Raw genomic sequence first — 45,358 nt, 5'->3', positions numbered from 1 at the left:
GTTCAATACTGCTTGGGTTTTTAAGAAACCCTAAACTTGGCTCAGCAATCTCAAATGACTATGTGATTTCTCGCATGGTCACTTGTGATGCTGATAATCTTTTTGACTATCAGTCCGTACTCACAAGCACCCACACGAATTGCTTGATTCGATTTGTTAAAGAGCGTTTGGTTAAGAGCTTTTCGTCTCAACCGAGGCGCGCATTCTACGCTTTCCTCAGAGCCTGTCAAGCGTTTATTTTGAAGTTTTTTACATCCACTTTCTTTCGAAAGCTAACAACTTCAAACACTTACCGCTTGCCTCGAAGCGTTTGTCGCTGCGAGGAGGCGAATAATACGCGCTTTGAAATTAGAGTCAACACCTTGATCTAAAAAACTTTCCAAGCGTGTTTAGTACCCACCTCGCAACTAATGAAAGCGCAGCGGATCTGTAATGAATCCCCCCCCACGGAGCGTAGTGGCCATGAGCGATGCGCAAAACGAGAAAACCCCGGGCTTGTCTGCAGATGAAGAGCAGGAAGTCAGCCACAACCAGCCGCCGCGGGCGGCAGTGCTGCACGAGATCATCCGCTACCAGGGCGACCAGGAGCTGGAGCGTACGCTCGCCGCGCTGTGGTGGTCGGCGCTGGCCGCCGGCTTGTCCATGGGGCTGTCGATGATGGCCATGGGGCTGTTTTACGCCCGCCTGCCGGACGGTGACAGTGCGCAGGTGATTGCCAGCATCGGCTACAGCGCCGGTTTTCTCGCTGTTATCCTGGCACGCCAGCAACTGTTTACCGAAAACACCCTCACCGCCGTGCTGCCAGTGATGACCTCCCCGACCCTGGCCAACTTCGGCCGCCTGTTGCGCCTGTGGGGCGTGGTGTTGCTCGGCAACCTGGCCGGTACCCTACTGGTTGCCTGGGTGATGCTGGAGCTGCCGATCTTTGACAGCAAGACGGATGTGGCCTTCCTCGAGATCGGCCGCAAGGTCATGAAGAACGACATCAGCCAGATGTTTGCCAAAGGCATCGTCTCGGGCTGGATGATCGCCACCATGGTCTGGATGATTCCATCCATGGAGCACGCCAAGATCTGGATCATCCTGCTGATCACCTACCTGATGGCCCTTGGCGACTTCACCCATATAGTAGTGGGTTCAGTCGAGGTGTCTTATCTGGTCTGGGCCGGCGACGAGACCTGGCGCAGTTTCTTGCTGCAATTCGCCTTGCCTACCCTGGCCGGCAATATTATTGGTGGCAGCTTGATCTTCGGCCTGATCAGCCATGCTCAGGTACGCAGTGACAGCGGCAAGCCGCCCTCGCAATTATTGAAAGACCACGAAGCCAGGCCAGCGCGCAGCAGGGACGACAAGCATTGAAGCTTGGCGTGCCGCTGCCGGACTCGCAGAATCTGCGCCGGCAGCATGTGCCTGCAATACCCCAAGCAACAGAAAAGCCTTCGTGCTACCTGCCGGGGATCGGATCTACCGTGAATTGGCTTGCAAGGTCATTTTTCGCCGATGAAACAGTGTTCAACAATATTCACGTGAGTTATGCGATAAACGGTATACCGGCAGAAGAATGACAACATGATGGAAAACAGCAGCGGCAAAGGCCTTTCATTCGTCAAGCGCATCTACCTGCCGCGCATTATAGGCATGGGCATTGGCCTGCTCAGCGTCATGGCTGGCATGGCGCCGCTGGCCCCGCCTGCGTGGATATGGGGGCTGATGCTGGTCAACGGGCTGCTGTGGCCGCACGTGGCTTACTTTTGGGCCACCCGCTCGCCAGCCCCTTACCAGGCGGAACAGCGCAACTTGCTGCTTGATTCACTGATGGGCGGATTCTGGACCGCCGCCATGCACTTCAATCCCTTGCCGAGCGTGACCGTGCTATCGATGATGACCATGAACAACGTTGCTGCCGGGGGCAAGCGGCTGGTCGTGCGCGGGGCAATGGCCCAACTGGCCGGCATGCTTGCCGCCGTTCTGGTCCTCGGCCCCGGCCTGCAGCTGCATGCAACGCCCCTGCAAGTTTATGCTTGCCTCCCTATGCTGACGCTGTACCCGCTTGCCCTGGGCTGGGTGTGCTACCAGCTGGCGATCAAGCTGGCCGACCACAAACGCCGGCTGAGCGCGCTCAGCCTGACCGACAGCCTGACCGGCCTGCTCAACCATGGTGCCTGGAAAGACCTGCTGCTGCTGAAGTTCCAGGCCTGTAGACAACAACAGGGGCAGGCGGTCATAGCCCTGATCGACATCGACCATTTCAAGACTATCAACGACACCTTCGGCCACGTGGTCGGCGATTGTGTACTGCGTCAGCTCAGTGCCGAACTTCGGCGAAATTTGCGCGAGGGCGACCAGGCCGGGCGGTACGGCGGAGACGAGTTTTGCGTGATCCTGCCGGACACAAGCCAAGCCCAGGCCTGCCAAGCCATGGAGCGCCTGCGCGAACGTGTCGCCAACTACCGTAATCCGCAGTTGCCGCACCTGCGCATCAGCCTCAGCATCGGCCTGTCAGCATTCCAGGCTGGCCTGCAATCACCGGAACACTGGCTGGAACAGGCGGACAAGGCACTGTACACCGCCAAGCACGCAGGCCGTGACCAAGTCAATTTTGCCCGCAGCGAGGCTGCCACGCTCAGGCTGGCCTATCCTGATTGAACCCCCTGCCTGACTGCCCGGCGGGAGGCTGCTTGAAGGAGCTGCTCGCGCATGGCCAGGACCGCCAACCTTCCACCCGCAAGCCCTACGCCGCGCTTTCAGGTGCGCCACCTGATTGCCGGTTTCAGCACAGTGTACGGCCTGGCCTGCCTGGTCATCCTCGGCGCCCTGTTCAATATCGCGACCACGCTCGACAAGCAGGAGCGCCAGCGTAGCGCGTTCCATGCGACGCAGGCGCTGGAACAGCGTCTGCTGGCCTCACGCCAGTTTCTGTCCAGCTACGCCGTATGGGATGCGGCCTTCGAGCACCTGGCAGGCCACGCCGACTGGCATTGGGCCTACGAGGAGAAGAATGTAGGCGAATCGTTGTACAGCGCCAGCGGCTACGAAGGGGTGTTCGTGGTGGAAAACGACCGTACCACCTACGCCTTGTTCAAAGGCCAGCCCACCCAGGCAGGCGCCAACACCTATATAGACGCAACGCTCCAGCCGATCCTCGACCAGGCCCGTGCAGCCGCAATTCCCCGCGAGCAGATAACCCGTTTCGTGCTGTTCAATGGCTGGCCGGCGGTACTCAGTGCCGCAGCCATACGCCCGGACCGCGACGTCACCGACAGTGAGGTAAGCCAGGCACCCGTGATGCTGTTCGTCGACCAGTTGACCGAAGAAAAACTGGCACAACTGGGCAAAGGTGCCGGGCTGACCCGCATGCATGTGGAAAAGGAAGATATGCAGCAGCATGACCACCTGCGTATCGACCTGGGTGACACCGGCTATCACCTGTCCTGGAGCAGCCCACTGCCGGGGCACCAATTGCTGTGGGCGGTAATGCCAGCCCTGTTGAGCGCGCTGCTGATACTTGGCCTGATCATGCTTTACCTGTTCCGCCTGACCTTGCGCAGCTCGCGGGCGATCGGCCTGACGCTTTCGCACTTGCAGCAGAGCAACCAGGCCCTGGAGGCTAGCGAACAGCGTTTTCGCGCAGTGGCCGAGTCGGCATCCGACTGGATCTGGGAAACTGACCGGCAACAGCGCCTGACATACCTGTCACAGCGCTTTGCCAATGTTACCGGCTACGCGGTGGACGATTGGCTGGGGCACCCGCTCAACCAGTTGCTGGCCTGCGATACCACCCCGCTCTCACCCTGGCTGGACGCCCTGGCCAACGCAGACCCCGAGCAACTGGCCAACCTGCGCTGTACTTACCGCGACCAGAATGGCCAGAACCGCTACTGCAGGATTTCGGCCCGCGCCATCTGGCATGACGACACACCCATCGGTTTTCGTGGCACCGCCAGTGACATCACCGACGAAGTCGACGCCCACGCGCGCATCCAGCACCTGTCGCTGCACGACCCTCTCACTGGGCTGGCCAACCGCAACAAGCTCGCCAGGCACCTGGAGCAGGCCCTGCTGCGGGGCAATGACTCGCCGCCACTGTCACTGCTGTTGCTGGATCTGGACAACTTCAAGCCGATCAACGACTCCCTCGGCCATGCCGCCGGGGATGCCGTGCTGCAGGAAGTGGCGACGCGCCTGCGCGACACCACCCGCGATGGCGACCTGGTCGCACGCCTGGGTGGCGACGAGTTCATTCTGGTCCTCAGCGGCATGGACAACCGCAGCGAAGTCGACCGCTTCTGCGCACGCCTGATCGACCTGCTGCAGCACCCCATCACCTTCGACAGCCAACTGCTGCACGTCGGCGTCAGTATCGGCGTGGCACAGACCCGCACCCAGGGTTTCGATGCCGGCGAACTGATCCGCTGCGCCGACATCGCCCTGTACCAGGCCAAGGCCGATGGCAAGAATACCTGGCGCTACTTCGCCGCCGAAATGAACCAGCAGATCCAGTACCGTCGCCAGTTGGAAAACGACTTGCGCCGGGCATTGCGCAACCAGGAGTTCGAGCTGCACTACCAGCCACGCTACCGCCTCAGCGACCGACGCATCGTCGCGGTCGAAGCCTTGCTGCGCTGGCAACACCCACAGGAAGGGTTGCTGGGGCCGGATACCTTCATCCCGCTGGCCGAGCAAAGCGACATCATCGTCGCGCTGGGCCGCTGGGTGCTGCGCGAAGCCTGCCGCACTGCCCACGACTGGCCCGCCGACATTCTGGTTTCGGTGAACCTGTCGCCTGCGCAGTTCCTGCGCAGCGACGTGGTCGCCGACGTACGCGAGGTCCTGCTGGACACCAGCTTCCCGGCCCAGCGCCTGGAACTGGAAATTACCGAAAACGTGATGCTCAACGACATCGAGGGCGCGCTAGGCACCATGCTGTCACTCAAAGAGCTTGGCGTGCGCCTGAATATGGACGATTTCGGCACCGGCTACTCGTCGCTGGGTTATCTGCGTACCTACCCGTTCGACAGCATCAAGATCGACAAACGCTTCATCAATGGCCTGAACAGCAGCGGCGGTAGAGACCGCGCCGTGGTCCAGGCCATCATCAACCTGGGTGAGGCGATGGGGTTGACGGTAACTGCCGAGGGGGTAGAGAGCGAACAGCAGCTCAAGGCACTGGAGAAAGACCGCTGCCATGAGGTGCAGGGCTTTTACATGAGCCGGCCGCTGGACAGTGCCGGGGTGGCGGCGTTGTTGCACCAGACATCCCATAGCACTGCAAAGCCCTTGTAGGAGCAGCCTTGTGCTGCTCCTACAAGGGCCGGGTTTATTGCTGCACGGTGCGTTCGGCCACGATGTCTGGCAGATCCCGGCGGCGCAGGTAGGCGCGCAGTGGCTCAGCAATGTTCAGGCGGTCATCCACATGCTGCTCCAGCAGCAGCGCCAGCCGCTCACGGCAAAGCGCCATGCGCTGCCCTTGCTCGGGACGCCAGACAAACTCGCTGCAGGGGGTAATGCTGTCGTCGGCCACGTCCATGCCGAACGAGTCCTCGGAAAACCGCACGATATGAACGCCGCGCTTGCCATGAAAACCGACAAAACCTTTGAGCTGGTCGGCGGCGTTGCAGATGTCCTGGGAAGTGATGGCCATGACGTAACCTCGCAATGAAATCGAAAGATACGCACGCCTGGCGGAATCGGTCGCCTCTACCGGGCAACTCGCAAACGGCAGCCTAACGCAAGTGGCAGGCCGTTCGCCAAGGGTTTTCGTGCTTACCCCGCACGCCTTTACCTGCGGCCGGCACCTGGCTCAATGTTCACTTGGTGCAGGGTCGACCTGCGACGCCAGCACCGCCGCCAGCCACTGCATGAACGCTTGAACCCGGCGCGGCACGTGCCGTTGCCGGGCGTACAGCAGTGACACCGGCATGGCCGGGGCCTGCCAGTCTTCCAGTAGCGAAACCAGCTCGCCTCGCTGCAAATGCTCGGCCACACCCACCGCCGGTACCTGGATCAACCCCAGCCCGGCCAGGCAGGCCGCCGAGTACGCCTCGGCGTTGTTGACCGTAACCACACCAGCCATGGCCTGGTATTGCAGCTCACCACCTTGCAGGTATTCGAAACCGGCACTGCGCGCCCCCAAGGTACGCACGTAGTGCACCAGTTGGTGCCCGGCCAGTTCCTGGGGCGTCTGCGGCACGCCGTAGCGGGCCAGGTAGGCGGGGCTCGCACAGTTGCGCATGCTCAGTTGCCCGACCGGCCGCGCCACCACATCCAGATCATGCAGGGCACCTATGCGCATCACGCAGTCAAACCCCTCGCGCAGCAAATCAACCTGGCGGTCAGTGCAACTGAGCTCCACCTCCAGCCGCGGAAAGCGCTGCAGAAACTGCGGCAACGCCGGGATGATGACCCGCCGCGCCATCATGGTCGGCAGGTCGATGCGCAGGCGCCCGGCCAGCTCGGCATCGTCGGCGCTGAACAGGCTCTCGATCTCATCCATGCCTGACAGCAGGTCCTTGCTACGCTCGTACAGCAAGGCGCCATCCTGGGTCGCCTGCACCCTGCGGGTAGTACGGTTGAACAGCTGCGTACCCAGCAAGCGCTCCAGTGCCTTTACCTGCTCTGACACGGTCGAGCGTGGCAGCCTCAGGCTCTCGGCAGCCAGGGTGAAGCTGCTGACCTCACTCACCCGCACGAAGGTGCGCAACAACTCCAGCTTGTTCATTTGGGCCTCGGCTATCCGGTTCTGTCGAACAGTATTTCCATTTTTACCGGATTTAACAGCCTCGAGCCGACCAATAAGCTGACCACATCCACCCAGCCTGAGGCTTTGAACATGACGCGCAAAATTGCCCTGATCACTGGCGCCAGCCGCGGCCTTGGCCGTAACGCTGCCGAACACCTGGCCGCACGCGGTATCGATGTAATTGGCACTTACCACAGCAAGGCGGACGAAGCCCAGGCCGTAGTTGCCCGACTGGAGCAGGCCGGGGCGAAAGCGGCCATGCTGCAACTCGACGTCAGCGACAGCAGCAGTTTTGCCAGCTTCGCCGAGCGCCTTGGCAGCACCCTGCAGCAGCACTTTGGCCGCGAGCGTTTTGACTTTCTGGTGAACAATGCCGGGATCGGGCTGAATGTGCCGTACGTCGAAACCAGCGAGGCGCAGTTCGACCAGTTGCTGAATATTCAGCTGAAAGGACCCTTTTTCCTCACCCAGCGCCTACTGCCCCTGTTGGTCGACAATGGCCGTATCGTCAACATTTCTACCGGCCTGGCACGCTTTGCGCTGCCGGGGTATGCCGCCTATGCCGCGATGAAGGGCGCAATGGAGGTGCTGACCCGCTACCAGGCCAAGGAACTGGGCGCGCGTGGCATTCGCGTGAACATTCTGGCGCCGGGGGCGATCGAGACCGATTTTGGCGGCGGCGTGGTGCGGGATAACCAGCAGGTGAATGAATACATTGCCGGCAATACGGCGCTGGGCCGCGTGGGCTTGCCGGATGACATCGGGGCAGCGATTGCGCTGTTGCTGGAAGACGGCAATGGCTGGATTACCGGGCAACGGCTGGAAGTGTCGGGCGGCATGTTCCTATGAGCCTCACGGCACGCTAGGCGATGCGCCGTACCTGTAGGAGCAGCCTTGCGCTGCGAAGAGGCCGGCATGGCCAACACAACTACATTGCCGGTACTGGCCTCTTCGCAGCACAAGGCTGCTCTTACAGGTTAACAAGGCAGCACCATCACTGCTCGCCCCGGTCCTCGTGCACCTGCACGCTCGCGGTCATGCCTGCACTCAGCGTCACCCCTTCCGGTACCTGGTCCAGGCGAATCCTTACGGGTATGCGCTGGGCCAACCGCACCCAGTTGAAAGTAGGCTCCACCTCCGGCAGCAACTGGCTGTCGGGGTTACTGTTGCGGTCGGTGATGCCGCGGCTGATGCTTTCCACATGCCCTTGCATGGGTTCGCCGGCGCCCATCAGCCAGACTTTCACCGTGTCTCCCACACGAATACGCGGCAGCTTGGTTTCTTCGAAATAGGCCTGGATATAAAAGGTTGAATCGTCCACCAGGGCCATGACCGATTCCCCGGTGTTCACGTAGTTGCCCTCGGCCAGACGCAGGTTGGTGATATGCCCGCTGCGCGGCGCGCGCACTTCACTGCGCGCCAGGTTGATCTTGGCAACCTGCAACTGCGCTTCGGCCTCATGCAGTTCACCGCGCGCGATAGCAGCATTGATCTGGGCGTTTTCACGCAACTCGGCACTGATCGCCTCTGGCCCCAGGGCGGTGCGCCGGGCGGCCTCACGCTCGCGCAAGCGCAGTTGCTGGGCGCGGGTCTCAGTCACCGCACGTGCCTGGTCGAAGGCAGCCTGAAAGCGCTCGCGGTCGATGTTCATCAACAGGTCACCCGCCTTGACCTGCTGGTTGTCATGGACTTTGAGCTCACGTACCCACCCGGACACGTCAGGGGCAATCACCACCACATCGGCACGCACACGGGCATCGCGGGTCCAGGGCGTAAGCATGTAGTACTGCCACAGCTGGTAGCCGGCCAACACGGCCAAAGCCACCACACACAGCGTCACCAGGGTACGTACGGCCGCACGCATTGAAACACTCCTTTATAAAGCTCCCAGCAGCCTCACCACCAGGAACAACACACAAACGAACAGCGCTGCGTCGAACAACGCTTCATGCCAGATCCAGCGCCCCAACGGCGTCGCCTGCACCACCAGGCGCAGCACGCCGGTGAGCAGCAGGGCCAGCAACACATAAAGCAGAAACGGGCTGAGCAGCACGCCGCCCACTTCCCATTCATGCAACCCCATAGGCGTCCTCCTGCCAGCGGCACCATTTGCCCCAGCTTTTCTGCAATTGCAGCACCGCACCTTCGGCCAGCCGCAGCGGGTCACTGGCAGGCAGCCGGCGCAAGGCGGCTATGAATTGTTCACTGGCAGCGTCCAGGCGATGCCCGCGCCCGGCGCCCGGCCCTTTGGCCAGTACCGCCTCTACCTGCTGCAAATACTCGCGCTCGGCGCGCCCCAAGGGGGCTTGGGCGACCGCCAGGCACATACGCAGATGCACCAGTTCATCACCGATATCCAACCCATGCAGGCCGTCATCCCAGCGCTTGCGCTCGCTTTCGGGCAGCTCGCCAGCCTGCCGGGCCAGTTGCATCAGGCGGTCGGCCATGCGCCCGCCAAACCAGCTGTCGGCACCGCGCAGGTCGCGCCGGGTCAGGCGCACCAGGTCGCTCTGGGTGGCTGCCCGCAGGCGCCGGCCCAGCCAGGCCGGGTGGCGGAACACCAGCAAACGGAAGGCCATTACCGCTGCCGACACCCCTACCAGCATCGCCAGCGCACTGTTTAGCATGGTCGCCACACCAAACTGCATGACGTTGAGCGGGGACACCAGCACAATGAAGTGCAGGCAATAAGACGTTGCAGTGGGCCCGGTACGTGGGTGGGCCATGCCCAATGCGCCGAGAAACAACGGCACGCCCATGCCCAGGCAAAGCATGGCAAAGCTGCTCCATTGCGGCAGCAGGATCTGCCCGACCAGAAACGCCGCGGGTATCGCCAGGAAGATGCCGCGCAGGAAGCTCAGGCCAATCTGCGCGCCGTTCTCGCGGCTGGCGAACAGGCTGCAGACCACGCAGGTCAACACCAGGCCACCCGGCGCCGAAGGCCACGCCGTCGCCAGCCAGAAGCCGCTCATCACCAGAAAGGCCAGTGCGCTGCGTGAACCGAACAGCAATGCCAGGGACCAGTCGCGGTGCACGGCCAGGCCCTGCGACACATCCTTGGGCGCCCTGCCCGCCTCCACATCCTCCAGCGCCTGGCTGGCGGCCATGGCGTAATCCAGCAACAAGGCCATGCGCGCCAGGCAGAAGTGCTCCGCCGAACTGATCTGGTCATCATGGGCCGCATCCCAGATGCGCTGGCGCAGCAGTAACAGGCTGGGCCGGTCGGGCTCGAGCAGCAGCGCGCGCACCTCGTCCAGCCAATGTGCCAAGTGCGCTGCCTCACGCTCATCCAGATGCTGCCACTGCCGCCGCACCGAGCGCGAGATCCGCAACAGCACCATCAGCTTCTGGCTCAGGCCACGGATCGCGCGGGCTCGCTGGCGACCGCGATTGCCTTCGAACCAGGCATGTTCACGCTGGCTGTCGATAGCAACGATACGCCCCAGGCTCTCCAGCAAGCCTTTGCGTGCCTCGTCTGCCCCGCCAAGCATGGCGCTGGCAGCCTGCAGGCCGTTCTGCCATGCCTGTCGGGCCTGCCCGGCCAATTGCTGCTCCACCCGCATTGGCCAGAGCAACGCACTGCTTGCAGTGGCGCAGAAAATGCCCAGGCAGATCTCGGTACAGCGCGCCACAGCCTGGTCAAAGACCTGCAGTGGGTGGTCGATGGCCGGCAAGGCAATAATGGCGGCAGTGTAGCCAGCCAGCACGAAGGCATAGGCCCAGGCGCTGCGCAGTTGGGTCGAGGCCGCAGTGCACAAGGCCAGCCACAGGGCGAGGGTAAACAGGAACAGCCCCGGGGTCTGGGCGAACAGGCCGATGAACACCACGGACATGACGGTACCGACCAAGGTGCCGGCCAACCGCGCCAGGCCTTTCTGCACCACCATCCCTGACAGCGGCTGGGCGACGATGAAGGCGGTCATCAGTGCCCAGGACGGTTGCTCCAGGCCCCAGCGCATTGCCAGCCACAACGCCAGACCGCCACCGAGCAGGGTCTTGACGGCGAATTTGAGGGCGAGGCTGCTGGGGGCGAACAGGGCCTGAAAGGTGATGGGCACTAGGCGGACCTTGCGAGGGATGGTCGTACTGAAAAGATAGACAATGGTGAGCAGGATAAAGCTCAAACGATTAATTAGCTAGCTAATCATCTTTATTGGGACATTGGTAAGCCTGTGCTGCGAAAGAGCCGGCACCGGCAACACTTAAATCGCAGGCAAAAAAATGGGCGACCGAAGTCGCCCTAAATGCCTTGCGTGCTCGTGTACCGGGAAGGTCAGCGCGGCTTGCGCTTTTTCGAGTCCTTCCAGATGAAAATGCCCAGACCGGCAAAGAAGGCCACCATCAACCCGACCGTTACCACACCGGCGATAACCACGTTGTCGAAGAACATGCGGGCCTCCCCATTCGTTTGCCGTTGTCCGATGGGTGCACGTTAACCAATGTGGGGATGGAGAAAATTGACCAGGGTCAATGGTGCCCGGGGCCGGGCACGCGAGGCGGGTGCAGGGTTGACCTGCGTCAAGTTTCAGCGCTTCTTCGGTTTGCCCTTGGGCTTCTTTTTCTTGCTGGTGCTCAACGGCAGAGCCTGCTCGAACGCGTTGCGCATTTCGTTCAGGCGCTTTTCCTTGAGGTCGTGGACACGCTTGGCGCGTTCGGCATCAAAATCGATGAGGTTGTCTTGGCTCATGGGTGGGCTCGGCGATCAACTGAGGCTTGCATGATGAAGCCAGGCGCAGGCGCTGACCAGCCCCGCGTCAGACTTCGATGTCCACCAGCAGCCCCTGGCGCACGTGCTCGTCCATCAGTGGCGCGACCGGCACGGTGTTGTCGGCATTGACCTCGTCACCTGGCAAGGCACTGTAGCGGTCCTGGCCGCCCTGCTTGCCACGTTGCTGCTGGCGACGCTGCTCATCGCGCAGCAACAACGCCTGCGCCTGCGGGTCGCGCTGTTGCTTGAGATCGATGGCACTTTCGCCGGACGCAGGCTGCGTGGGTACCACCGGCTTGATGTCCGGGGTCGGCTTGACCGGGTCCTGTTGCGAGGTCACCGGGGCGGCACTGAGCGGTATGATTGGCGGCAGCATGGACGTTCTCCTATGCCCCCTGTATCGGCAGGCGCGAGTTTACCTTGATGTCATGGACAACAATTACTCGGCTTCGTCGTCAAGGTCGTCGTCGCCTGGCGGGCCGGCTTCGCTCCACGGCCGCTTGTAAACCTGCTGCCAGACGGCATCCATGTGATCGCGAAGCACCTGTGGCGCGGTTTTGAGCGAGGCACTGTCATTGCGCTCACCGCCAATCGGCTCTTCACCCGCCGGGCTGATCAGCGACTGGCCAGTGATGGTGTAGCTGGCCTGCCCTTCACGCATTTCGATGGCGATGTCGTGCGGGTCGATGCCGCCACCACAGAAGGCATGGCTGGCCACCGTAACCTCGGCGATACCGTCCTTGTTCAGGTCGCCGACATCGCTGACGTCGGTATAGAAGTCCACGTCCAGGTCCAGGCCAGGGCAAGTGGTTTCCTGCTCGATCTGCCAGCGTGCCTTGAATGCATCGCTTTCGGCAGTACGCCCGTACAAGGTGGCCTTGAGTACTACTTTGTCCACTTCCTGTTCGCTTTCCGGGTCGCTGGCCTGGCCATCGCTGCGGCTCAACACCAACAGGCCTTCACCGTCGCGGTCACGAAAATGCACGCTCTTGATCGGCGTCTGCACGCCGAGTACTTCAAGCTGTTCCATCGGGATGGCGGGCAAGGCCTCGAAGTTTTTCTGTTCGCAGGCGCTCAGCAGCAGCAAGCTGCCCACGGCCATGGAAGCGCTGATCCAGCGGTGGTTGGCAGGCATGTTGGTCCGGGGCCCTCGTCAGCTGCACGGTGCGAGGCGATGAAACGGCTAGACTGACTTACTTCCTGTTGTCGTTCGGCATCTTTCGGTGCGTTCGCACTTTGGTCTGACCGGCCGATCCGTTAACATAATCGGCTTTTTCATCGCGGGAGTTCAGGCAGTATGGCGCAGCAGTATCAACCGGGGCAACGCTGGATCAGCGACAGCGAAGCAGAGCTCGGCCTGGGTACCATCCTGGCGCAGGATGGCCGCCTGTTGACCGTGCTCTACCCGGCCACTGGCGACACGCGCCAGTATTCCCTGCGCAACGCGCCGCTGACCCGCGTGCGCTTCTCGCCAGGTGACCAGATCACCCACTTCGAGGGCTGGAAGCTGACCGTGCGCGAGGTCGATGACATCGACGGGCTGATGGTCTACCACGGTCTGGACGGGCAAAACCAGCCGCGTACCCTGCCAGAAACCCAGCTGTCGAACTTCATTCAGTTCCGCCTGGCCAGCGACCGGCTGTTCGCCGGCCAGATCGACCCACTGTCGTGGTTCAGCCTGCGCTACAACACCCTGCAGCACACCAGCAAGCAGATGCAGTCAGCGCTGTGGGGCCTGGGCGGCTGCCGCGCGCAACCGATCGCCCACCAGTTGCACATTGCTCGCGAAGTCGCCGACCGCAGCGCCCCGCGGGTATTGCTGGCCGACGAAGTGGGCCTGGGTAAAACCATCGAAGCCGGCCTGGTGATTCATCGCCAGCTGCTGTCAGGCCGCGCCAGCCGCGTGCTGATCCTGGTGCCGGAAAACTTGCAGCACCAGTGGCTGGTGGAAATGCGCCGCCGCTTCAACCTGCAGGTAGCCCTGTTCGATGCCGAGCGCTTTATCGAAAGCGACGCCAGCAACCCGTTCGAGGATGCCCAGCTTGCGCTGGTTGCACTGGAATGGCTGGTCGACGACGAAAAGGCCCAGGACGCACTGTTTGCTGCTGGCTGGGACCTGATGGTAGTCGACGAGGCCCACCACCTGGTCTGGCATGAAGATCAGGTCAGTGCCGAATACGGCCTGGTCGAGCAACTGGCCCAGGTGATCCCGGGCGTGCTGCTGCTCACCGCCACCCCCGAGCAACTTGGCCAGGACAGTCACTTCGCGCGCCTGCGCCTGCTCGACCCTAACCGTTTCCACGACCTGGCGGCCTTCCGCGCCGAGAGCGAGAATTACCGCCCAGTGGCTGAAGCCGTGCAGGAACTGCTCGACGAAGGCCGCCTGTCGCCCGAGGCCCACGCCACCATCCAGGGCTTCCTGGGTGCCGAAGGCGAAGCCCTGCTGGCGGCGGTCAGCGACGGCGACAGCCAGGCCAGCGCACGCCTGATCCGCGAACTGCTGGACCGCCACGGCACCGGTCGCGTCCTGTTCCGTAACACCCGTGCGGCGATCCAGGGCTTCCCTGAGCGCCAGCTGCACCCTTACCCGCTGGCCACACCTGAGCAATACCGCGACCTGCCTGCTGGCGAGCACGCCGAGCTGTACCCGGAAGTTGCCTTCCAGGCCCAGGGCGATGTGGCTGACGACGAGCGCTGGTGGCGTTTCGACCCACGCGTCGACTGGCTGATCGACACGCTGAAGATGCTCAAGCGCACCAAGGTATTGGTGATCTGCGCTCACGCCGAAACCGCCATGGACCTTGAAGACGCCCTGCGCGTGCGCTCCGGCATTCCGGCGTCGGTGTTCCATGAAGGCATGAACATCCTCGAACGCGATCGCGCCGCCGCCTACTTCGCCGACGAAGAGTTCGGTGCGCAAGTGCTTATCTGCTCGGAGATCGGCAGCGAAGGCCGCAACTTCCAGTTCGCCCACCACTTGGTGATGTTCGACCTGCCCGCGCACCCAGACCTGCTCGAACAGCGCATCGGCCGCCTTGACCGGATCGGCCAGAAGCACACCATCCAGCTGCACATCCCGTACCTGCAAGGCAGCCCGCAAGAGCGCCTGTTCCAGTGGTACCACGAGGGCCTTAACGCCTTCCTCAACACCTGCCCCACCGGCAACGCCCTTCAGCACCAGTTCGGCCCGCGCCTGCTGCCGTTGCTTGAAGGTGGCGAGAGCAAGGCCTGGGATACCCTGGTGGCCGACGCCCGCAGTGAGCGCGAGCGCCTGGAAGCCGAACTGCACACTGGCCGCGACCGCCTGCTGGAGCTCAACTCCGGCGGTGCCGGCGAAGGCCAGGCGCTGGTCGAGGCCATTCTCGAGCAGGACGACCAGTTTGCCCTGCCGATCTACATGGAAACCCTGTTCGACGCCTTCGGCATCGACAGCGAAGACCATTCCGAGAACGCACTGATCCTCAAGCCGAGCGAAAAGATGCTCGATGCCAGCTTCCCGCTGGGCGACGACGAAGGCGTGACCATCACCTACGACCGTGCCCAGGCGCTGTCGCGTGAGGACATGCAGTTCCTCACCTGGGAGCACCCGATGGTGCAGGGCGGCATGGACCTGGTGCTGTCCGGTTCGATGGGCAACACCGCCGTGGCACTGATCAAGAACAAGGCACTCAAGCCGGGCACCGTACTGCTCGAATTGCTGTTCGTCAGCGAGGTGGTGGCACCGCGCAGCCTGCAACTGGGCCGCTACCTGCCGCCGGCGGCACTGCGCTGCCTGCTCGACGCCAACGGCAACGACCTGGCCGCCCGCGTGGCCTTCGAAACCCTCAACGAGCAGCTCGAAAGCGTACCGCGCGCCAGCGCCAACAAGTTTGTCCAGGCCCAGCGTGACGTGCTGGCCAAGCGCATCAGTGGCGGTGAAGAGAAGATCATGCCCACTCACGTCGAGCGCGTAGCCGAAGCCCAGCGCCGCCTGGCGGCTGAGGCCGACGAAGAGCTGGCTCGCCTGGTGGCACTGCAAGCGGTCAACCCAAGCGTGCGCGACAGCGAGATCGACGCGCTGCGCAAGCAGCGCGAAGAGGGTCTGGCGATGCTGGACAAGGCTGCCTTGCGCCTGGAAGCCATTCGCGTACTGGTAGCGGGCTGATCTGACACGCCCGCTGGTGGCCTGACCACCATCTGTAGGCGCAGCCTTGTGCTGCGAAGAGGCCGTATGCCCCACAAGATTGTTGTGAGGCATGCGGCCTCTTCGCAGCACAAGGCTGCGCCTACACCTATATGTCCCTCTTTATGCCTGCTGGCGATTGGGTTGATAACCAAATCGTAGAAATCAAACTGCCATTATTCAGGAAGGCTTAAACACCTCTTCCTATACTGCCTCTGGACAGTCTGCACAGGGCTGTAGCGCAGACGAGTGAAAACTCGATCATGGGGCAATCAATGGAATGGCTGGGGCTGCAACTGTTCGCCGACCTTCCGGCATTCGGGCACATCGTTATCGATTGCCGCCATGAACCGTTTCTGGTCCTGCTCGCCTACTTCGTTGCCTGCGCGGCTTGCTTCGCGACCCTGGACATGGCCGAGCGCCAGTCCCACAGCGAAGACCCCACTGCCCACCGACAATGGCACATGCTTGGCGCCTGCTGCTTGGCCGGTGGCATCTGGGCCATGCACTTCATCAGCATGCTGGCCTTCCAGGCACCGATAGAGGTGCACTACGACGTTTCCCTGACCATTCTTTCGCTACTCATCGCCCTGGCCGTCGCCTGGGTGACCATGCGCAGCCTCGACCGCAGCCAGATGCGCGTGCAGCACTTCCTGCAAAGCGCCGTACTGATCGGCATGGGCATTATCCTGATGCACTTTGTCGGCATGGCTGCGATGGACACCGGCGCCCAGCAGTATTACCAGACTGGCCTGCTGCTGGCCTCTGCCACCATTGCCCTGCTCACCGGCCTGGCTGCGTTATACCTGGCCCGGTACTTCAGCAATGGCAGCGGCACCCTGCACCAGGCAATGAAGTGCGGCGCCAGTCTGCTGATGGCCGGTGGCATCGTCGCCACCCATTTCACCGCGATGTCGGCCATGACCCTGGTGATCCCGCCCGACACCGCGCTGCGCCTGCCCTCCGCCGACAACAGCCTGCAACTGGGGTTGGGCATCGGCTTCATCACCCTGCTGATCAGTGGCGCCAGCATCAGCGCCGCACTGGCCGACAAGAAGCTGCAGAGCAAGGAGCACGATCTGCGCCGGGTCAACGTGCTGCTCAGCCAACTGGACCAGGCCCGCGCATCGCTGCAGCAGGCCGCGCACTACGATGCCCTGACCAACCTGGTCAACCGCCGTGGCTTCAACCAGGTATTCGAAGAGCGCCTGGCCGAACACCACGCCACTGAAAACCGCCTGGCAGTCATGTTCCTCGACATCGACCACTTCAAGCGCATCAACGACAGCCTTGGCCACGACGCTGGAGACGAACTGCTCAAGGTGATCGCCAGCCACATCAAGGCCGCCACCCGCCATCAGGACCTGGTCGCACGCCTGGGCGGCGACGAGTTCTGCGTGGTCACCAGCCTCAGCAACTGCGACGAAGCGCGCCACCTGGCACAACGCATCATGCAACGGATGAAAGAACCCATCGACCTGGGTGGTCGGCGCATGGTCATGACCACCAGTATTGGCATCAGCATCTTCCCCGACGACGGCACCAGCGCCGAAGAACTGCTCAAACATGCCGACCTGGCCCTTTACCAGTCCAAGGACAGTGGGCGTAACGGCCTGCACTTTTTCAACGAAACCCTGAAAAACCAGGCATCCCTCGCCTTGCAACTCGAAGAAGAACTGCGCATCGCCCTGCTCGAAGAACGTGGGTTGTGCGTGCATTACCAACCCATCTTCGACATGCGCAGCGGGCAGGTGGCCAAGCTCGAGGCCCTGGTGCGCTGGCATCACCCGCAGCACGGCTTGCTGGGGCCCGACCGTTTCATCGGCATTGCCGAAGCCAATGGCCTGATCATCGACCTTGACCTCTGGGTAATGCGCCACGCCTGTGCCGACCTGGCACACCTGCACCGCCACGGTTATGGCGATATCAAGGTGACGGTCAATTGCTCGGCAGTAACCTTGAGCCACGACGAGCTGCCCAACGAAGTGGAGAAAGCGCTGTTCCACACAGGGCTCGCACCCCGGCACCTGGAGCTGGAAGTGACCGAAAATGCCCTGATGGGCGATATCCAGCGTACCGTCAACCTGCTCAAGCGCGTTCGTGCCTTGGGCGTGGCGCTGTCAATCGACGACTTCGGCACTGGCTACTCTTCACTGGCCTACCTCAAGCGCCTGCCGCTGGACGTACTGAAGATCGATCGCAGCTTCCTGCAGGATGTGCCGGGCAGCCAGAAGGATCGCGAGATCGTCCAGGCGATAATCGTCATGGCGCATACCCTGCACTTGCAGGTCGTCAGCGAAGGCGTGGAAACCGCCGAACAGCAGGCTTTCCTTCAAGACCATGGCTGTGACTATCTGCAGGGCTACCTGCTGGGCCGCCCGGTACCGCTGGCCGAGCTACGGCCACTGCTGGAGCGGCTGCAGCGCCAAAGCCAGGTACTCATCCCTTGTTGCGGTAAAGTTCTACAAGGGTCGCCGGATCTTTTTGCAAGTAACCCTGGCTACCGTGCAGGCGCATCAATTGCGCGGCGAGGCCGCTGAGCGGCGTCGCCGCCCCCTGCTCACGGGAAAACTTCACTGCGCCATCGAGGTCCTTGAGCAGCGTGCGCACGTGCCACTTGATCGGCTCGAAGCGGCTTTCAGCCATTTGCGGCGCAAGGATCTGCAGCGGCTTGGAATCAGCAAAACCACCGGCCAGCGCTTCGGCGATCAGCGTCGCGTCCACCCCGGATTGCTCGGCCAACGCCACCACTTCGGCAATGACCAGGGCATTGCATGCCACGATCATCTGATTGCAGGCCTTGGTCACCTGCCCCGCCCCCACCGCCCCCATGTGCGTCACACGCTGACCCAGCACCTGGAGCACTGGCCGTGCACGTTCCAGGTCGGCCGCTTCACCGCCAACCATGATCGCCAGGGTACCGGCCTCGGCACCTGGCGTGCCGCCGGACACCGGAGCATCCAGCCAGGCCATGCCACACAGTACCGCGAGCTCGGCGGCCATTTCACGGGTGGCGGTGGGTTCCAGGCTGGAGAAATCGATCAGCAACTGGCCGCTGCGCCCACCCTGGGCAATCCCTTGCTCGCCGAACACCACCTCACGCACCACGGCCGTATCGGCCAGGCACAGCAATACCATATCGCTGCCCTGGCACAGTTCGGCAGGGCTGTTGGCCAGGCGCGCGCCGGCGGCGACCAGCGCGGCGCACTTGTCCGGGCTGCGGTTCCACACGGTCAGCGGGTAGCCAGCCGCTAACAGGCGTCGACACATGGGCAGGCCCATCAGGCCGATGCCGGCAAATCCAAGCGAAGGCAATGCAGTGCTCATGAATGACTCCTGACTATTCGAATTGTTTTCCAGGCTGGCCAGAACGGTGGGCATATTACGCATCCCGTAAACTGTTACCGCCACGCCGAATTGTTACTTACCTCTACCCGCCTTGAACGCCTTCGAGCACCAAAACGGAGCTGTTGCGCATTTTTGCGCACCAAAAAAGATCACGCCTCAACCGGACGCTTCACCTGGATCACGATGAACGGCGAAACCACCACCGCCCAGATCTCTGGATCGCGGCTTTGCAGGTCCAGCGCCTGCTCGGCCGACACCGGCCCAACGGTGCCATCACTACGCCACTTGGCGAAGATTTCGCCGCGATTCTCGGCCATTGCCTCGGCAACGGTGATCAGGTCCAAGCTGGGGTCGACCCAAATCAGGTCACCCTTGGCCCAGAAACGCTCCAGCGCTTTCCACTCGATGATTGCTGTCTCGCCAAGCAATTTGGCATAGAGGGTGCTTGTTTGATCAGTCATGGGTGATATCCGCAAAAATCGGCCAATAAAAAAGGTCGGCATTTTTGCAGAAAAACCCGGTTTCAAATATGTAATTTGGTCGATTGACCCCGAACTTGTGGGGCGGGGTCGCAGATACAGGCAATTTGATGGCGCCTTTTTGTATCTTTCTGTCGAACAAGCGACAACCCAGGAAACAGGCACTTTTTGAACGCTTTTCAAGCGCTCGAACAGCGCTCTACACTGTACCGGTACAGTTCCGGGACATGTTCCGGGGGAAGGTGGGCTTGCGCGTTGGCATGGCCACGCCGCAAATCCCGCCCGGTCTGTAGCCCTGGCCGCCAGGACTATAAGAATTACAACAGAATGAGTGGAGCACTATGATCAAGATTTCCAAGCTGTTCGCCGCAATGGTACTGGCCGGGGTAGCCAGCCATTCGTTTGCCGCCGATACCATCAAGATCGGCATCGCCGGTCCCAAGACGGGTCCTGTGACCCAGTACGGCGACATGCAGTTCATCGGCGCCAATCAAGCCATCAAGGATATCAACGCTGCGGGCGGCGTCGATGGCAAGATGCTCGAAGCCAAGGAATACGACGACGCATGCGACCCTAAACAGGCCGTGGCAATCGCCAACAAAGTGGTCAACGACGGCGTCAAGTTCGTCATCGGCCACCTGTGCTCCAGCTCTACCCAGCCTGCATCCGACATCTACGAAGACGAAGGCGTGATCATGATCACCCCGGCCGCCACCTCGCCGGAAATCACCGCCCGTGGCTACAAGCTGATCTTCCGCACCATTGGCCTGGACAGCGCCCAGGGCCCGGCCGCCGGCAACTACATCGCCGACCACGTCAAGCCGAAGGTCGTTGCCGTCCTGCACGACAAGCAACAGTACGGTGAAGGCATCGCCACCGCCGTCAAGCAGACCCTGGAAAGCAAGGGTACCAAGGTTGCCGTATTCGAAGGCCTGAACGCGGGTGACAAGGACTTCTCCTCGATCATCCAGAAGCTCAAGCAGAACAATGTCGACTTCGTGTACTACGGCGGCTACCACCCAGAGCTGGGTCTGATCCTGCGCCAGGCACAGGAAAAAGGCCTGAAAGCCAAGTTCATGGGCCCAGAGGGCGTGGGTAACGACTCGATCTCGCAGATCGCCCAGAACGCCTCCGAAGGCCTGCTGGTCACCCTGCCGAAGTCGTTCGATGCCGACCCGGAGAACAAGAAGATCGTCGACGCCATCAAGGCTGACGGCAAGGACCCAAGCGGTCCGTTCGTGTTCCCTGCCTACTCGGCTGTCGAGCTGATCGCACAAGGCATCAAGGCGGCCAAGTCCGAAGATACCGACAAAGTGGCAGCGGCCATCCATGCCGGCTCCTTCAAGACCCCTACCGGCACCCTGTCGTATGACGAGAAAGGCGACCTGAAAGACTTCAAGTTCGTGGTCTACGAATGGCACTTCGGCAAGCCGAAGACCGAAGTCTCCCCTCAGTAACTGCGTGACTAAATAGCTGACTTACGAGCCCACTGTGCGAGCAGTGGGCTTTGTTTTATGAGGTTCATGGGCCCGATCCCCGCGATCCGGGGGCTAGCCCACCTGAAAATCTTAAAACCGTCACCCGCGGTTTCCTGGCATACCCCCGCCAGCGAAATGCAAATCAGGTTTTTAGGAGCGCTGTAATGCCTGAGATCTACCATTTCTTCCAACAACTGGTTAATGGATTGACCATCGGCAGCACCTATGCCTTGATCGCCATCGGCTACACGATGGTGTACGGCATCATTGGCATGATCAACTTCGCTCACGGCGAGGTGTACATGATCGGTTCCTATGTGGCCTTCATCGCCCTCGCGGGCCTGGCCATGATGGGTATCCATTCGCTGCCGATCCTGATGACCGTTGCCTTCGTCGCGACGATCTTCGTCACCAGTGCCTATGGCTACAGTATCGAACGGGTTGCCTACCGCCCCTTGCGCAACAGCAACCGTCTGATCCCGCTGATTTCCGCCATCGGCATGTCGATTTTCCTGCAGAACACCGTCTTGCTTTCGCAAGACTCCAAGGACAAGTCCATCCCCAACCTGATCCCCGGAAGCTTCTCGTTCGGGCCGGGCGGCGCGGAGGAAGTTCTGATCAGCTACATGCAGATCCTGGTGTTCGTGGTCACTCTGGTAGCCATGACCCTGCTCACCCTGTTCATCTCTCGCTCCCGTCTGGGCCGCGCCTGCCGTGCCTGCGCCGAGGACATCAAGATGGCCAACCTGCTGGGCATCAACACCAACAACATCATCGCCCTCACCTTCGTCATCGGTGCCGCCCTGGCCGCCGTAGCGGCCGTGCTGCTGAGCATGCAGTACGGAGTGATCAACCCCAACGCCGGTTTCCTGGTAGGCCTCAAGGCCTTCACCGCGGCGGTGCTGGGTGGCATCGGCAGCATTCCGGGCGCGATGCTCGGCGGGCTGGTGCTGGGCGTGGCCGAAGCGTTTGGCGCCGACATCTTCGGCGACCAGTACAAGGACGTGGTGGCATTCGGCTTGTTGGTGCTTGTCCTGCTATTCCGGCCGACCGGCATCCTGGGCCGCCCGGAGGTTGAAAAAGTATGAACAAAAATCTCAAACAGGCGTTCTTCAGCGCCTTGCTGGTCTGGGCGGTGGCCTTCCCGGTGCTGGGCCTGAAACTGAGCATCGACGGCATCAGCCTGGTCGTGCACAGCCAGGGCTCGTTCACCATCAGCATCATCGCCGTGTGCTCGGTGCTGATGTTCCTGCGCGTGCTGTTCGACAAGCAGTGGAGTTCGGTGATGAACCGCCGCTCGGATCGCAAGCTGATCCCGCCGGCCGTCAGCAATTACCTGACCCTGCCCAAGACCCAGCGCTATGTGATCGTTGGTCTGATCGTTGCGGCACTGGTGTGGCCGTTCTTCGGCTCGCGCGGTGCGGTCGACATCGCCACGCTGATCCTGATCTACGTGTTGCTGGGCCTGGGCCTGAACATCGTGGTCGGCCTGGCGGGCCTGCTCGACCTCGGTTACGTCGGCTTCTACGCCGTCGGCGCCTACAGCTACGCCATGCTCTCGCACTACCTGGGCTGGAGTTTCTGGGTATGTCTGCCGATTGCCGGCCTGATGGCCGCCACCTTCGGCTTCCTGCTTGGCTTCCCGGTGCTGCGCCTGCGCGGTGACTACCTGGCGATCGTGACCCTCGGCTTCGGCGAGATCATCCGCCTGTTCCTGCGCAACCTCACCGACTGGACCGGCGGCCCCAACGGCATCAGCAACATCCCCAAGCCAGAGTTCTTCGGCCTGACCTTCGAACGCCGTGCCGCCGAGGGCATGCAGACCTTCCACGAGTTCTTCGGGCTGGAATACAACTCGATCAACAAGGTCATCTTCCTCTACCTGGTGGCACTGCTGCTGGCCTTGCTGGCACTGTTCGTCATCAACCGCCTGCTGCGCATGCCAATCGGCCGCGCCTGGGAAGCCCTGCGTGAAGACGAGATCGCCTGCCGTGCGCTGGGCCTGAACCCGACCGTGATCAAGCTCTCGGCGTTTACCCTGGGTGCCTGCTTCGCCGGTTTCGCCGGCAGCTTCTTCGCAGCGCGCCAAGGTCTGGTGACGCCGGAGTCGTTCACCTTCATCGAGTCGGCAATCATCCTCGCCATCGTCGTGCTTGGCGGCATGGGCTCACAACTGGGCGTGATCCTCGCGGCCATCGTGATGATCCTGCTGCCCGAGCTGATGCGTGAGTTCAGCGAATACCGGATGCTGATGTTCGGTGCGCTGATGGTGTTGATGATGATCTGGCGTCCGCAAGGCCTGCTGCCTATGCAACGTCCACACATGGAGCTGCGTCGATGAGCCGCGAAATTCTGCAAGTCAGCGGCCTGAGCATGCGCTTCGGCGGCTTGTTGGCGGTCAACGGCGTGGCCCTGACCGTCAAGGAAAAACAGGTGGTGGCGCTGATCGGCCCGAACGGCGCCGGCAAGACCACGGTGTTCAACTGCCTGACCGGGTTCTACAAACCCAGCGGCGGCACCATCCTGCTCGATGGCCAGCCGATCCAGGGCCTGGCCGGCCACCAGATCGCCCGCAAGGGCGTGGTGCGCACCTTCCAGAACGTGCGCCTGTTCAAGGACATGACCGCGCTGGAAAACCTGCTGATCGCCCAGCACCGTCACCTGAACACCAACTTCTTCGCCGGCCTGTTCAAGACCCCGAGCTTCCGCCGCAGCGAGAAGGAGGCCATGGAACGCGCGCAGTACTGGCTGGAAAAGGTCAACCTGACCGAATTCGCCAACCGTACCGCCGGCACCCTCGCCTACGGCCAGCAACGCCGCCTGGAAATCGCCCGCTGCATGATGACCCAGCCGCGCATCATCATGCTCGACGAACCTGCGGCGGGCCTGAACCCGAAGGAAACCGAAGACCTCAAGGCACTGATCGCCTACCTGCGTGAGTCGCACAACGTCACCGTGCTGCTGATCGAGCACGACATGAAGCTGGTGATGAGCATTTCCGACCATATCGTGGTGATCAACCAGGGCACCCCCCTGGCCCACGGCACACCGGAAGAGATCCGCGACAACCCTGATGTGATCAAAGCCTACCTGGGGGAAGCGTAAAATGCTGAAGTTCGAAAACGTTTCCACCTTCTACGGCAAGATCCAGGCGCTGCACAGCGTCAACGTGGAGATCAACCAGGGCGAGATCGTCACCCTGATCGGCGCCAACGGCGCCGGCAAGTCGACCTTGCTGATGACCCTGTGCGGCTCGCCGCAGGCGCACAGTGGCAGCATCAAGTACCTGGGCGAAGAGCTGGTCGGGCAGCCGTCCTCGCACATCATGCGCAAGAGCATTGCCGTGGTGCCGGAAGGGCGGCGCGTGTTCGCCCGCCTGACCGTCGAGGAAAACCTGGCCATGGGCGGTTTCTTCACCGACAAGGGCGACTACCAGGAGCAGCTGGACAAGGTGTTGCAACTGTTCCCGCGCCTGAAGGAACGTTACATCCAGCGCGGCGGCACCATGTCCGGTGGCGAGCAACAAATGCTTGCCATTGGCCGTGCGCTGATGAGCAAGCCCAAGCTGCTGCTGCTCGACGAACCTTCACTGGGCCTGGCGCCGATCATCATCCAGCAGATCTTCGACATCATCGAACAGCTGCGCCGTGATGGCGTGACGGTGTTCCTGGTGGAGCAGAATGCCAACCAGGCGCTGAAGATCGCCGACCGCGCGTATGTACTGGAGAACGGTCGGGTGGTGATGCAAGGGACGGGTGAAGCACTGCTGACCGACCCGAAGGTGCGCGACGCGTACCTCGGCGGTTAAATGGGAAAGGGCCTTCGGGCCCTTTTTTATGCCTGCCAGAAATGCATTGCCAGTGCCGGCCCTTTCGCGGGTAACCATTAACTTGAGATCCACCGCCGGCCTGAGTAACGTGGCCAGCTCTTTACCAAAGATTCCCGGAGTTCGCCCGATGCGCCTCACCCCCACCCTGCTGCTCACTGCCCTGCTGCCCCTGTTCGCCGGCTGCCAGCTCATGGCTGAAGCGCCAAGCGACCCGAACATCGGCACCACGCGCATGCAGGGCGAACTGCGGGCGGCCGGTGGCCAGCTGCTGTTCAAGCCGTGCAGCGAAAACCGCACGTTCGTGATCAACGACGTCGGCGCTACCGGCATCCTGCAGGAGGCCGCCAACCTCGCCAAGGACGCCAACGACAAGCTGTTCGCCGACGTCCGTGGGCGCCTTACCGGCAGCAAGCAGGCCAACAATGATGGCCAGCTGGAAGTACGCCGCCTGTACCGCCTGGAACCTTCCACCCGCGCCTGCGAAGACCCCAACTTCAAGCAGTTGACCCTGCGCGCCAATGGCCACGAGCCGGACTGGGACATCAAGGCCAGCGGCAAGGGCATGGTCCTCAGCCGAGTCGGGCAGGAGCCCCTGCCCTTGCCGTTCCTTGAAGAGGAAGTACCCGGTGGCGGCTTGACCCTCACCAGCGAAGCCAACGGCCAGCACGTGGAACTGTGGGTCGCGCCGCAGCGCTGCGTAGACAGCGCCACTGGCGCGGTCCACCACCTGCGTGCCGAACTGCGCATCGACGGCAAGACCCTGCAGGGCTGCGGCTACTACGGCGGCGCACGCGACAACTGATCGTCGGGCACTTTTAACCTGCCAGTCGGGGCGGCTAACAGCTTATACTTGGCGGTTTGTGTAAAGCCGCCGGCCGCCCATGGCCGGGATACTGGACCCTGCCATGCTACGAATCACCGAACTCAAGCTGCCCCTGGACCATCCCGACGAAGCACTGCGTGAAGCCATCGTCCAGCGCCTGGGCATCCGCGACGAGCAACTGCTCAGCTTCAACCTGTTCAAGCGCAGCTACGATGCGCGCAAGAAGAACAGCGAGTTGCTGTTCATCTACACCATCGACCTCGAAGCCAGCAACGAAGCCGAACTGCTCAGCAAGTTCGCCGACGATCACAACATCGGCCCGGCACCGGACGTGACTTACAAATACGTCGGCCACGCCCCGGCCGACATCCAGGAACGCCCTATCGTGGTCGGCTTCGGCCCCTGCGGCATCTTTGCCGGCCTTTTGCTGGCGCAGATGGGCTTCAAGCCGATCATCCTCGAACGTGGCAAGGAAGTGCGCCAGCGCACCAAGGACACCTGGGGCCTGTGGCGCAAAAGCGTGCTCAACCCCGAGTCCAACGTGCAGTTCGGCGAAGGCGGCGCCGGCACCTTCTCTGACGGCAAGCTGTACAGCCAGATCAAGGACCCGCAGCACCACGGCCGCAAAGTGCTGGAAGAGTTCGTCAAGGCCGGTGCGCCGGACGAGATCCTGTACATCAACAAACCGCACATCGGCACCTTCCGCCTCACCGGCATGGTCGAGCAGATGCGCCAGGACATGATCGCCCTCGGCGCAGAAGTGCGCTTCCAGCAGAAGGTCACCGACCTGCTGGTCGAAGACGGTCAGCTGACCGGTGTGGTGCTGGAGAGTGGCGAACAACTGCACTCGCGCCATGTAGTCCTGGCCCTTGGCCACAGTGCCCGCGACACTTTCCGTATGCTGCATGCCAAAGGCGTCTACATGGAAGCCAAGCCGTTCTCGGTCGGCTTCCGTATCGAGCACCCGCAAACGCTGATCGACAAGGCGCGTCTTGGCAAATACGCCGGCCACCCGAAACTCGGCGCCGCCGACTACAAGCTGGTGTACCACGCCAAGAATGGCCGCTCGGTGTACAGTTTCTGCATGTGCCCGGGTGGCACCGTGGTCGCCGCTACCAGCGAGCCGGGCCGCGTGGTGACCAACGGCATGAGCCAGTACTCACGTAACGAGCGCAACGCCAACTCCGGTATCGTCGTCGGCATTGACCCCGAGCGCGACTACCCGGGCGGCCCGCTGGCCGGTATTGAACTGCAAGAGCGTCTGGAAGCCCACGCCTACGTAATGGGCGGCAGCAACTACCAGGCCCCGGCGCAGCTGGTGGGTGACTTTGTCGCCGGCCGGCCATCGACCGCACTGGGCAGTGTCGAGCCATCCTACAAACCGGGCGTGACCCTGGGTGACCTGGCACCAAGCCTGCCGGACTTCGCCATCGAAGCGATCCGAGAGGCCCTGCCAGCGTTCGACCGGCAGATCAAAGGCTACAACCTGCATGATGCAGTGTTGACCGGGATCGAGACGCGTACCTCGTCGCCCCTGCGGATTACCCGGGGTGAGGACTACCAGAGCCTGAACCTGAAAGGCCTGTTCCCGGCGGGTGAGGGGGCCGGGTATGCGGGCGGCATCCTGTCGGCGGGTGTGGACGGTATTCGTATCGCCGAGGCGGTAGCGCGGGACATGCTCGGCCTGTAATTTTGTATCGCCTGCAAGGGCCCTTTCGCGGGCTGGCCCGCTCCCACAGATACTGCACAGTATTTGAAAACTGTGCAGTACCTGTGGGAGCGGGCCAGCCCGCGAAGAGGCCCTGACAGGGATCAGAAATATCCGACCCAAACACCAGCCTTTCCCTCCCCCCTTTCCTCCCATCTGCATCTAGGCTTCACTCAGCCCAGACAGCAACACCATATAACAAAAACGAATATAGTTTTTGTTTGAAAGCATATCGTCACAGGCTAGGGTGTACGCCCGTACCCTTCGTAAACTGCTCATGGAGAGCCTATAGCCCGTGCGTAGCCTGTTTACCCGATTCTTCCAGCTTGAAGCCGCCAGCGGTCTGCTGCTGATCGCCGCCGCCGTTCTGGCCCTGATCATCAACAACTCACCCCTGTCCTATCTGTACAGCGGCCTGCTCGACGTCCCCGTCGCCGTCCAGGTCGGCGCGCTGAATATCGCCAAGCCTTTGTTGCTGTGGATCAATGACGGCCTGATGGCCCTGTTCTTCCTGCTCATTGGCCTGGAGGTCAAACGCGAGGTGGTCGATGGTCACCTGTCCAAGCCCTCCCAGGTGATCCTGCCCGCCACTGCTGCTGTGGGCGGCATGGTGGTGCCGGCGCTCATCTACTGGTTCATCAACCGTGACAACCCGGCGGCCGTGGCCGGCTGGGCGATCCCCACCGCCACCGACATCGCCTTCGCCCTCGGCGTGCTGGCCCTGTTGGGCAAACGCGTACCGGTTTCGCTCAAGCTGTTCCTGATGACCCTGGCGATCATTGACGACCTTGGTGCAATCATCGTCATCGCCCTTTTCTACTCAGGCACCTTGTCGAGCGTATCGCTGCTGCTGGCAGCGGCCTGCCTGGTGGTGCTGATCGCGATGAACCGGCTTGGGGTGGTCAAGCTTGGGCCGTACATGATCGTTGGCCTGATCCTGTGGGTCTGCGTACTCAAGAGCGGCGTGCACGCCACGCTGGCCGGTGTCGCCCTGGCCTTGTGTATCCCGCTGCGTACACGCAACGCCGAGACTTCGCCGCTATTGTCCCTTGAGCATGCCCTGCACCCTTGGGTTGCCTATGCGATCCTGCCGCTGTTTGCCTTCGCCAATGCTGGCGTCTCACTGGCAGGCATGACCGTGGAAAGCTTCACCCACCCGGTGCCGATGGGCATTGCGATTGGCCTGCTGATGGGCAAGACCGTGGGCGTTTTCGGCCTGACTTGGGTAGCGGTCAAGCTGCGCCTGGCAGCGCTGCCTGCGGGTGCTGGCTGGGGGCAGATACTGGGGGTGGCGATACTCTGCGGTATTGGCTTCACCATGAGCCTGTTTGTTGGCTCACTCGCCTTTGCACCAGGCAGCAGTGATTACGCGGGCATGGATCGCATGGGGATCCTTACCGGCTCGTTCTTCGCCGCAGTGATCGGCTACGCCGTTACCGCCCTGGCCAGCCGAAAAACCAGTGCTGGTTGACTTGGCTGAGGCATAAAAAAACCCCGACTGGCAGCCGCCATGTCGGGGTTTTCTTTTGCTGCGCTACGGTCAGTGCGAGACGCGGCTGGTACCGTCAACTGTCATGATGCGCACACGGTCGCCGACGCGGAAGATTTCATTCTCCTGCACGGCCTGCACATAGGCACGCATGCTGCCATCGTCCTCACGCACGGTGATTTCGACGCCTTGGGTACGGGTCAGGCCTTCCTCGGCAGCGGAACCCGCCAGGCCACCGGCCACGGCACCGATCACGGCAGCAACGATGCTGCCACGGCCGCCGCCCACGGCGCTGCCGGCCACGCCACCGACGATGGCGCCAGCGCCACCGCCGATCGGGGTCTTGGTACCCTCGATCTTGACCGGGCGTAGGGATTCGATGGTGCCCATGCGCACGGTTTGCACGCGGCGGGCTTCATCACGGGAGTAGCTGTCACCGGTCAGGCTCGAGGCACAGCCCCCCAGCAGCAACGACATGGTGGTAAAAGTCGCCACCAGCAAAGCGGATTTACGCATGGGTAAAGTCTCCATAATTCAGGTGCTCATTAGACGCTGCACGTTGACGGCTGTCACGGTACAAACGTAATAAAATTGGTTTCATTCAGCCGGGGTACAGCCTGGGCGGTTGTGCCATAGGCTCTTCAATTGAGACCAAGGATAGCCATGGATTACTTCATCGTCGTGGTCACCACCGTTGCGGGGCTTTATTTCCACGGGTGGCTATACGTGCGTATGCGCCGCTGGATGGACCGTGACCTGGCGTTGTCGCTGGCGGGGGCTGACCCTGAAAAGCGTGAGTACATGCTGGAAAGGTTGGCGTAGGCGCGGCAGGAGAAGGTGGGGCGCAAGCAACTGGCAGAGTGGTTGGAGCGGGAGGCGGCGGGGTATCCGGGGTAGTCTGATGGATCACTGGGGCCGCTTTGCGGCCCCAAATCCTCAGGGTGCCAGCCGCTCGCGCAGCCATTGCCCATCCACCAGCCGGTAGTTCAACCGGTCATGCAGGCGGCTCGCCCGCCCCTGCCAGAACTCGATGCGCTCAGGCAACAGGCGATACCCACCCCAATGTTCAGGGCAGTGCGGCTGGGTGTCGGAGAAGCGCGCTTCAGTGGCCTTGACCAAACCTTCCAGCTCTTCACGACCGGCAATCACCCGGCTTTGCGGCGAAGCCCAGGCCCCCAGGCGGCTGCCCAGCGGGCGCACCTGGTAGTAGTCGTCCGACTCCTTGGCGGTGACCTTTTCCACTCGCCCTTCGATACGCACCTGGCGCTCCAGCGCCGGCCAGAAGAACGTCATGGCGGCAAAGGGGTTGGCTTGCAGTTGCTGGCCCTTGGCGCTTTCGTAGTTGGTGAAGAAAGTGAAACCCTGCTCGTCGAGCCCCTTCAGCAGCAGTACACGGCAATGCGGGCGGCCTTCGCCGTCCACAGTGGCCAGGGTCATGGCGTTGGCTTCCACGGGTACCTGCTCGGTTTTCACCGCATCGGCAAACCACTGGTGGAACAGGGCAAACGGCTCCCCCGGTGCCTGGGCTTCGGCCAGGCCATCACGGGTGTAGTCGCGGCGCATATCGGCCAGGGATTGGGTCATTGCTGCGTTCCTTGACGATCAGTTGGTCTTCGCAGGGCTGTTGGCAGCTACTTTCTTGTCAGCGGTAGCTTTCTTGGCGACTGGCTTGGCCGGCGCGGCTTTCTTCTTGGCCGTGGTCTTGGCAGGGGCCTTGGCCTTGGCGACGGGTTTCTTCGGCGCGGGCTTCTTTGCTGCTGGCTTGCTGTCGACGGCCTTGGCGGCAGGAGCCTTGGCATCTTGCACCGCAACCATTGAGGCAGGTGCAGGTGCCGGAGTGGCCTGCTGGTACTTGGCCAGCAGCGCGACCATGGTGTTCTGCGGGGTCAGCAGCATTTCCACGCGGCGGTTCAGGGCACGGCCCTCGGGGCTGTCGTTGGCGGCACGTGGCATGACCGAGCCCATGCCCTTGAGGGTCAGGCGGTCACGCTGCAAGCCGCTGAGGCGGAAGATGGCCGACACCGAGGCGGCGCGCTCCAGGCTGAGTTTCTGGTTGGCAGCGCTAGCACCGCTGGTGTCGGCATGGCCCAGTACCAGCACGGCAGTCTTGGGGTCACCTTCGACAGTCTTGGCCACGCGGGTGATCGGGCCGAGGGTCATTGGCAGCAGCATGTTCGGGCGATCGGGGTTATACGAGCTGTCCACCGGCAGGGTGACCGCCAGCACATTGTCGCGGCGCTCCAGTTCCAGCTTGCTGTCCTTGATGGCTTCGCGCAGCTTGGGCTCGTACTCGTCCAGCCAGGCCTGGGTGGCCTTCTGGTCGATCTTCGGCACAACCGGCCCTTTGGCTTGCTTGTCATCACCGCCGAACGGCCACCACCAGCGGCTGGCACTATCGGACTTGGCATCAGCCTTGGCCACGTTTTCAGTGACGGCTGCCTTCACTTCCTGCTCGGCGACCTTGTCCGAACCAAAAGGCCACCAGCTGGAGCCACCTTCCTTGGAGCCGTCCGGGGAATGACTGGCGCAGCCGGTAACGGCGGTCAGGCACAGGGCGAGTGCTAAGGTTTTATGTGAAGACATCAGCGATACACCATGAAATTGAAAGATATTTTGCCAACACACTTGAGGCGTCGGCATTGAGGATAGTCAAAGGGGTGGGGCAATACCCGCATTACCCGATCAAAGGCAGTCGGCAAGGACACGTACCAGATTCTGTGCTCGGGGATCCATGAGCACATACGGGCCGAGGGTATTGACCACGAAACCGAAGGCCACGTCATGCTCCGGGTCGGCAAAACCAACCGAGCCACCGGCCCCTGGGTGGCCGAAGGCACGGGCACCCAGGCCAAAGGTGGCATTGGATACGTCGGGCTGGTCGAGCATGCAGCCCAGGCCAAAGCGGGTCTGGGTGAGCAAGGTGCGGTCCTGTCCGAGGCTGTGCTCGCGGGTCAGTTCATCAAGCAGTTCGGATTCGAGCAGGCTGCCGTCCAGCAACCCGGCATAGAAACCCGCCAGGCTGCGGGCATTGCCATGGCCATTGGCCGCTGGCTGTTGCATACGTCGCCATTCCGGTTTGTTGGTGCTGGTCAGGATCGCCGGCGGGTTGGTGAAAGCACGGGTCGACAGCGCCTCGGGTTCGCGCATCGTCACCTGCAGCAGGCGCTGCGCTGCGGCATCCCCTTGGTTGCCTTTGCCACGGGCGATATGCGCCACGCGGTAGAACTCCTCATCTGCCAGGCCAACATGAAAGTCCAACCCTAACGGGCGAGCGGTACGGGCCACGATCGAGTCGCCAGGGCCCCGGCCATCGGCGCGGCGAATCAGCTCGCCGATCAGCCAGCCGTAGGTGATGGCGGCATAACCGTGCTCGCGACCCGGCGTCCACCATGGCGTTTCAGCCGCCAGGGCATTGACCATGGTCCCCCAGTCATACAGGGCTTCGGCCGGCAACAACTCACGGATGGCCGGCAACCCGGCGCGGTGGCTGAGCAGCTGGCGCAAGGTGATCGACTGTTTACCAGCCTGGGCGAACTCGGGCCAGTAGTTGGCCACAGGGACATCGAGGGCCAACTTGCCCTCGCCCACCAGTTGCAGGGCGGTGACGGCGGTGAACGTTTTGGTACAGGAGAACAGGTTGGCGATGGTGTCGCTGTGCCAGGCCTGCTGGCCATCCTTGTCGGCACTGCCGGCCCACAGCTCGACGACGGTTTCGCCACCGACCTGGATGCACAGCGCAGCGCCACGCTCCTGGGGATCTTCGAACAGCGCGGCAAAGGCTTCGCGCACGGCTTCGAACTTCAGCTCATAGTGACCCTGGATCTGCACCCGCTGTACTCCGTACGACCATGTCCAAAAAAGGTGTGCATTGTTTCAGTAGTTAGGTGTTTTGCAAACTGGCTTGGGCCAAATGGTCGCGACGAACGGTAGCTTGTGCTCAGTGCGCCTGTTTTTCCAGCTGGGTGCGCAATTGGCCCATCGCCTGCAGGTTGCCCTTGCGTACGGCGTCGACAAAACCCGGGTACGGCACATCGGTGATCGCCACCAGCCCAAGGTGGCCGTTCTCGCCGTCAAGTAGCCGACCACTGGCTGGCTGGTCGAGGTACTGGAACCAGTGCGCGCCAACGATCATCGGCTGCGCCAGGGCCGCCTTGAGGAAGTTGCCATAGGCCGGACCGCGGTCTTCTTCCCGCGCCAGCTCCAGCGGCCCCGGCCAGAATGGCCCGCGATCACGCGAGCCGAACTGGAACTCGGACACCAGCACCGGCTTGTCCAGTTCGGCCAGGCGGGCGAAATCGTAGCCGTCCTGTGGCTTGAGGGTATAGAAGTTGAAGCTGAGTACATCGCAGAACTCGGCACAGGCCTTGACCGCCTCCGGCGTGCTGACCGCATAGCGACCACCGAGCAGCAGGTGATTGGGGGCGTGCCACTTCAGTGAGTCGGCAATGGTCTTGAAGTAGGTCTCGGCGAACACTTGCTGGAAGTGCTGGTAGTCGCGCTCGATTTCCGGATGTTCCGGGTCGGGCAGCGGTGCTTCGAAGCCCGGGTCTTCCATGAGTTCCCAGGCGGCCAGTTCGATGCCCCAGGCCTTGGACAGCCCTTGCTGGTTACGGTACTTGTCGCGCAGCTGCTTGAGGAAGGCGCGCTTGGCCGGTACATCGGTGGTCAGGCGCAAAGTGCCGTAGGCCAGGCCATACCGTGCTTTAGGGTCGCTGCCGGGGGCAGCCCAGGCCAGTTCATTGTCGGCGAAGTAGCCGATCAGCCAAGGGTCGTCACGGTGATCTCGGGCAGCAATGGCCACTGCGCGCTCGGTGGCCATGGCAAAACGCGGGTCGAACGGGTCGGGCATGCTGCCCCACCAGTCCATGCCAGTGCTGATGCTGGCGTAATCACCCACGATCGACAGCGGCAAGGTGTAGGGCATACGTTTGGCCTGGCCCAGAGCGGGCTCGCTCCAGTTGCCGACCGTGTTGAAACCCCAGGCCTGCAAACGGTCGAGCGCATGCGTTTGCCAGCGGGCGGCGTCCAGTACCTGTGGCGGGCAATTAACGGGCTGCCCTTCAGCGGCCGGCGGGCAGGGTTTGCCGTAGGTACGTTGCAGGTTGGCGGCATAGAAATCGAACCAACGCCCTTGCTTGAAGTTGCGCCCTTGAGACGAGGCATTGCCATCGTCGTTGTTGCCTTCGCCGTAGAATGCGGCCAGCGCATCGCCCTCGCCCGGCAACGCCTTGAACATGCCTTCACGGCCGGCGACGTAGGTACGCCCGCCGTCTGCGGCGACGGCATTCACCCCCAAAGAATAGAACGGGTGGCCCTCCGGCGTTACCAGGTACCAGCGCCCATCACGCTTTTCGGTGCGAAAAAAACCTTTGGCCTCGAACGCCGGCCCGGCCAGCAGCCCGCCGTAGCCGTCCAGTTGCTGCCTGCCCCGCTCAGCCAGCCAGCCCTTGAGCTGCTGCTGTTCACGCGTATCGGCCGCCTTGAGCTGCTCGTCATTGGCAACCTTCTCGGGCCAATTGCCGCGAGTGGACTGGCCGTAGGCATCGATCAGATCCTGGTACGCCGCCTTGTAGGCCAGGTCGTCATCCTGGATCCCCACCCGCTCGATCAGCAGGCTCTGCGCCACCTTGGGGTTGGGGATGCTCAGGCTGACCGAGGCCACCTGTTTGAGGTCCACCGCGCCAGCGCTGCTGGTCAGCAGCAAGCGCTGGCCGCCATGGCTCCACGGCATGGGCGGCCCGGCGCGCATGCCCTGGCTCAGCGGCGAGCTGGCCGTCAGCGGCACCATCACGGTTTGCGCGGGACCGGCCGGCAGGTCAATCCGGCTGGTCAATGTGCCGCCATCGCTGCCTTGCACCGTGACATCCACTGTCAGCGCCCAGTCCATGCCACTCTGCAGGCGCAAGGTGAGGAACTGCCCGGCGGACCAGTCCCACGCCCCACCTTGCGGGCTCAGCCGCAGGGTCGGCCGCTCGGCCGGGTTGAACACCACACGCCGCAACACCTCGCCTTCGGCCGTCTGCTCGGCGTTGTACTGGGGCATGCCGGCATCCTCGGTTGCCACATTGACCACCGAGGCCGGGCGCACGAAGCTGAACAGCGTCTGCTGCCCAGCCAGCAAGGGCGAGCTGAACAGCAGGGCGAAAACGGCGGGCAGGGTGAGGCGGACCATAAGGCTGGGGCTCTCCTTCAGGCCACTCACGGGCCCTGGACTGAGTAATGTACGACGCGCCGAAGCAAGTGCCCCGGCGGTCAGCAAATCTCCCGCCGGAACGGCGGCAGCGCATTGAGAATAGCCTTGCCATAGCGCTGGGTGACCAGGCGCCGGTCAAGCAAGGTAATGACACCGCGATCCTGCTCGGTACGCAGCAGGCGACCGCAGGCCTGGATCAGCTTCAGCGAGGCGTCGGGTACGGCAATTTCCATGAACGGGTTGCCGCCACGGGCCTCGATCCACTCCGCCAGCGCGGCTTCGACCGGGTCATCGGGCACGGCAAACGGAATTTTGGCAATCACCACATGCTCGCAATAGGCGCCAGGCAGGTCGACACCCTCGGCAAAGCTTGCCAGGCCGAACAGCACGCTGTGCTGGCCATCGTCGACCCGCGCCTTGTGCTTGTTCAGGGTTTCCTGCTTGGACAGGTTGCCCTGGATAAGTACCAGCTTGCGCCAGTCACGGTCCAGGCCATCGAACACGTCCTGCATCTGCTTGCGCGAGGAGAACAGCACCAGTGCGCCGCGGGCATCTTCGACGATGTTCGGCAGCTCGCGGATGATGGCGGCGGTGTGCGCCGCTGCGTCGCGTGGGTCGGCCTTGAGGTCGGGCACCCGCAACAGACCGGCGTCGCCGTGCACGAACGGGCTGGGCACCACACAGGTGACCGCGTCACGCGGCAAACCCGAGCGCATGCGGAAGCGGTCGAATTTACCCAGCGCGGTCAACGTCGCCGAGGTCACCAACGCGCCGTGGGCAACGCTCCACAGGCTGCGGCGAAGCATTTCGGCAGCGAGGATGGGGCTGGCGTTGACTTCGATGTCGAACATCGCCCCGCTTTCGGCCAACGTCAGCCAGCGAGCCATGGGCGGGCTGTCTTGCGGGTCTTCGGCGGTAAAGGCTGTCCACAGTTCCCAGTTGCCCTGGGCACGGGTGACCAGGCTGCCGAACAACGGGTACCACTCCTCGGCCTGGTGGCTGGCGATGCCAATGTTGACCTCGCCGTCCATGCCTTCCTTGAGCAGGTCGGCCAGACGGGTGAACAGATCGTTGAGGCGGGCAAAACCCTTCTTCAGCTCGATACCCACTTCGCGCAGCTGCTCCGGCACGACGCCGCCTTCGAAGCGATAGCGGGGGCGCTCACGGCCCTCGGTGTCTTCACTGGGACGGAAGTCGGCCACCTGCTCGCAGAGGGTGAACATGAACTGCTGCTGGGTGCGCACTTCCCGCGCCAGCTCTGGGACCTGCTCGATGTACTTGCCCAGATCGCCGGGCAGCGGGTGCTGGGCCAGCAGCTTGGTCAGGTTCTTGGCGGTCTGCTCCAGCCAGTCTGCGGTGGAGCGCAGGCGGGAATAATGGGCGAAGTGGCCGATGGCCTTGTCTGGCAGGTGATGGCCTTCGTCGAACACATACACGGTGTCGCGCGGGTCAGGCAGCACCGCACCGCCGCCCAGGGCCAGGTCGGCCAGCACCATGTCATGGTTGGTAACGATCACGTCGACCTTGCCCATGCCTTCACGGGCCTTGTAGAACACGCACTGCTGGAAATTCGGGCAGTGTCGGCCGGTGCACTGGCTATGGTCGGTGGTCAGCCGGGCCCAGTCCTGGTCTTCCAGGGCTTCTGACCAGCTGTCACGGTCGCCGTCCCAGCGGTTGCCGGCAAGCTTCTCGATCATGCTGTTGAACAGCTTCTGGCTGCGCTCGTCGACTTCGATGCGGAAGCCTTCTTCCTCGAACAGCTGAGCGGTAGCCGACTGGGCGTGGCCCTCCTGCAGGAGGATGTCGAGCTTGGACAGGCACAGATAGCGGCCACGGCCTTTGGCCAGGGCGAAGCTGAAATTGAGCCCGCTGTTGCGCATCAGGTCGGGCAGGTCCTTGAAGACGATCTGCTCCTGAAGGGCCACGGTAGCGGTGGCAATCACCAGGCGCTTGCCGGCTGCCTTGGCGGCCGGGATGGCGGCGAGGCTATAGGCCACCGTCTTGCCGGTACCGGTGCCCGCCTCGACGGCAACCACGGCAGGCTCGCCGGCGCGGCGGCCTTCATCGTCGCAGGCAATGTCGCCCAGTACCTTGGCCACTTCGGCGATCATCAGGCGCTGGCCATAGCGGGGCTTGAGGCTCTTGGCTTCGAGAAAACGCGAGTAGGCGCCCTGGATGGTGGCTTTGAGTTCGTTGCTGATCATGGTCTGCAGGCGCCCGTAGGGCTGGATATATTTTCAGTGTTTCGCATGGGCGGCTATCATACCCCGCTATTGCCCTTTATGCCGCATGGAGATCCGGATGCTCGCCTTTGCCCTGCCCTACACACTGCATGTTCTGGCTGCCCTGGTATGGGTCGGCGGCATGTTCTTCGCCTGGCTGGTGCTGCGCCCGGCAACGGTTGCGGCCCTTGAAGGGCCTGCGCGGCTGCGGCTGTGGGTGGAAGTTTTCCGACGCTTCTTTGGCTGGGTCTGGCTGGCGGTGGCGATCTTGGCGATAAGTGGTATCGGCATGTTGCACTTGCGTTTCAGCGGTTTCGAGACTGCACCGAAGTACGTACAGGTGATGATCGGTGGGGGCATCGTCATGTTTGCCTTGTTCATGCGCATTCAGGCGTTGCTGCTGCCGGAGTTGAAGACGGCGGTCCAAGCCGAGGACTGGCCGACGGGGGCGGCGGTGCTCGGGCGCATTCGGCGGATGGTGGGGGTCAACCTGCTGCTGGGCCTGGCAGTGGTCGCTGTGGCCAGCTCGCGCCTGATGATCTGACAGCTGAGTTATGCGTTGGAGATAGATCGAGCGCCGCGCGGGCGGCGCTCGATCGCATAGGCGCTGCAATTTCCCTGGCGAGAACTTCGCAGCCAAAAAGGTTTACAGGTGTTGCAGAATCAGCTCACCTGCGGCGCCTGCCAGGCCGGGCTGCCCAGGCTGCCCTGGCCGGCCATTGGCGCCAGCATCGGTGCTGTACACCAGGCAACCCTTGCTAGCCCCACCTTTACCCGCCTTGCCCGCCGCCCCGGGCTTGCCTGGGGCGCCACCCTCCAGGCGCACGACAACGCGCTCTTGCGCGAACCCCTGCGGCACGCTGAGGCGGATGCGCCCGCCCGGCGCACCATCGTGCCCGTTGCCGCCGTCATCGCCATTGGCACCACGGCTGGCCTGGCCCCAGGTGCAACCACCCGCCTGCCCGTTGCCACCATCAAGGCCCACATAACCCGGCGCCCCCGCGCCACCACGGGCATCGATCGCCACCCGCTCGGCATCCACTTCAGCCAGTTTCAGGTCCAGGCTGCGGCCTGGCCGAGCTGCCCGCTGATAACTACCCGCCGCTCCGGGGGCACTGAATTCACTGCCTTCACCCAACCTCGCACTACGCGCCTCGATGACCAGGGGGCTGTCGGAGGGTGCAATGGCGATACGCGCATCACGGCCCAGTTCCAGGTGATCGACCGTCAATTGCGCAAGCGAGGCTGGCAGCAGCAGGGTTGCCGCATCGGCGACACGCAGGTGCGTGAAATGCACGCTGGCCGACTTGTCGGGCAGGCGCAGCATGGAATTGGCGGCGACCTCCAGGCTTTCAGCCTGGGCCAAGGGAGCGGCCAACATGGCCAGCAACATCAAATTACGCATTTCGGGGCGCCTCCTGCGCACGGGGAATGGACATGACATGGAAGATACCCGTCAAGAGGATCTGCAAACGGTCGAACCAGCGGTGGCTGCGCCCACGCAAGCTGCCATTGAAGAACAGCACTTCGAGGAGGTGCAAGCTGAACAGGACGATGCCGGCGGCATTGATCAACAGATTGAAGGGCAAAGGTTGTGGCATCAATTGATTGAACAACACCACACCCCAGAAAGCGACCGTCAGGACCTTGCCCAGGCCCAGGATGAACTTCATACCCCGCCCCTATAAATTGTTGTTTTGTCGAGACAGCCCGTTCGAGCGGGCCATGCGACCAACATTAACTGCAATGCCAAGGCAGGCGCCAGCACCGCTCAGTTGAGGTGCAGCTCCACTCGTCGGTTGCGCGCGCGGCCCTCCTCGCTTTCGTTATCAGTGACAGGCTCGCTTTCTCCACGGCCCTGGCTGGTGACCTTGCCCGGTTCCAGGCCCTGGCTGATAAGGTACTCGGCAACGCTGCTGGCACGGCGCTCGGAAAGCGCCTGGTTGTAGCTGTCGGAACCCACGTTGTCGGTGTGTCCGATCACGCTCACCTTGGCGATGGTCGGTGAGTCGAGTTTCGCCACCAGGCCTTGCAGCCGTTGCTGCGCCGCTGAGGTCAGGTCGGCGGAATCGAAGGCAAACATCACCGCGCCGTTGTCATCGAGGATGATCACCTCCGGCGAGGGCTCAGGTACAGTGGCAGGCGGCGCTGCGGGGTACTCCTTCAGCGGGCAACCCATATGGTCGACTGCAGTGTTGGCGGGAGTATCGGGGCAATGATCGCGGCGGTCGAAAATGCCGTCGCCATCTTCGTCACCGTCCTGGGCGTAACAGATCAACCCCCCGGCAATGGCGCCCAGAGCGCCGCCACCTGCGGCCCAAGTGGAGCTTTCAATAGCGCCCAGGCCGCCCCCGACCAGGCCTCCCAGCAGGCTGCAGATGGGCCAGGTCCTTTGGTTGAGCGGCGCGCCACCATCGCTGTGGGTTGCACAGCCCGCGAGCAGGCTGGCAGCCACCAACAGCGGCAGCGCCGCCTTCGACGTCACACTCATGCTGAATGCTCCTGTGTCATTGGCCACGAACGGCTGACCGGCATGAAGACGCGCCCGTGCCACTGCTCAAGGCACGGGCGCACACCGCCTACCGCTGGATCTTGATTTCGGTACGGCGGTTCATGGCACGCCCCTCGGCCGTGGCATTGTCCGCCACCGGCTGGGTTTCACCAGCGCCGACCACCGAAACGAAGCTGCTGCGCGGTACACCGCTCTCGACCAGGTAATCGGTCACCGAGTGGGCCCGACGCTCGGACAGTTTCTGGTTGTAGCTATCGGAGCCAACGCTGTCGGTATGGCCGCTGACGCTCAGGCGGGCGGAGGGCGCTTCCTGCTTCAGGCGCGTGGCAATGGTGTTGAGGCGCTCTTTGTCACGGGCGGTCAGGCGTGCAGAATCGAACTCGAAGTGCACATCGCGGATGACGATGACCTCTTCCTTCTGCACCACCACTTCCTCCACCACTGCTACCGGCTCAGGCGGGCAGCCGTTGGCATCGACCTGCACACCACGGGGTGTGCCCGGGCACTTGTCACGGCTGTCCGGCACGCCGTCGCCATCCTCGTCACCATCGCCATGGGCCCAGCAATAGCCCGCCGCCAGGCCACCGCCCAACAACGCACCCCAGCCAGCCCAGCTGGAACTTTCAATAGCGCCCAATGCGGCGCCACCTACACCCCCGACGGCGGCACATTTCGGCCAGTCGGTTTTCTGCAAACCTGCACAACCAGTCAACACACTGGTGAGCAGTACCAGGGGTAACGCTGTGCGTACTATGCTCATTTCATTGCTTCTCCTAGGGGGAATCGGCATAAGGCCGATCTCTGGGAGTAAAGACCGGGCATTCAAACCCTGCCAGCAATAAGCCACGACATGGTCACAAGCCTCTTTGCCCGCACGCCGCAGCCCGCTAGTCTTGGACGACTTGAACGAGGATTGGCAATGACCGACGGTTTTTCCCAACGCACCCCGCAGCAGGCCCTCGCGGCCCTGCTCGAACGCTTCACTCCACAACGCCTGCTGCTGGTCGGCACGCGCTTTCCGGCGCTGGACGCCTTCGCCCAGGCGCACCCCCAGGTGACTATTGCCACTGCAGCCCCGGGCCCGCTGCCGGCCGAACTGGCGGCACAACGCTTTGACCTGGCGGTGCTGGTGGACTGCCTGGAACACCTGCCCAAGCGCACCGGCCTGGAACTGCTCGGCGGCATTCGCAACCTCAATGCCAGCCGGGTCGCGGTGCTGACCGACCTGACCGCCTGCGGCTGGCAAGATACTGACTTCTTTGCCCTGGCCCTGTCGGCCAGCGAGAAATTCCGCCGTGACCAGCAGGTATTGAGCCTGTTCACCTATGATCTACATGACTACAAGCAGGTCCCGGACTGGCTCAACGCCCGGTTCTGGGCCAATCCTGAAAACTTCGGCAAGTACTGGTGGTGATGATGAGTGTCTCGGTCTGCCCTTGCGGCAGTGGCAACCTGCTCGACGCCTGTTGCGGGCATTACCATGCCGGCACCCCGGCACCCGATGCCCAGGCGCTGATGCGCTCACGCTACAGTGCCTACGTGCTGGGCCTGGTCGACTACCTGGTCGCCACCACCCTGCCGGCCCAGCAAGCCGACCTGGACAAAGCCGCCATGGCTGCCTGGAGCGCCCAGAGCACCTGGCTGGGGCTGGAGGTGGAAGGCGCCGAAGTGCTGGGCGGCCAGCCGGAGCACGGGTTTGTCACCTTCACCGCACGCTGGCACGACCAGGATGGCGATCACCAGCACCGTGAACGTTCGGCGTTCGTCCAGCATGCCGGGCGCTGGTACTTCATCGACCCTACGGTCGGGCTGAAGGCCGGGCGTAACGACCCTTGCCCTTGCGCCAGCGGGCAGAAGTTCAAGAAATGCTGCGCCAGTTACGTGGGGAGCTGACCATGATGACCCGCGCCGGTCTGCTAATGCCCTGCACCCTGATGGCATGCCTGGCGTTGCTGGCGGGCTGCGCCAGTTGGGGGGGTGACGACTGGCGCGAACCCGAAGTGCACCTGATCGAGGTCGAAACGGTCAAGGCCAGGTTGCTGGAGCAAGAGTTCGTGCTGCACGTGCGGGTCGACAACCCCAATGACAGCCGCCTGTTCATCCGCAACCTGTCGTATGCAATACGCCTCAACGACCTGCTGCTGGTACAGGATGAAGCCAGCGTATGGCGCAGCGTGGGCGGGCACGCCCGACGCACCTTCAAGATTACCGCGCGAACCAACCTGTGGCAGCACCTCAAGCCACTGGCCAAGCTGCTCAGAAGCAAGCAGCCGCTGCATTACACCCTGCAGGGCGAGCTGGCGACCGGGCTGCTCATCCATCGGGACCTGCACTTATCGCGCAGTGGTGAGATAATCCCCGGCGATCACATCCCGGAGTAACCCTGCAATGTCCCAACAACCTCACGTTCATGGCCCTGACTGCAACCACGACCATGATCATGACCACCACCACGATCATGGCCATGTACACGGCCCGCACTGCAACCACGGCCACCAGGAGCCGGTACGCAACGCCCTGAAGGACGTTGGCCGTAACGACCCTTGCCCGTGCGGTAGCGAGAAAAAGTTCAAGAAGTGCCACGGCGCCTGATCGACTGGCTCGATTAAAAACCTGCTACGCGGCCTTTCGCCGGGTCGCCCCCAGCAAGTCCTGGTACCAGAGCCCCGCGTCATAGGCGATGGTGACCAGGGTGGTCGCGGCATACCGCGGGTGCTGTGCCATGCGCTGGGCAACAGCGAGGCAGGCTGCGGCGGTATTCCCCACGAAAATGCCACTTTGCATGTAGAACCAGCGCTGTGCGGCCAGCATTTCGGCGTGCTGCACCTGAGCCCGTTCGTCCACCAGCGACCAGTCCATGAAGGGTGGGCAAACACCCACCGCCATGCCTTCAAAGCGATGGTCGGTGAACACACCCGCCCTTGAATCACAACCGCTGGGGTCGACCAACACCGTCGACACCTCGAAACCGTGGTCCTTCAGCCCCAGGGTAATACCTGTAAAACTTGCGCCAGTGCCGGCGCAGCCGACAAACAGGATTTCCCGCCCAGCCCCGACGTTGGTCAATTGCACGGCCAGTTCGCTGGCCGTCTGGTAACGATGGGCTTCAATGCCCACCGGGTTGTTGAATTGATCGGTATAGAAATAGGACTTGCCCAGCGCGACCTGGTTATCCAGGTGATGCATCACGACATCCTTGGGCGTGGCACCGGCCACCAGCATTTCCTTGCCGATCAGCCTGGCACCAAAACACTCCAGCAAGTCCCGTTTGGTCTGGCTGAAGCCAAGCCCTACCGCCAGCTCCACGGCAACCTGGTATTTGTGGCAGGCCGCCAGCAAGCCGAAACCGAAACTACCACCGGTTTTTTCGATGACCGTCGTCACACCTGGGATGATGTCGCCATTGCGCAAGGCATGTTCCACGATGAGCCGGGCTGCCCGGTACTTGTGGCTACCGCCTGGGTTGTTCATTTCCAGTTTGGTGTAGATGCGTTCGCTGACGCTGATGAGTTCGCTCATTTGCGGCTACCTTCCATGGAAGTGTGCAGGCAGGCCTTGTTCTGCAGCAGGCCAGCAGTGGCGAAAAGCAAACCGATGCAAAGGGCCATGCAGATGGCGTTGGTGCCATCCCAGCCAACCGTGCTCAGCAACAGTGAGGGGCTGAAGGCTCCGACGGTTGCCAATATGGCAATGGCCAAGTCGTTCTTGCCCTGCATCTGCATCGCTGCCGGGCTGTTCTGCAGCGCCTGGGCCAGCAATGCGCCGCCGCCCACATAGGTCAGGTTCCAGCCCAGCCCGAGGGCAATCAGCGCCAGGGTCATCATGGCGTAGCTGTGCGACCAGATATTCAGCGCCGAGCATCCGATCAACAGGGCCAACCCGGCACAGATAGTGGTCTTGATGCCCAGCTTCTGGATGATTGCGCCGGTGAAAAACGACGGTGCAAACATGGCTACCACATGCCACTGGATTGCCAGGCGCACGTCAGAGAAGTCCTCATGCATGTGTTTCATGTGCATCGATGCCTGAATCATGAGCAGGTTCATGATCCCGTAGCTCAGTGCCGCCACCGCCATGGCAACTTTCACGGCCGGGCTGAACGGTTCGGCGCGGGGAGTGGCCGATTTTTCCGCGTGCTGACGAGCCTTGGCGGTGCCGGCATCGTTGGGCAGGCAAACGGCAATCATCAGCGAAATCACCGCCAGGCCAACAAACGAGGCATAACACAGCGAAAACAGCGGGTACCCGCCAACGTCCCTGAGCCATTCGGTCAGTGTCGGCCCCACCACTGCGGCAATCACGCCCCCCGCCACAACCAGCGAAAGGGCTTTGGGCTTGAGGCTCTGGGCCAGATTGTCAGTGGCCGCGAAGCGGTTGAAGTTGGCAAAGGCGATATACACGCCCAACGCCGAATGGCTCAACACCAGCAGCTGGAACTGCTGGTACTCCACAGCCAGATAACCGCTGATACCAGAAGCCGCCAAAGGGATCGCCCCCAGCATGAAGGCCTTCTTGCGACCGATACGGCTCATCAACCTGGAGACGGGGTAGGTCGCCAGCATCAGGCACAGGAACTGGAACCCGTAGGGCACGGTGGACCACGCAGCAGCGGGTGCCAATGCCGCACCGACAATGGCGGCCATGGTCACGGACATGACGGCGGTCGTCAGGTTGATCGACTGTGCGCTGAAGTACAGGTAAGTCCGCCGCGGGAGTGTGCTGTTCATAGTGCAGGCTCGTGATAGGTGGACAGATCGATTTCGGCATCCGGGAACACACAGATCAGCCGCTCTTTGCCCTTGCCCAGGCGTTTGCGCCGCACGGATAGGCGCCCGATGCGACCAGGCGACTCAAGGTGTGTGCCGCCACACGGGATTTCGATGCCGTTGTAGGTCCACAACCGCGCGTCTTCCAGGCCCTGCACCGCGTAGTGCTCGATGGGCGCATTGCAGGCGATCAGCTCATTTGCACGCCGCTCTATCTCAACCACGTCTTCGGCAGTGAAGGCGTCCTCAACCAGAAAATCGAACCGCGCAGAGTCTTCCTTGATGTGGCAGCCGATGGTCCACTGTTTCAATTCTTCTCGCAGGCTGATCGCCGCGGCATACAGGAAGTGACTGGCACTGTGAGACAGCGTCAACCGTTCGCGCCGTTCAGTATCGATAGTGACGCGGGCCGGCATGCCAACGGTGACTTCGTCCAGCAGATGCAAGTCATCAGGGTGCAGGCTGTGAATAATGATGCCGCCCAGTTTTCCGCCCTTGAAACCTTCCAGGCGAATAGGGCTGCCATAGAGTTTTTTTACCCAGACAAAGCGCACGGTACCGATCGGTAGTTCAATGGTGCCGACGTCTGCCTCCTGGCCACCACCTTCTGGATAGGCCACGGTACTTTGCAACTCGATACCGTCACTGTGCACCCGCGTTACTTGCGTACTTGCGCCCGCCAGATACTGGTCTTTGTAATACAGCTTTTCAGTATTGCGTAGCACTTCATAGTTCAGAGCATTCATGATTCCAGTACCACCTGCAATGATGTTTTAACCTGCACCCGGGCAGCCGCAGGTACGTCTTTTGTAACAATGCAGCCAGGCCCTATAAAGGCGCCGTCACCCACATGGATAGCGCCGAGTACACTGGCGAAAGCGCCGATCTGGACCCGGTTGCCG

Annotated in this window: 46 protein-coding genes and 1 pseudogene (1 of these 47 cut by a window edge); 22 read left to right on the top strand and 25 right to left on the bottom strand. The window is 62.4% G+C overall.

All coding sequences use genetic code 11. The annotated features are described in order from the left end of the window. Positions 1 to 462 precede the first annotated feature (462 nt). Genes AC07XM_RS02070 through AC07XM_RS02055 form a run of 4 tightly spaced genes read left to right on the top strand, consistent with a single transcriptional unit; the run spans position 463 to position 5,283 of the window. Positions 463 to 1,359, top strand: a complete 897-nt coding sequence (locus AC07XM_RS02070; RefSeq protein WP_016488707.1) for a formate/nitrite transporter family protein — start codon at positions 463 to 465, stop codon at positions 1,357 to 1,359. Further along, positions 1,356 to 1,565, top strand: a complete 210-nt coding sequence (locus tag AC07XM_RS02065) for a hypothetical protein (RefSeq protein WP_146024519.1) — start codon at positions 1,356 to 1,358, stop codon at positions 1,563 to 1,565. Before AC07XM_RS02070 ends, AC07XM_RS02065 begins: the two co-directional genes overlap by 4 nt. Positions 1,566 to 1,572: 7 nt before the next feature. Further along, a complete protein-coding gene (locus AC07XM_RS02060; protein WP_060520068.1) occupies positions 1,573 to 2,646 on the top strand; it encodes a diguanylate cyclase in 1,074 nt (357 codons plus the stop codon). A gap of 51 nt (positions 2,647 to 2,697) precedes the next feature. Further along, positions 2,698 to 5,283: a bifunctional diguanylate cyclase/phosphodiesterase gene (locus AC07XM_RS02055; protein ID WP_023047379.1), complete on the top strand. Its 2,586-nt coding sequence runs from the start codon at positions 2,698 to 2,700 to the stop codon at positions 5,281 to 5,283. Positions 5,284 to 5,317: 34 nt separating this feature from the next. Here the strand turns inward: AC07XM_RS02055 and AC07XM_RS02050 are convergent, their stop codons facing one another. Then, positions 5,318 to 5,641 carry a DUF2025 family protein gene (locus tag AC07XM_RS02050; protein ID WP_023047378.1) on the bottom strand — a complete coding sequence of 108 codons (324 nt, stop codon included), beginning with the start codon at positions 5,639 to 5,641 and terminating at the stop codon, positions 5,318 to 5,320. A gap of 159 nt (positions 5,642 to 5,800) precedes the next feature. Further along, positions 5,801 to 6,718, bottom strand: a complete 918-nt coding sequence (locus AC07XM_RS02045) for a LysR family transcriptional regulator (protein ID WP_060520066.1) — start codon at positions 6,716 to 6,718, stop codon at positions 5,801 to 5,803. Between the two features lie 111 nt (positions 6,719 to 6,829). Between AC07XM_RS02045 and AC07XM_RS02040 the strand changes: the two genes are divergently transcribed. Further along, complete coding sequence (locus AC07XM_RS02040) at positions 6,830 to 7,588, top strand: SDR family NAD(P)-dependent oxidoreductase (protein ID WP_024717440.1); 759 nt, start codon at positions 6,830 to 6,832, stop codon at positions 7,586 to 7,588. 145 nt (positions 7,589 to 7,733) lie between these two features. Here AC07XM_RS02040 and AC07XM_RS02035 read toward each other — a convergent pair whose 3' ends face one another. The 7 genes from AC07XM_RS02035 to AC07XM_RS02005 form a co-directional block, all read right to left on the bottom strand. Further along, positions 7,734 to 8,603, bottom strand: a complete 870-nt coding sequence (locus AC07XM_RS02035) for an efflux RND transporter periplasmic adaptor subunit (RefSeq protein WP_023047377.1) — start codon at positions 8,601 to 8,603, stop codon at positions 7,734 to 7,736. A 12-nt stretch (positions 8,604 to 8,615) separates the two neighbouring features. Then, positions 8,616 to 8,822 carry a DUF1656 domain-containing protein gene (locus tag AC07XM_RS02030; protein ID WP_016488714.1) on the bottom strand — a complete coding sequence of 69 codons (207 nt, stop codon included), beginning with the start codon at positions 8,820 to 8,822 and terminating at the stop codon, positions 8,616 to 8,618. Next, the gene (locus tag AC07XM_RS02025) at positions 8,809 to 10,797 is read right to left on the bottom strand and encodes an FUSC family protein (protein WP_102688913.1); all 1,989 of its coding nucleotides are present in this window, start codon (positions 10,795 to 10,797) and stop codon (positions 8,809 to 8,811) included. Before AC07XM_RS02025 ends, AC07XM_RS02030 begins: the two co-directional genes overlap by 14 nt. A gap of 215 nt (positions 10,798 to 11,012) precedes the next feature. Continuing rightward, positions 11,013 to 11,129, bottom strand: a complete 117-nt coding sequence (ccoM, locus tag AC07XM_RS02020; RefSeq protein WP_016488716.1) for a cytochrome c oxidase subunit CcoM — start codon at positions 11,127 to 11,129, stop codon at positions 11,013 to 11,015. 135 nt (positions 11,130 to 11,264) lie between these two features. After that, complete coding sequence (locus AC07XM_RS02015; protein ID WP_003254864.1) at positions 11,265 to 11,426, bottom strand: hypothetical protein; 162 nt, start codon at positions 11,424 to 11,426, stop codon at positions 11,265 to 11,267. Between the two features lie 67 nt (positions 11,427 to 11,493). Beyond that, complete coding sequence (locus tag AC07XM_RS02010; protein WP_016488718.1) at positions 11,494 to 11,823, bottom strand: hypothetical protein; 330 nt, start codon at positions 11,821 to 11,823, stop codon at positions 11,494 to 11,496. Positions 11,824 to 11,886: 63 nt separating this feature from the next. Continuing rightward, entirely contained in the window at positions 11,887 to 12,582 is a 696-nt protein-coding gene (locus AC07XM_RS02005) for a M949_RS01915 family surface polysaccharide biosynthesis protein (RefSeq protein WP_016488719.1), read from the bottom strand. A gap of 162 nt (positions 12,583 to 12,744) precedes the next feature. On the opposite strand from AC07XM_RS02005, the gene rapA reads away from it, so the two are divergent. After that, positions 12,745 to 15,591 (top strand): RNA polymerase-associated protein RapA, encoded by a 2,847-nt coding sequence (gene rapA, locus AC07XM_RS02000; protein ID WP_016488720.1) that lies wholly within the window; start codon positions 12,745 to 12,747, stop codon positions 15,589 to 15,591. Between the two features lie 293 nt (positions 15,592 to 15,884). Continuing rightward, on the top strand, positions 15,885 to 18,149 hold the full coding sequence (locus AC07XM_RS01995) for a putative bifunctional diguanylate cyclase/phosphodiesterase (RefSeq protein WP_102688892.1): 2,265 nt from the start codon (positions 15,885 to 15,887) through the stop codon (positions 18,147 to 18,149). On the opposite strand, the gene AC07XM_RS01990 is transcribed toward AC07XM_RS01995, so the two are convergent. Continuing rightward, entirely contained in the window at positions 18,049 to 18,936 is an 888-nt protein-coding gene (locus AC07XM_RS01990; RefSeq protein WP_023048581.1) for an NAD(P)-dependent oxidoreductase, read from the bottom strand. The two genes, AC07XM_RS01995 and AC07XM_RS01990, sit on opposite strands and share 101 nt — an antisense overlap. A gap of 170 nt (positions 18,937 to 19,106) precedes the next feature. Continuing rightward, positions 19,107 to 19,418 (bottom strand): DUF2288 domain-containing protein, encoded by a 312-nt coding sequence (locus AC07XM_RS01985; protein WP_016488723.1) that lies wholly within the window; start codon positions 19,416 to 19,418, stop codon positions 19,107 to 19,109. Here AC07XM_RS01985 and AC07XM_RS01980 point away from each other — a divergent pair. The 9 genes from AC07XM_RS01980 (at position 19,417) to nhaA (ending at position 28,745) form a co-directional block, all read left to right on the top strand. Next, on the top strand, positions 19,417 to 19,608 hold the full coding sequence (locus AC07XM_RS01980) for a hypothetical protein (protein ID WP_158248153.1): 192 nt from the start codon (positions 19,417 to 19,419) through the stop codon (positions 19,606 to 19,608). The genes AC07XM_RS01985 and AC07XM_RS01980 overlap by 2 nt on opposite strands. Before the next feature lie 169 nt (positions 19,609 to 19,777). Continuing rightward, complete coding sequence (locus AC07XM_RS01975; RefSeq protein WP_023048582.1) at positions 19,778 to 20,893, top strand: branched-chain amino acid ABC transporter substrate-binding protein; 1,116 nt, start codon at positions 19,778 to 19,780, stop codon at positions 20,891 to 20,893. A gap of 185 nt (positions 20,894 to 21,078) precedes the next feature. Continuing rightward, the gene (livH, locus tag AC07XM_RS01970) at positions 21,079 to 22,002 is read left to right on the top strand and encodes a high-affinity branched-chain amino acid ABC transporter permease LivH (protein ID WP_008097482.1); all 924 of its coding nucleotides are present in this window, start codon (positions 21,079 to 21,081) and stop codon (positions 22,000 to 22,002) included. Further along, positions 21,999 to 23,255: a high-affinity branched-chain amino acid ABC transporter permease LivM gene (locus tag AC07XM_RS01965; RefSeq protein WP_016488726.1), complete on the top strand. Its 1,257-nt coding sequence runs from the start codon at positions 21,999 to 22,001 to the stop codon at positions 23,253 to 23,255. Before livH ends, AC07XM_RS01965 begins: the two co-directional genes overlap by 4 nt. Then, positions 23,252 to 24,019 carry a high-affinity branched-chain amino acid ABC transporter ATP-binding protein LivG gene (gene livG, locus AC07XM_RS01960; RefSeq protein WP_016488727.1) on the top strand — a complete coding sequence of 256 codons (768 nt, stop codon included), beginning with the start codon at positions 23,252 to 23,254 and terminating at the stop codon, positions 24,017 to 24,019. Before AC07XM_RS01965 ends, livG begins: the two co-directional genes overlap by 4 nt. Position 24,020: 1 nt before the next feature. Beyond that, positions 24,021 to 24,722, top strand: a complete 702-nt coding sequence (locus AC07XM_RS01955; protein ID WP_003254879.1) for an ABC transporter ATP-binding protein — start codon at positions 24,021 to 24,023, stop codon at positions 24,720 to 24,722. Positions 24,723 to 24,870: 148 nt separating this feature from the next. After that, on the top strand, positions 24,871 to 25,545 hold the full coding sequence (locus AC07XM_RS01950; protein WP_102688893.1) for a COG3650 family protein: 675 nt from the start codon (positions 24,871 to 24,873) through the stop codon (positions 25,543 to 25,545). A 103-nt stretch (positions 25,546 to 25,648) separates the two neighbouring features. After that, positions 25,649 to 27,256 (top strand): NAD(P)/FAD-dependent oxidoreductase, encoded by a 1,608-nt coding sequence (locus AC07XM_RS01945; RefSeq protein ID WP_060520054.1) that lies wholly within the window; start codon positions 25,649 to 25,651, stop codon positions 27,254 to 27,256. Positions 27,257 to 27,569: 313 nt separating this feature from the next. Next, positions 27,570 to 28,745 carry a Na+/H+ antiporter NhaA gene (gene nhaA / locus AC07XM_RS01940; RefSeq protein ID WP_060520052.1) on the top strand — a complete coding sequence of 392 codons (1,176 nt, stop codon included), beginning with the start codon at positions 27,570 to 27,572 and terminating at the stop codon, positions 28,743 to 28,745. Between the two features lie 69 nt (positions 28,746 to 28,814). Here the strand turns inward: nhaA and AC07XM_RS01935 are convergent, their stop codons facing one another. Beyond that, positions 28,815 to 29,279 (bottom strand): outer membrane lipoprotein, encoded by a 465-nt coding sequence (locus AC07XM_RS01935; RefSeq protein WP_009684613.1) that lies wholly within the window; start codon positions 29,277 to 29,279, stop codon positions 28,815 to 28,817. Between the two features lie 147 nt (positions 29,280 to 29,426). Between AC07XM_RS01935 and AC07XM_RS01930 the strand changes: the two are divergent. Next, a pseudogene (locus AC07XM_RS01930) lies at positions 29,427 to 29,660 on the top strand (hypothetical protein). Between the two features lie 39 nt (positions 29,661 to 29,699). Here AC07XM_RS01930 and pdxH read toward each other — a convergent pair. From pdxH to dinG, 5 genes are all read right to left on the bottom strand, one after another. Beyond that, positions 29,700 to 30,347 (bottom strand): pyridoxamine 5'-phosphate oxidase, encoded by a 648-nt coding sequence (gene pdxH / locus AC07XM_RS01925; protein WP_016488732.1) that lies wholly within the window; start codon positions 30,345 to 30,347, stop codon positions 29,700 to 29,702. A gap of 18 nt (positions 30,348 to 30,365) precedes the next feature. After that, positions 30,366 to 31,346 (bottom strand): OmpA family protein, encoded by a 981-nt coding sequence (locus AC07XM_RS01920; protein ID WP_016488733.1) that lies wholly within the window; start codon positions 31,344 to 31,346, stop codon positions 30,366 to 30,368. A 99-nt stretch (positions 31,347 to 31,445) separates the two neighbouring features. After that, on the bottom strand, positions 31,446 to 32,591 hold the full coding sequence (locus AC07XM_RS01915; protein ID WP_102688894.1) for a serine hydrolase domain-containing protein: 1,146 nt from the start codon (positions 32,589 to 32,591) through the stop codon (positions 31,446 to 31,448). A 109-nt stretch (positions 32,592 to 32,700) separates the two neighbouring features. Next, positions 32,701 to 34,935, bottom strand: coding sequence for a beta-galactosidase (locus tag AC07XM_RS01910; protein ID WP_102688895.1), 2,235 nt, complete (start codon positions 34,933 to 34,935; stop codon positions 32,701 to 32,703). Positions 34,936 to 35,015: 80 nt separating this feature from the next. Beyond that, positions 35,016 to 37,160, bottom strand: a complete 2,145-nt coding sequence (gene dinG, locus AC07XM_RS01905; RefSeq protein WP_060520043.1) for an ATP-dependent DNA helicase DinG — start codon at positions 37,158 to 37,160, stop codon at positions 35,016 to 35,018. A gap of 97 nt (positions 37,161 to 37,257) precedes the next feature. Between dinG and AC07XM_RS01900 the strand changes: the two genes are divergently transcribed. After that, positions 37,258 to 37,722, top strand: a complete 465-nt coding sequence (locus AC07XM_RS01900; RefSeq protein WP_016488737.1) for a CopD family protein — start codon at positions 37,258 to 37,260, stop codon at positions 37,720 to 37,722. A 102-nt stretch (positions 37,723 to 37,824) separates the two neighbouring features. Here the strand turns inward: AC07XM_RS01900 and AC07XM_RS01895 are convergent, their stop codons facing one another. The 4 genes from AC07XM_RS01895 to AC07XM_RS01880 all read right to left on the bottom strand — a co-directional run bounded on the left by AC07XM_RS01895 (position 37,825) and on the right by AC07XM_RS01880 (position 40,450). Continuing rightward, positions 37,825 to 38,583 carry a collagen-like triple helix repeat-containing protein gene (locus AC07XM_RS01895; protein ID WP_070086457.1) on the bottom strand — a complete coding sequence of 253 codons (759 nt, stop codon included), beginning with the start codon at positions 38,581 to 38,583 and terminating at the stop codon, positions 37,825 to 37,827. Beyond that, the gene (locus AC07XM_RS01890) at positions 38,576 to 38,851 is read right to left on the bottom strand and encodes a DUF1145 domain-containing protein (RefSeq protein WP_016488739.1); all 276 of its coding nucleotides are present in this window, start codon (positions 38,849 to 38,851) and stop codon (positions 38,576 to 38,578) included. The genes AC07XM_RS01895 and AC07XM_RS01890 overlap by 8 nt, the downstream gene beginning before the upstream one ends. A gap of 98 nt (positions 38,852 to 38,949) precedes the next feature. Next, positions 38,950 to 39,669 (bottom strand): PA1041 family peptidoglycan-binding anchor lipoprotein, encoded by a 720-nt coding sequence (locus AC07XM_RS01885; protein WP_016488740.1) that lies wholly within the window; start codon positions 39,667 to 39,669, stop codon positions 38,950 to 38,952. A gap of 88 nt (positions 39,670 to 39,757) precedes the next feature. Then, the gene (locus AC07XM_RS01880; protein WP_016488741.1) at positions 39,758 to 40,450 is read right to left on the bottom strand and encodes a PA1041 family peptidoglycan-binding anchor lipoprotein; all 693 of its coding nucleotides are present in this window, start codon (positions 40,448 to 40,450) and stop codon (positions 39,758 to 39,760) included. 159 nt (positions 40,451 to 40,609) lie between these two features. On the opposite strand from AC07XM_RS01880, the gene AC07XM_RS01875 reads away from it, so the two are divergent. Genes AC07XM_RS01875 through AC07XM_RS01860 form a run of 4 tightly spaced genes read left to right on the top strand, consistent with a single transcriptional unit; the run spans position 40,610 to position 42,282 of the window. Next, positions 40,610 to 41,104 (top strand): DUF6231 family protein, encoded by a 495-nt coding sequence (locus AC07XM_RS01875; RefSeq protein WP_024717443.1) that lies wholly within the window; start codon positions 40,610 to 40,612, stop codon positions 41,102 to 41,104. Positions 41,105 to 41,106: 2 nt separating this feature from the next. Beyond that, a complete protein-coding gene (locus tag AC07XM_RS01870; protein ID WP_016488750.1) occupies positions 41,107 to 41,583 on the top strand; it encodes a YchJ family protein in 477 nt (158 codons plus the stop codon). Positions 41,584 to 41,585: 2 nt separating this feature from the next. Next, positions 41,586 to 42,071 (top strand): LEA/WHy family protein, encoded by a 486-nt coding sequence (locus AC07XM_RS01865; protein ID WP_102688914.1) that lies wholly within the window; start codon positions 41,586 to 41,588, stop codon positions 42,069 to 42,071. Between the two features lie 7 nt (positions 42,072 to 42,078). After that, a complete protein-coding gene (locus tag AC07XM_RS01860; protein WP_019471879.1) occupies positions 42,079 to 42,282 on the top strand; it encodes an SEC-C metal-binding domain-containing protein in 204 nt (67 codons plus the stop codon). A gap of 24 nt (positions 42,283 to 42,306) precedes the next feature. Here AC07XM_RS01860 and AC07XM_RS01855 read toward each other — a convergent pair whose 3' ends face one another. The 4 genes in view from AC07XM_RS01855 to AC07XM_RS01840 are tightly spaced (each overlapping or abutting the next) and all read right to left on the bottom strand, a layout consistent with a single transcriptional unit that may run on beyond the window. Further along, the gene (locus AC07XM_RS01855) at positions 42,307 to 43,209 is read right to left on the bottom strand and encodes a pyridoxal-phosphate dependent enzyme (protein ID WP_060520037.1); all 903 of its coding nucleotides are present in this window, start codon (positions 43,207 to 43,209) and stop codon (positions 42,307 to 42,309) included. Further along, positions 43,206 to 44,417, bottom strand: coding sequence for an MFS transporter (locus AC07XM_RS01850; protein ID WP_016488754.1), 1,212 nt, complete (start codon positions 44,415 to 44,417; stop codon positions 43,206 to 43,208). Before AC07XM_RS01850 ends, AC07XM_RS01855 begins: the two co-directional genes overlap by 4 nt. Next, complete coding sequence (locus tag AC07XM_RS01845; RefSeq protein ID WP_016488755.1) at positions 44,414 to 45,202, bottom strand: alanyl-tRNA editing protein; 789 nt, start codon at positions 45,200 to 45,202, stop codon at positions 44,414 to 44,416. Before AC07XM_RS01845 ends, AC07XM_RS01850 begins: the two co-directional genes overlap by 4 nt. Beyond that, a protein-coding gene (locus AC07XM_RS01840; protein WP_023049356.1) for a serine O-acetyltransferase crosses the window boundary here: on the bottom strand, positions 45,199 to 45,358 show its 3' end. Its footprint extends 554 nt past the window's final position; 160 of the gene's 714 nt are visible here — the last part of the coding sequence; the start codon falls outside the window, past its right edge — the gene reads right to left on this strand; the stop codon is at positions 45,199 to 45,201. Before AC07XM_RS01840 ends, AC07XM_RS01845 begins: the two co-directional genes overlap by 4 nt.

Source organism: Pseudomonas sp. GW460-LB5 (assembly GCF_059423245.1).
The sequence above is the reverse complement of the archived record's forward strand: the minus strand, read 5'-3'. Positions and strand labels throughout refer to the sequence as shown.

Coding starts and splice junctions, on each gene's coding strand:
- AC07XM_RS01920 (WP_016488733.1), bottom strand. CDS start 31,346: ATGTCTTCACATAAAACCTTAGCACTCGCCCTGTGCCTGACCGCCGTT.
- dinG (WP_060520043.1), bottom strand. CDS start 37,160: ATGATCAGCAACGAACTCAAAGCCACCATCCAGGGCGCCTACTCGCGT.
- AC07XM_RS02070 (WP_016488707.1), top strand. CDS start 463: ATGAGCGATGCGCAAAACGAGAAAACCCCGGGCTTGTCTGCAGATGAA.
- AC07XM_RS02015 (WP_003254864.1), bottom strand. CDS start 11,426: ATGAGCCAAGACAACCTCATCGATTTTGATGCCGAACGCGCCAAGCGT.
- AC07XM_RS02050 (WP_023047378.1), bottom strand. CDS start 5,641: ATGGCCATCACTTCCCAGGACATCTGCAACGCCGCCGACCAGCTCAAA.
- AC07XM_RS01865 (WP_102688914.1), top strand. CDS start 41,586: ATGATGACCCGCGCCGGTCTGCTAATGCCCTGCACCCTGATGGCATGC.
- AC07XM_RS01890 (WP_016488739.1), bottom strand. CDS start 38,851: ATGAAGTTCATCCTGGGCCTGGGCAAGGTCCTGACGGTCGCTTTCTGG.
- AC07XM_RS01855 (WP_060520037.1), bottom strand. CDS start 43,209: ATGAGCGAACTCATCAGCGTCAGCGAACGCATCTACACCAAACTGGAA.
- AC07XM_RS02030 (WP_016488714.1), bottom strand. CDS start 8,822: ATGGGGTTGCATGAATGGGAAGTGGGCGGCGTGCTGCTCAGCCCGTTT.
- ccoM (WP_016488716.1), bottom strand. CDS start 11,129: ATGTTCTTCGACAACGTGGTTATCGCCGGTGTGGTAACGGTCGGGTTG.
- AC07XM_RS01990 (WP_023048581.1), bottom strand. CDS start 18,936: ATGAGCACTGCATTGCCTTCGCTTGGATTTGCCGGCATCGGCCTGATG.
- AC07XM_RS02045 (WP_060520066.1), bottom strand. CDS start 6,718: ATGAACAAGCTGGAGTTGTTGCGCACCTTCGTGCGGGTGAGTGAGGTC.
- AC07XM_RS02055 (WP_023047379.1), top strand. CDS start 2,698: ATGGCCAGGACCGCCAACCTTCCACCCGCAAGCCCTACGCCGCGCTTT.
- AC07XM_RS01900 (WP_016488737.1), top strand. CDS start 37,258: ATGCTCGCCTTTGCCCTGCCCTACACACTGCATGTTCTGGCTGCCCTG.
- AC07XM_RS01875 (WP_024717443.1), top strand. CDS start 40,610: ATGACCGACGGTTTTTCCCAACGCACCCCGCAGCAGGCCCTCGCGGCC.
- AC07XM_RS02060 (WP_060520068.1), top strand. CDS start 1,573: ATGGAAAACAGCAGCGGCAAAGGCCTTTCATTCGTCAAGCGCATCTAC.
- AC07XM_RS01870 (WP_016488750.1), top strand. CDS start 41,107: ATGAGTGTCTCGGTCTGCCCTTGCGGCAGTGGCAACCTGCTCGACGCC.
- AC07XM_RS01845 (WP_016488755.1), bottom strand. CDS start 45,202: ATGAATGCTCTGAACTATGAAGTGCTACGCAATACTGAAAAGCTGTAT.
- rapA (WP_016488720.1), top strand. CDS start 12,745: ATGGCGCAGCAGTATCAACCGGGGCAACGCTGGATCAGCGACAGCGAA.
- AC07XM_RS02035 (WP_023047377.1), bottom strand. CDS start 8,603: ATGCGTGCGGCCGTACGTACCCTGGTGACGCTGTGTGTGGTGGCTTTG.
- AC07XM_RS01945 (WP_060520054.1), top strand. CDS start 25,649: ATGCTACGAATCACCGAACTCAAGCTGCCCCTGGACCATCCCGACGAA.
- AC07XM_RS01860 (WP_019471879.1), top strand. CDS start 42,079: ATGTCCCAACAACCTCACGTTCATGGCCCTGACTGCAACCACGACCAT.
- AC07XM_RS01955 (WP_003254879.1), top strand. CDS start 24,021: ATGCTGAAGTTCGAAAACGTTTCCACCTTCTACGGCAAGATCCAGGCG.
- AC07XM_RS02005 (WP_016488719.1), bottom strand. CDS start 12,582: ATGCCTGCCAACCACCGCTGGATCAGCGCTTCCATGGCCGTGGGCAGC.
- AC07XM_RS01850 (WP_016488754.1), bottom strand. CDS start 44,417: ATGAACAGCACACTCCCGCGGCGGACTTACCTGTACTTCAGCGCACAG.
- livH (WP_008097482.1), top strand. CDS start 21,079: ATGCCTGAGATCTACCATTTCTTCCAACAACTGGTTAATGGATTGACC.
- AC07XM_RS01995 (WP_102688892.1), top strand. CDS start 15,885: ATGGAATGGCTGGGGCTGCAACTGTTCGCCGACCTTCCGGCATTCGGG.
- AC07XM_RS01980 (WP_158248153.1), top strand. CDS start 19,417: ATGGGTGATATCCGCAAAAATCGGCCAATAAAAAAGGTCGGCATTTTT.
- pdxH (WP_016488732.1), bottom strand. CDS start 30,347: ATGACCCAATCCCTGGCCGATATGCGCCGCGACTACACCCGTGATGGC.
- AC07XM_RS01895 (WP_070086457.1), bottom strand. CDS start 38,583: ATGCGTAATTTGATGTTGCTGGCCATGTTGGCCGCTCCCTTGGCCCAG.
- AC07XM_RS01965 (WP_016488726.1), top strand. CDS start 21,999: ATGAACAAAAATCTCAAACAGGCGTTCTTCAGCGCCTTGCTGGTCTGG.
- livG (WP_016488727.1), top strand. CDS start 23,252: ATGAGCCGCGAAATTCTGCAAGTCAGCGGCCTGAGCATGCGCTTCGGC.
- AC07XM_RS01880 (WP_016488741.1), bottom strand. CDS start 40,450: ATGAGCATAGTACGCACAGCGTTACCCCTGGTACTGCTCACCAGTGTG.
- AC07XM_RS02040 (WP_024717440.1), top strand. CDS start 6,830: ATGACGCGCAAAATTGCCCTGATCACTGGCGCCAGCCGCGGCCTTGGC.
- AC07XM_RS01985 (WP_016488723.1), bottom strand. CDS start 19,418: ATGACTGATCAAACAAGCACCCTCTATGCCAAATTGCTTGGCGAGACA.
- AC07XM_RS01885 (WP_016488740.1), bottom strand. CDS start 39,669: ATGAGTGTGACGTCGAAGGCGGCGCTGCCGCTGTTGGTGGCTGCCAGC.
- AC07XM_RS01975 (WP_023048582.1), top strand. CDS start 19,778: ATGATCAAGATTTCCAAGCTGTTCGCCGCAATGGTACTGGCCGGGGTA.
- AC07XM_RS01910 (WP_102688895.1), bottom strand. CDS start 34,935: ATGGTCCGCCTCACCCTGCCCGCCGTTTTCGCCCTGCTGTTCAGCTCG.
- AC07XM_RS02010 (WP_016488718.1), bottom strand. CDS start 11,823: ATGCTGCCGCCAATCATACCGCTCAGTGCCGCCCCGGTGACCTCGCAA.
- AC07XM_RS01935 (WP_009684613.1), bottom strand. CDS start 29,279: ATGCGTAAATCCGCTTTGCTGGTGGCGACTTTTACCACCATGTCGTTG.
- AC07XM_RS01950 (WP_102688893.1), top strand. CDS start 24,871: ATGCGCCTCACCCCCACCCTGCTGCTCACTGCCCTGCTGCCCCTGTTC.